Below are 55,346 nucleotides of genomic sequence, written 5' to 3'. Positions count from 1 at the left end.
GTAGGTATCCGACTGCGTGTTGGTCGGCTTCTGGATGGCGAGCAGGAACTGGACAAAGCCCTGCCAGCCCACATCGGTATCCAGGCCGTCGTCGTCGGCGCCGGTCAGCACCAGGTAGCGCAGGTTGGTGCGGCCGCCGAAGATCTCGATGCCGTCGTCGGAGCTGTTGTGCACCTGGACGTGATCGATGGTCGTGCCCGAACCGGTGCCGCCCAGCGTCAGGCCCTGGAGTTCGTTGTTCGGGCTGATGACGGTGCCGGAATAGCGGATCTGCACATAACGCAGCGTGCCGCTGTTGTCGGTGGCGGTTGCGCCGCCGTACAGCGCAGTGCTGGTGCCCTCGACCACGTTCTCGCACTCGGCGGTGCCGGGCGTCACGGTGGCGTTGCAGTTGGAGATCGGCGCACGGCCGGCCAGGATGATGCCGCCCCACAGGCCCTGGGTCTCGTCGGTCACTTCGCCGGTCAGGTTGGCCTGGGCGGTGAAGATGATCGGCTGAGTCTCGGTGCCTTCAGCGATCAGGCGCGAGCCGCGGTTGACCACCAGGAAGTCGTTGTCGGAGTTGGTGCTGTTGGCATAGACGATCGCGCCCGGTGCAATGGTGAGCGTCGTGCTGATGCCGCCCGGCGCATTGCCCGCGCCGCCGATGTCGGCGCCGACATCGACGCGGCCATTCATCTCATAGGCGACGCCGGCGACCTTCGGCAGCGACAGCGCCGAGGTGATCTGCGACGGCAGACGGCAGCTGCGATAGTTGCCGATCACGCCCACGTCGGTGGTGCCGGTGGGGCAGCTGGCGGCCGGCGTACCGGGGGTCGGGGTCGGCGTGGCGGTCGGCGTGGGGCTCGGCGTCGGCGTTCCCGGGATCACCACGGTGCCTTCGCCAGGCGAGGCAACACTCGAGGAACCATCACAGCCGGCCAGCGCCATCGCGGCGCAGCTCGTCAGCAGGATCAGGCTCATGCGCTTCAGGTCGGCCATGGAAATCTCCGTTCCGGGGCGAACCCGGGCTTGCAGGACAGGCGTGACCGATGAGAGGACGTTCCCCCTTCGGCCTCCCCGCCCGCCTAGGGAGCGGACGTGACAGGCTGATGCGATTTCCGCGTCGTCGGGATGACGGAATCGTTACGGAACGATGACAATCAGCAGCGCCGCCCAGCCCGAACGGCAGCCCGTCTCGCCGACTTGCTCGCCTCGTGCGTCCGGACGCTCTATGGCCCAGCCCATGACGCGCTCCGCCGGCACTCAAGAACCGCAAGAACGCCCACAGGATTTCGGGACCGCAATCCCGGATGCTGGTGGCGTGGTGGTCCACAAATCCGCTCGCTGCTCCCTGAGCGTACGCATGGCCGCCGCCCTGGCGCTTACTGCCGCGCTTGCGGCCTGCGGCAGCGGCGGGAGCGACCCGCGGCGCACCGAAGCACGCTCCCGGGCACCGCTGGCCGAGCGCTTGGCGAGCGCGGATGCGTCGAAGGGCAAGCGGTTGTTTCGCGAATGTGCGGCCTGCCACACGGTGGCCCGAGGTGGCGGCGATCGCAACGGCCCCAATCTGCACGGGGTGGTTGGCCGCCCGATCGCCTCCGGAAGTCGTCGGTTCGGCTACACCGCTGGGCTGGAAGCAGTGGGCGGGCACTGGAGCCCGGACCGGCTCGACGCCTGGATCACCAACCCGCAGCGCTTCGCCCCGGGGACGTCCATGGCCTATCCCGGGATGGCCAATGGCGTCGATCGCGCTGACCTGATCGCCTACCTGGCACAGCAGAAATAGCCAGGCTCACTGCACAAGGGTTCAGCCTGGCGATGGTACGCCAGGCGCCGCGAAGGGGATCGGCGCAAAAAGAGGAAAGCTCCAGAAGAGTTTATAAACTTCTGGCCCTCCAAACCGTTGGCGGAACCTCGCGCTTCCATCTGAGCGCGCGCGCAGTGAGCCCCGACCCGAATGAACCGCCGTTTCCCCTTCAAACCAAGGCCCCTGAAGGTGGAGGACGCGGTCAAGCCGCTGCTGGTCGAACAATATATCTCGCTGCGCCGCCAGATTCCGCTGATGTACGTGCTGCTGGCGTGCAACGTCGGCTTCCTGAGCGCGGTGACCGTGGGGGAAGTCCCCCCGTTCCTGTCGATCGGCGCACCCGGCATCCTGATCCTGGCGGCAGCGGTGCGGACCTGGGTGTGGTTCCAGCGGCGCAACACGAGCCCGCTTCCCGCGGACGTCCAGCGCTATCTGCGGACCACCGTTCTGGTCGCAGCCGTGCTGAGCGTCGGCTTTGGCGGCTGGGGATTGCTCATGTTCCAGTGGGTCGACCCGGCCCGCCGCTTTGCCGTCATCCTCTACATCTTCGTGGGATCGATCGGCAGCTGCTACTGTCTCCAGACGCTGCCGCGCGCGGCCTATCTGGTGCTGGTGCTCGGCACCATACCGGTCACCGTCTGCCTGATCGTCTCGGAAGATCTCTACCAGGTCGGCATCGGCATGAACTTCGCGCTGATCGCGGTGCTGATCGCCGGCACCGTGTCGACCGGCTATGAGCGGTTCACCGAGATGCTGCGCTCCCGTTCGGAGATGTTCGCGGAGCAGGAGCGCGCACGCCACGCCGAACAGGCTGCACAGGAACTCGCCTATCACGACCATCTGACCGGGCTTCCCAACCGGCGCGCGCTCAACGAGCGCCTGGCGCCGCTGGAAACGCTGGGCGCGGCGGCGAGTCCCTTTGCGCTGATGATCCTCGACCTGGACCTGTTCAAGAGCGTCAACGACGTCCACGGCCACGCCGCAGGGGACCGGCTGCTGCAGGGGGTGGCGGAACGTCTCCAGCGCATGATGGGTTCGCGCGGCGCCGCGTATCGCCTGGGAGGAGATGAGTTCGCGATCACGCTGGATCTGGTCGGCGGCGAACAGGAAGGCGCGCTCCGGCTCGCGGCGCGTGTCGTCCAGGATATTTCCGCACCCTTCCTGATCGAAGGATTGTCGCATTACATTGGCGCGAGCGTCGGCATCTCGATGTTCCCAGGGGATGCTTCGGATCTCTCCACCTTGATGCGGCAGGCGGACATTGCGCTGTATCGGGCCAAGGCGCTCGGCCGCTCGCGTTTCCTGCGGTTCGAAGCGGCCATGGACGCGGAGATCACGCGGCGCTCGCTGCTCGAGCGGGAGCTTCGCCGCGACCTCGCCGCCGATGCGTTTCAGCCCTATTACCAACCGATCGTCGACCTGGACACCGGCCGCATCAGCGGGTTCGAGATGCTGGCGCGCTGGCATCGACCGGACGGCGCATTGGTCGGCCCGGACCAGTTCATCCCGATTGCGGAGGAAACCGGACTTGCCGACACGCTGCTGATGCACCTGCTCGAGCGCGCGTGCGCGGTTGCGGCACGGTGGCCGGCCGAACTGACGCTTTCGATCAACATCTCCCCGGTCCAGCTCAAGGACCCCGGCTTTGGCGACAAGATCCTAGTGCTGCTCGCGCGCACTGGCTTTCCGGTTCGCCGGCTCGCGATGGAGATCACCGAAAACGCCATCATTGCCGAGCCGGTCAATGCCCGCAGTGCCGTCATGAAGCTCAAGGACCAGGGCGCCATGCTGGTGCTGGACGATTTCGGCACCGGCTTTTCGTCGCTGCAGCACCTGCGGATGCTGCCGTTCGACAAGCTCAAGATCGACAAGTCCTATGTTCAGGGCATGGCGTCCGATCCGGAGGCGCGCAAGCTGGTGCACGCCATCATCGAGCTCTCCTCGATCCTCGGCCTGGGTGCGGTTGCCGAGGGGGTGGAGACCGCGGGCGAACTCGACGCCCTGCGCGCACTCGGCTGCGGCGAAGGTCAGGGATATCTGTTCGGACGCCCGCTGGAAGCCGCCGCCGTGCAGCAGTTGCTCGGCAGCACCGGCGTCGTGGTCGAGTCCGCAAAACCCGCCGCCTGAAGCTGTCTTCAAAAGCGGCGGAGAACTACGGCTCCAGTAAATAATATGACAAGTATGGTTGAAGGCCTCGTCGTAGAGGAGTATTCTTCCGACGTACCAGTGGAGCGTCACAAGAACAAACACGCTGGACTTCAGGAGAGTGTGCCATGCGTCAGATTTCCGCGTTCGCCGCGTCCGCGATTGCTTTAGCGATTGCTACTCAGGCCCAAGCTCAGGCCCAGCAGGACGGCACCACGCCCCCGAATGCCCAGGATGCGGCACAAGCCGGAGTGGCCGAGACGACCGCGGGCTCGCCTGCCGAGGCACCCGACGCGCCGACACAAGCCAATGCCACCGGCGACGCCGGGTCCGAGATCGTCGTCACCGGCATCCGCGCCAGCCTTGCACGCGCCGCCGAGATCAAGCGCACGGCGGCGCAGGTGGTCGACTCGATCGTCGCGCAGGACATCGGCAAGTTCCCCGATCCTACCACTGCTGCCGCGCTGCAGCGCGTGCCCGGCGTGCAGGTGACGGTCGGCGGCAACAACGAGATCCAGAATCCGCTGGTACGCGGCCTGGGCGACATCCTGACCACCCTCGACGGGCGCGAGATCTTCACCGCCGAGGGCCGCACCTTCGCCTTCCAGGATCTTCCGGCCGAGGCCATCGCCCGTCTGGACGTCTACAAGTCCAACACCGCCAACCTGATCGAGGGTGGCGTTGCCGGCACGATCGACCTGCGCCTCAACAAGCCGTTCAACTACACCGACCCGACGATCGCGATCAGCGGGAAACTCAACTACCCGTCGAACGCCGAAAAGCTGGGCCCGCAGGTGAGCTTCCTGGCCACCGACCGCTGGGACACCGGCGTCGGCGAGATCGGCGCGCTGCTCAACGTGTCCTGGTACGACATGCCCTTCAACCGCCCGTACAACTATGTCGCGGAGCGGCGCGCGGGAACCGGGACGGCCAACGGCATCCTGCTCCCCATCTCGACCGGCGGCCTCAACGAATTTGGCCGGTACCAGCGGCCGCAGGCGAACGGCTCCATCCAGTGGCAGGCGACGCCAAGCCTGGAGGTCTATGTCGACGGCCTCTATTCGGCCTATCGCAGCAAGTTCACGACCGGCTTCTACGAATATCGGCTCGGCACCGCCGAGAGCGTGTCGAACGTCGTCGCAAGCGGCGACTGCTTCACCGCGAATGTGGGGCCCGACGGCTTCAACCCGAACGCCACCACCGCCCCTGCGGACATCACCCAGCAGCAGCTCTGCGGCTTTTCCTCCGCGACGTTCAACAATCTGGAGTCGTTCACCTCGACCCAGGCGCACAACAACCGTACCGACACCTGGCTCGCCGCCGGCGGCTTCCGGTTCGACCGCGACCGGCTGAAGGCGAATGTCGACGTCAGCTATGAGCGGTCGATCGCCAACAACGAGAACTTCATCGTCGACATCGGCAAGCGCGTGCCGGAGGCGACGCTGGCGCTGACCAACAGCGATCAGACGGCGGCGATCACCGCACCCGGTAACCCGATGGCGGACGCGACCGGCTTCACCTTCATCAATGCGCTGTTCCAGGACTATGTCCGCTCCAGCGGCGGCTTGCTGGCGGTAAAAGGCGATGCGACCTACGAGCTCGACTCGATCCTCAAGACGATCGAGATCGGCGGCCGCTATGCCGATCGCAGCGCCCTGTTCCAGCAGGTGCAGCTTGGCGTCGAGCCTCCCGGGGGCTCGTTCGCAACCCCGATCAGCGCGATCAACCTGCCGCTCGAACTCGCGCCGGGAATCCCGCAGATCAACAGCGGCGCACCGTTCCTGCTGCCCGACCGTGACTATCTGCTGTCGAATGCGGGCCAGTCCGCCATCCGCAGCTTCTTCGGGGCACCCGAAGGCCAGCCCGAGTTCGACCCGACCCGGGAGTTCGAGGTGGGTGAGAAGAGCTACGCCGGCTATATCCAGGCCGGCTATGAAGTGCCGTTCGGCAGCGGCCCGGTAGTGCTCGATGGCAAGCTCGGCGTGCGCTATACCCGCACCGACCGCGACATCACCGGCACCGGCATCGTCAGCGGCGATCCGGTCACCACGACCAGCTCGAACAGCGACACCGACTGGCTGCCCAATGCGAGCGCCCGGCTCCAGCTGGGCGGCGGCCTGCAGCTGCGTGCCACCTATGCGCGCACGCTTGCCCGGCCCGGCTTCGGCTCGCTCAATCCGGGGCTCAACTATATCATCTCGACCAACCCCAACATCCGCAACAGCGGCTCGGGCGGCAATCCGGACCTGCGCCCGCAGAAGTCCGACAGCTTCGACGCTACGTTCGAATATTACTGGAACGACGGTTACTTCGCGGTCGCCGGCTACTACCGCGACATCAGCGATCGGGTGATCAACGGGGTCACCGCCGAGGAAATCGACGGCGTCGTCTACAACATCACGCGGCCGCGCAACGTCGGCAGCGCCAAGCTGAAGGGGATCGAGGTCAGCGCGCAGACCTTCTTCTCGTTCTTGCCCGGTGCCCTCGCCGGCTTCGGGACGTTCGGCAACTTCACCCTGGCCGACTCCAAGGTCGGCGGCGACGACCCGCTGGCCGGCTACAGCCTGCAGAATGTGTCGAAGTATAATTTCAACGCGGGGCTGCTCTACGACCGCAGCGGGATATCCGCGCGGGTGGTCTACACCTATCGCTCGAAGTATTTTGACGAGGATCGTTCAGGGGCCGGCGACGTGCGTCCGGTGGGTACGGAGACGTGGCTGAATTATGTGCGGCCGAACGGACGCCTGGACTTCAGCCTGGGATACGACCTCAACAAGAACGTCACCGTGACGGTGGAGGGCAGCAACATCCTGCGCTCGCGCTACCGCAGCTACATCAACGAGGATTATCTGTGGCGGGACACCCGCACCGATGACAGCGTCTACGCCGTCAGCGTGCGTACCCGCTTCTGATGCGGTCGGCCCGGCGCGCGATCCGATCGCGCGCCGGGTGAGCCTTGGTTACACTCGACGCTGTTGCGGTCGATCGCACGGCCGCCCAGCGCCGGCGCCAGCGCCCAAGTCGCGCAATCCCCGGCAGGCGGTGGGGACGCGCCTACCGAGCCTACCCCCGGCGCGGCGATTTGGTTCATCGCGGCGCGACACAGCGCCCAGAGGCGCCACGCGTTCGGTCGCCTAGTCCTGTGCTTCAGCCGCCGCCCGCTCCGCCATCGTGACGGACACCATCTTGGCCTGGCCGGTACGGGCGAAGCTGTTCGCGGGCGCCGCATAGAGCCCGCGCAGGACGCCGCGATCAATGGCAGTAAGTCCCGTGGGCGCGGTGCCCTCTCCCTCGAACAGCGAGAGGATCGTCTCGGCCGACGGATGGAGCGGAGGTGTGGTCCGCACATAGGTTCGCATCGCGGCATAATCGGCGATCTGCCGTGGCGATTTGCCGATCACCGCCTGGCGGTCGATCACCACCACTGCGCCGACGATGTCCTGTCGAATGGAAGCCGCCATCCTGCTCATGGAGCCAACTTTCAGCGTGGGCGGCACCCCCATGGAGGTGCCCGGCATTACTGGATCGCCATCGCGGGAGCGGACTTCCGTGAGGTTCCACGCCTGCGCCGGGCCGGGCTCCGCCATCAGCTTGCGCATCGCCTGGTGCGACAGGCCGGCAAACGCCCTGTGCCCCTTGGCCGCGAGCTTGCGCATTTCCTCCCGGCTGTGATCCACGAACAGGACAAGGACGTTGGGGTCGCAGGGATTCCCGGCGGTTCGGATGCCGCTCTCCTCGGCGACTTCGATCATGCGATCGAGAATGGCGCCGGTAACATCCCGTCCAAGCCCAAGGGAGCCAAGGCACACCGGATCCTGAAACCGCGCGATCGGGTCGTTGCTCACGCTTCGTCCCGTCACCGTCCGCACCTGGTTCCACAAGGCCGCGCGCTCGCCCGTCCGCGGCGCCTCGACGACGATGTCCCGCGCCTGCTCATTGCTTGCTTGCGCACCCTCGTCGCTCGCTTGCGCCCAGCCGGGCACCGCAACAAAGAGAAGCACGAACCGCCAGAGATCCCGAGTCCGCATGTGCGTTTCCGATCCGCTTGCCTGTTCCACCATAGAGCCACGGCGGCGGGGTCATGGCAAGACCTGCCGAGGACCCCATCATGCGGACGGGACGCGGCGCTTCTTCAAGGTTCGGGGCGGTTCCAGGAGGGACACCCCGCGACTCAAGCCGTGCAGCGGGGGCTGGTCCGCGTCGCCGGCAACCAGGCGAGCAAGGTCGCGCAATTCGGCCTGGGTTCGCAGACCCGCGACGTCGAGGAAGGGTCCGGCCGGCCGCTCTGGATCCTGCGCACCGATCGCCCGCTGGTGGAACGGGCTCGCGGTGCTTCCGGCCGGCTAGTCCAGCGCCGCGTTCATCTTCTCCAGGTTGGCGGAGCCCGAGCCGAGCAAGTCGCTGTTCGGCTCGACGGGGCGGCGGCGGATGGCCACCAGGCTGCTTCCGTCGCCCCGGCGGAAGCGGATCGTCGCTCGGCTGAACGCCGGATCGGCCAGGGCCGCACGCAGAATGGCGCTGTGCGGATAGGCAAGCCGGCCGTGGTTGGCGACCGACACCACGCCTGCCACGCCGAGCCGGTCGAGCACTGCACGTGCGGCCGCCGGACTGGTGGCCGTGACGCGATAATCGCGCCCCATGAAGTCGCTCGTCGACAGCCACTGCGATGCACGCGCGACCCAGACTCGCCTCCGGCCGTTGTCGGCATAGGCGGCCGCCGCAATCACCGCGCCCTCCCCGCCCGAGCGGCCGTCCACCAGCCAGATTCCGGGACGCGCGCCGATGCGGGCGCTCAGCGTCGCAGCATCGATGTCGGTCGCTTGCGGCAGACGGGCGAGGTTGGCGACGGCAGGCACCAGTGCGGCGATCCCCAGTGCGATTGCTGCCGCACGGGCGAGCAACGTGCCCCGCCGCCAAAGCGCTGCAAGGCCGATGCTGGCCAACACCAGCGTCCAGGGAAGCAGCGGCGTGACGTAGCGCGGCTCGATGGCGACCGGCACCGCCGACTGGAAGAGGAAGGTCGCGAGAATCATGGCGACCGCCAGTGCCGAGATGCGGGCGGTCTGCGGGTGGTCTCCCCGACCTGCCCAGGCGACGGCGGACCCGGTGGCGGCAAGTGCCAATCCGGCCCAACCGACATTGGCGAGGATCGCGTTCCCGTTCGCCACCAGCGCGAGCCCCGCATAGTCGAGCCCCGGCGCATAGTTGAAGCCGCCTGCCGAGATCTTGAAGGACAGCCAGTACCAGGGGCCGACGACCGCCATCGCCAGCATCGCCGCCCCCCAGAGCGCGGGCTCGCGCAGCAATCGCCAGCGTTTCCGCAGGACGATGTCGATCGCCGGAACCAGCGCGATCAGCGCGCCATTGCCCTTCACCAGCGGCGCGTAGGCGGCCAGCGCAGCGAAGATCAGGAACCGCGTCCAGCCCGGGCGCTCGGTCGCGCGGAGCCACGCGATGGCGGCGAGGCCCACGACCAGCGTCACCGGCTGGTCGAGCAGGAAGCGCCGCGCACCGTCGAGGACCAGCGGTAGGATCAGATATGCTGCCGTGACCAACCAGCCGAGCCGCCACAGCCCCGTGCGCCGCGCCGCCCACAGGATCAGTCCGCCGGGAAGCCCCGCGACAAAGGCGCTGAGCGCGAGTGCTCCAAACGGCGACGGGCGCGCCGTCGCGAACACCGGCGCCAGCAGCGCGTACCAGCCAGGCGGCCAGTGGCCGATCGAGAGCTTAGGGAAGTGTGCGTAATAGTCGCGCGCGAACGCCATCGGCGATGGCAGCCCTGCCCGGATCCAGTCGCCCAGGAACAGGCTGTTCACATAATGCGCGGGCTCGTCGGGATCGAAGAAGCTCGACGCAATTCCGCCCGTCGCAAGGACGAGAAGCAGGGCCGCCAGGCCGGTCCACAAAAAGCCTGCGGCCGAAGGCGCAAAGGAGAGACGGCGATGCATGCGTCGGCGCTAGCCTAGTCCGACGAAAAAATCGTTTAGGGACACGCCGCGGACCGCCACGTGTGGACTAGGCAACTCCCGCTTCGTCCGGCACAGGCGCTCGCGTGTCGTTCGAAAAGCTCTACCATGCCTTTGCTGTTCGCGTGGAACAGATACAGGTCGCCCCGGACAAGTTCATTCATGTCCAGGTCGGCCTCGCAATCTGGTGCCTGAGCGCGCTGGTTCTGCGGCGTTCGCTGCGATCCCCGGTGCCGCTGGCGATCTGCATCCTCGCCGAAGTGGCCAACGAGATCCTGGACCGGATGGCCGCGGGCAGCTGGAAGTGGAGCGACACGGCGGGCGACGCGCTGGCGACCTGGTTCTGGCCGGTGGTGCTGTTCGCGATCCTGCGCTTCAACAAGCGGGCACGCAGCTAAGGCCTGGCGCCGACCGAAAGCGGCTTTCAGGACCGGCATAGCTGGATTGCTTCCCAACTCGCCGATGACTGTCGTCCGAAATGGGGAGGGAGATCTTCACCCTCGCTACCCGCCTTTTCGATGAAAGACCGGGTAGCCGAGAGCTAAGATGGTGGGCGCGGCTGGGATTGAACCAGCGACCCCTGCGGTGTGAACGAAAGAGATAGCTCGGTTTTCTGCCACTTCTAAGCGGCGAACCGCCTTTCCTTTCGCTCCCAAAGCCGCGGAAAACCGTTCGTCTGCACGGCCTGCGCCGAAAACGCGCCGAACGCAATACGCCCCCCAGGACAGCATCGACCTGCGACCTGCGCCGCCCGAGCGACCATCGGGTGACCCTGTCGTGCGCCCTTCGCCTTCCCGTCCTGGGGGCCGCCGTTGTCCGATACCCACTCCACCGATGCACGCACGATCGCGCGCTCCGACCTCAATCCCGGCCTTTCTGCAGCCAACGAGGCTCGCCTGCAGCGGGCGCAGTCCCGGAACATCCTGCACGGCTTCGGCCGAGGCATGTCCGACCGCGGACGCGGTCTCAGCGCCGTCCGACGAGACAGCCATCACGCTGGTCCAGGCGATCTGAAGCGGTGGAAATCGAATGTATTTCCTCGCATCGAAAAAGAGACCCGCTTGGAGGAGATTTTCGCGTGGGCAGATGACCATAAGGAGAAGGGGCGGCCGTGGGGCCTGCTGACACCGAAGCAGAAAGTGATCCTGCGCGAGATGCATGATCGGCGGTGCTTCACCACAGGGCGACTTGACTGGGCTTGGAAGCAAATCGCCGAGTTCGCGCGCTGCTCATTGGACACGTTGTCGAAGGCGCTGACCCGCTTCGAGGACCTCGGCCTGGTTAAGCGGTGGCGACGCACGATCCCCGTGCCGAACCCTGCACCGGGTGAACCGACGACCCTCCAGATCAGCAACGGATACGAGCTCGGCTTGCCCGAGAAGGTGGCAGCGATCGTCGCCTCAAAGCTCAAGAAGGTGGCGCAGGTGTTCCTGCCACCGGTGCCTGCGCCACGTGAACCAAGCGAGCAGGAGCAGGCTGCACTCGGGGCACAGCTTGCCGCCAAGCCAACTGGCGACCCGGCGGTGGACGCTCGCCGCGCCCACTACCTCGAGGCCAGCATCCAGCGGATGAACGCGAGGCGAAACGCGGGCACCTTTTCGGCTGACCGCGATTCCGCATCCTAGAGAGTCTCCCTTCACAGGCGATTAAATTAGAAAGGAGTGCCTCCGGCACGCGCAGCTTGATGGTCCCTCGGAGCCGCTACGGCTCAACCTACGCACCCGACAGCCAAGCACCGGCTGTCGGAGCGCGGCGGCTTGCGCCGCCACGGGCTGCCGACGGGCAGCGAGCACGAAGCGTGCCGAGAAATCGCAAGCGGCGCATGCGCGGATAGGACCGCAACAGCGCGCATCAAATCGCAACGGGCGCTCCATCGCAGGATCCGCGACGATCGCGCGGTAATCGGTCTCTCCGGCCGTTCTCGGGCCGCATCGCGGCCCAACCAACTGCACTAAAATCGACACCAAAAGCGGGGGGGCGAGGCGCGGGGGCAAGCGCGTCGCGCCGGATCAAGGTTTGACCGGTCCGGCCGAGAAGCGCACCGGTCCCGACGGAAGAGCTCGAGGCTACGAAGCCTGCTGACGACGCTGACCGTCGGGGACTTGCCAGACTGCCCACCGATAGACGAGGAGGGCTCCGTCGGCATGGGGCGACGAGATGAAGGAACAGAAGTGAACGCCGGCAAGAACTCCGACAAGGCGGTGCAGGAGCTCTGGTCTCTCTGTGGGGTGTTGAGGGACGACGGCGTGTCCGCGCAGGACTACGTGAACGAGTTGACGCTCCTGCTCTTCATCAAGATGATGGAGGAGACCGGCAGAGACGCGGAAATGCCTCCGGGCACTAGGTGGAGCGAGCTCCTTGCGGCGGACCGTGCGCTCGAGGCCTATGTGGAGGCGGTGCGGCGGCTATCAGTCGCCGACGGACCGCCGCTGAACGGCGTTCTTCACGGTGCCAGAACCTCCCTTCGCAATCCCTCCAGCGTCACCGCCCTACTCGCCGCCGTCGACAGAATGGATTGGTTTGACGAAGACGCCGAGCGTTTGGGCGATGTCTACGAGGGGCTGCTGGAGCGGATCGCCACGGACCGGAAGAGCTCGACCGGCCAGTACTTCACACCGCGGCCGCTGGTCGAGTGCATTGTTGAAGTCATGCAGCCTGCCGCGGGGGAGACGATCCAGGACCCAGCGGCGGGAACAGGGGGCTTTCTGATCGCAGCCCACGCGCAACTGAAGCGCAAAGACGAAGATGCGCATGCCGCATTCTGCGGCGTCGAGTTGGTGCCTGACACCTACCGACTGCTCGTCATGAATCTAACACTGCACGGGATAGATCCTGTTGGGGTGCGACTCGGGGATGCACTCACCGCGATCGGCGAGACGCTCCCGCCCGCCGACCTCATCCTCACGAATCCGCCATTCGGCGTCGCACGCAAGGGAAGGCGCCCTGACCGTGGTGACTTCGCCGTAACCTCCCGAAGCAGCAATAAGCAGCTGGCGTTTGTGGAACACGTCGTCCGCGGCCTCGCGCCCGGCGGCCGGGCGGCGGTCATCGTCCCGGACAATGTCCTTTTTGCGAGCGGCGCCGCACGTGAGCTGCGCACCTGGATGCTCGATGCATGCGACGTTCACACCCTACTGCGGCTACCTTCGGGCATCTTCTACGCGCAGGGCGTCAAGACATGCGTGCTCTTTCTCCAGCGCCCGCAGGCCGGCGGAGACGCGACGCGTGCGGTGCGTATCTACGATATGAGGGCCGGCCTGCCAGCGTTCGGTCGCGCGAGACCGCTGAGGCGCTCCGACTTCGACGAGTTCGTGGAGGGCTTCCACTCAGCCGCCGGCGCAGCCGGGAACCACACGGCCGCGCAGAACGCGAACGATAGATGGAGGACCTTCACTCGCGAGGAGATCGCTCGGCGCGACGACAAGCTTGATCCCGTCTGGATCAGCTCCATCGACGCAAGCGAGTTAGCCCTTGAGGAGCCGTGGGACATGCTTGAGGCTGCGCGCGGGCATCTCGCAAGAGCGCTGGTCGGCATCGATGAGCTTGCGAGTCTGCTGGAGGCGTCCGCATGAGCCTTGACAAGGCGGTCGCAGAGCTAGTCGCGGAGTCCGCCGATCCACGCCTCGACTGTGCGCCACGTTGGACGAGGATCAGGCTCGGCGACGCCGCCGAGGTGATAAGCGGCTACGCGTTCCCTTCCCGCTTCTTCGGGGACGAGCACGGTCATCCGATCATCAGGATACGTGACATAGCCCGGGGACAAACCACGACCCGATACTCGGGCCCGGTACCTGACGGCTTCTGGGTCGAGGATGGCGATCTGCTTGTCGGGATGGACGGCGACTTCAAGGCGCGCCGCTGGAGCGGCGGCCGGGCCCTGCTGAACCAGAGAGTGGCGCGGGTGCGTGCCAAGGTGCAAATCTATAGCCAGCCGCTGATCGAAGAATTTCTCCCTGCTTATCTAGAGCTGCTGCGGGACCACACGTCGTCAGTGACCGTCCGCCATCTGTCGATCGGGAACTTGCGCGAGGTTCCCCTGCCGCTGCCGCCGGTGACGGAGCAGGCGAGGCTTGCGGCCGCCGCAGAGCAGCTCGCAAGCAAGGTCGGGATAGTGGAACGTGATTTGACCAGCGCCTTGACCCGTGCTGAGGCGTTCCACGCGCGTGTCGCTGAGGCCGCCTTCGAGCCGGGCGAAGACTGGACCCTGTCTGCCCTCGGCGAAGTCGGGCAGCTGCGCTCTGGGATAGCGCTAGGCCGCCGTTTCAAACCCGGCGAAGAGCTGGTGCAGCGACCGTTCCTGCGCGTCGCCAACGTTCAGCGTGGACGCCTCGTCCTAGATGATCTCTCGATTATGCCGGTGCGTCACGTCGACGCCGCGCGCGCCGAGCTCCGCGCAGGCGACGTCCTAATGATCGAGGGCGGTGACCGGGACAAGCTCGGGCGCGGCTGGGTTTGGGAAAACCAGGTGCCCGGCTGCATTCACCAGAACCATGTCTTCAGGCTGAGGTTGCACCCCTCTGACCGGCTCACTCCGGAATACGTGTCGCGCTATGTCAACACCGTCGGACAGTCTTGGTTCGACGAGCACGCCAAGCAGACGAGCAACCTCGCTTCGATCAGCGCCGCGGCGGTCGCGGCAATGCCGCTCAGGGTACCGCCGCCTGGCGTTGCCCAACGTATCGCCCACACCCTCGCGCACTCGGATCGATGCCTCGACGACGTGGCGCGGGAGATCGAGCAGTCGCGAGCGCTGATCGGCGGCGTGCGCACCGCCATCACCGCCATGGCCGCTCAAGGCCGGCTGTCCACTACGATGCCAGGTGACGCGGCGATCAACGAGAATCCCGCGCCATCGCGCACCGCCCCCAGTCCGCCCCCTAAGACTGCGACGCAAGCACGGAGAACCAGGTCAGCCATGAAGGACGGGGTGCCATCAATGGAGGAGGTCCTGGCAGACCAGGGGCCTCTTTCGCCCGAGCAGCTCTTCGCGCAAGCCGGCTTCTCGCCCGAGGAAGTCGAGCGCTTCTACCGGACGCTGCTCGCGGCGGTCGAGCGCGGGCGGATACGGGAGACCGCGGACAGGCGCCTTGCCTTCGTTGAGGACGCCCGCGCGTGAGGGTGCTCACCCTTGTGCTGCCCGAGTACAAGAACCTCAGGGGCTTCCGCATCGGCTTCGATCCCAGCACCCCCGACGTCCTCATCGTCGGCAATAACGGGACGGGGAAGTCAAACCTCATTGAGGCACTCGTCACCATCTTCCGCGACCTGATAGAAGCGGTATCCGCATCGAGGCTGGACACGCCGTTCGCCTTCGCCATCAGGTTTGAAATTGCCGGCCGGCAGGTCGACGTCGATCATCGGCCCGACCGCAAGCCCGGCAGAACCGCCGTTCGGATTGACGGGCGCGCCGCCCGGCTGAAGGACCTGCACGACCCCGACAAACCGCTCCTGCCGAGAACTGTCTTCGCTTATTACTCCGGGCCGAGCGACAGGCTAGCGAAGCTGTTCGACAACTCTCTTCTTCGCTTCCGCGACGCGATGATCGCCGGGGACAGCGCCGCGCACGAACGGCTGATCTACGGGCGCATGATCCACAGCCGCTTTGTCCTCCTCGCGTTCCTCATCGAGGAGGATCCAGGCGCCCTGGACGTGCTTCGAGACGAGCTTGGCATCAGCGATCTCGCCAGCGCTTTATTCGTTCTCCAGCGTCCGGAATGGCAGCGTGCCAAGCGGCAGACCGTCAAGGAGAAGGCTCAGTTCTGGGGGGCTAAGGGCGTGGTGAGGGACTTCCTCGAGCGCCTTTATGACGTTTCGCTCGCTCCTCTCCAGCTCGACGTGCAGGAGGGTGGGATTCTAGGCGCCAGGGCCAAGCGTCAGCGGCTCCATCTCTTCCTGTCACAGGCGCACACCCTACGCGACATCGTAGACGAGATGCGTGTCGAGGGGGAGCCGAGGTCCCGCACCCTCTTTCGGTTGCTCGAGAGCGCCTTTGTGTCTGACCTAATCCATGACGTCGCCGTTGTCGTGCGCAAGGCCGGCGCGCCCGACGGGGTCGGCTTTCGAGAGCTAAGCGAGGGCGAGCAGCAGCTGCTCATGGTTCTCGGCCTGCTCCGCTTCACCAGGAACGAAGAGAGCCTTTTCCTTCTTGATGAGCCTGACACCCACCTCAACCCGATCTGGGGGATGAGGCTGCTCGATCTCGTCTCACGCGTCGTCGGACAGGATTCCAGCAGACATCTCCTTCTTGTCACTCATGATCCGGTGGCCGTGGCGTCCGCCAGCCGCGATCAGGTCCGGCTCTTGGTCAGGCGCGAAGATGGTCACGTAGTGGCTATGCCGCCCCTCGAAGAGCCTGAGAGGCTCGGCGTTCCAGGAGTGCTGACTAGCGAGCTGTTCGGTCTCAGCTCGCTAGTCGCTCCGGACATCGAGCGTGATCTAGAGGCTCGACGGTCGCTGGTTTCCCTAGGCCAGACGCGCAGCCCAGAGGAGACCGACGAGCTCGAGCGGCTTTCGGCAGAGCTCGCCGACGTCGACCTCGCCGCGACAATGCCCGACCCTCTGTACGCGGAATTTCTTAGCCGGATCCGCGAGCGAGACGAGCGGCTACTCAGGAATCGCTCGGAGCTTACTCGGGCCGAAATCGACAAGCGCGACCAGATCCTCGCCGCGTTTCTCGACGAAATCTTCGGGAGCCAGGAAGAAGAATGAGGCACGTAGACCTAGCCAAGCTGGTCATGCCGGCAGGATGGCAGGCGTCCGCCGCTCGCGCTAGCGCGCGAGCGGCGACGGCCGCTCCCGGCAGCAGGTCGGCCACGATTGCCGCAGACTCGGGCGTATGGGGCTCACTGAAAGGACCGCTCGGCGAACTCACCGACCGCAAGTGCTTCTACTGCGAGTCCAAGCAGTCACGCGAGGATTTCGAGGTCGACCACTACCGCCCTAAGGGCGCAACGGACGCCGACGATCACGACGGCTATTGGTGGCTGGCCTTCGAGCCGACGAACCTTCGCTTCTGCTGCACCTTCTGCAACCAGCGTCGACGCGGCATGGACGGCGAACCCGGCGGCGGAAAGGGCTCGAGCTTTCCTCTTGGCCCTGGCGGTGTGCGCGCGGAACTAACCGGGGACTCACTCGACGACGAGTGGCCGCTGCTTTTGGATCCATGCGCCGAGCTCGACCCGCCGCTTATTGCCTTCGACGACCTCGGACGAGCTGTGCCGAGCGCGTCCAAGCTCAGTGAGCCGATCGATTTCGAGCGCGCGTGCGCGTCGATCAGGCTCTACCACCTGAACCACGGTCTCGCGAAACGACGACGCGAACAGAAGGCGGTCCTTGTCCGTGACAGGATCGCGAGGGCTAGCCTCGAACTGAACCGCGCCCTTCGGTGGCGCGACAAGGGCAACTCCGCAGCTGCCCAGATCGCCACCGACTCGGCGCGACGCACACTTCTAGAGATCAAGGCCCTGCAGCAAAAACACGAGGAGTTCTCCTCGCTCGCGATCAGCATCGTCCGGCAGAATATCCCGGGCAGGCCAGGTCTCGAGAGGATTTTGGAGGCCGTCTAACTATTGAAGGCGACCGAAGCTCCTAGGCCTCCACCGGATAGGTCCCGTTCTTCGAGATTGGCACAAAGTCGCGGTACTTTACTGCCTCCACGCCCAGCCAATCGTTGATCTCAAGCGTCCGCATCATCAGCGGCTCGATCACGGTATAATGAAACGTGTTCGACGCCTCGACGATGTTGCCGAAGCCGCCCGCGTTCTTCGGCACGACACCAAGCAGGATTGGCGGAATGCGGTGCGACGCCAGGATGTCGTCGCGCGTCGTCTCCTTCACACTCAGGAACTCGTCTTTGGCGGCCGCCTCGCCGATCGGCAGGATCTGCACCCCGTCCTTCTTGCCGCCGGGCGCATGGATAAACAGGTTCTTGAAATTGCCGACGCCCTTGGAGTCCTCCAGCGCATCTTCGATCGCGTCGGCGTCCTCGTCGCTCATGGTCGGTTCGGAGAGGTAGAACACGAAGCCGGCGTGGCTGCCGTTCTGGTAATAGCGCCGGCGGAATAGCGTCGCCTGCTCGTTGAGAAACGCCGCCTGCAGCGCCGACAGATATTCGGGGATCCCGTAGATCTCCTGCGCCAGGTCCGGTTCGAACAGCTGGAACACGCTGCCTGGTGCGAACTCCGTCGCCTCCTGCCAGCGCGGCACCCAGAAATAGCTGCCCTCTTCCCGACCCCGGCGCGTGTGGATCGCCGGCGAATGCACCAGCCTCAGCGGGCGGCCCGCCATGTTGTCGCGCCGCTCCAAGTAGCCGTTGCCCATGGTGAGGTAGTTGAGGACGAGCTCGCCGAAGTTGCGGCGATCAAGCCACTTGGTTGGTTCGAACAGCCGCACCAGCTGGTCGCGCTTGTACTGGATAGCGCTCGAGTGATGCGCGGTGGCGCGATAGGTCCGCGCCAGGCCAGACATGGGCAATGGCGGCTCGTACCAGCGGCCGTTCGCCCGGCACTCGGCGTACGCGATAAGGTCCCGGCGATCGAGCACCGCCTCGGCGTCGCCGAAGCGAAACGCGCGCATGCTGCGGCCGGTCGGCACCGTCGGCGCTCCCGCCGCCACGATCGCGCCGCCGGGTGCGCTCTCCGGATTGTCCGGGCTCGTTTCGGCCGTTGCCATTAGGATAGGTCCTTACTCTGGTCTTGCGGGTGGTGGTTTCGGTTGGATCGAGCGGCTCGTTGGCCAACGCGTGCATGATCGCCCAGGCGAGATCCGCGTGCCCGGTGTCGCCGGCGCGGCTCGCGACGTAGGTGACCTGGCGCTGGCTCTTCGTGAGCTCGGCGCGGATCGCCATGAAGCTGGACATGATGTCGCGGGCGCCCTGGTCGAACTCCAGGCGCTTCGCCTGCATCACGCTTTTCGCCTTCAGCACCATCTGCGTCTTGACCGGCACCGAATAGTCGATGCGCTTGGCAGTCGGGAAACGGCGCTGGACCAGCTGGAACACCGACGCGCCGACGCCGGTGCTGTCGATGCCGATGTAGGTGACGTGGTAGCGGTCCAGCTGCTCCAGGATCTTGTCGGCTTGTTCCTGGAAGCCAAGCCCCTTCAGGCGGTGCTTCTCGAGCACGCGAAACTTGCCGCCCGGCGTCTTCGGCGCCGCGACGATCACCAGCGCTGCGTCGTCGCCGGCGGCGCTCTCGGCCGGATCGTAGCCGATCCACACCTCACCGTCGCGATACGGCCGCAGCGCATAGGGGTCGAAGTCCTTCGACCAGGCGTCCCAGCTGTCGACGGCGCAGCTGCGCATCAGCGCGAACGGGAACATCGACGAACTGTCGTCGACGAAGTTGCACATGAAGAGGTTGTCGAAGACGTCCGGCGCATAACGCAGCTTCAACCTGTCGAGGTTGAACAGCGTGCAACCGCCGGCCTGGGCATCAAGGATGCTGACCTTCTGCCGCCATACGCCGTCCGGCCCGACGACGCCGCGGCGCAGCGCCTCGTCCGACATATCGAACTTGGCGCGGTCGGCCTTGGCGCGATCGCGGTTGAACTTCTCGCCGCTCCATAGCGCGTGCGCCTGGTGCGCGACGGTCGACGGCGTAGAGAAATAGGTGATCCGGTAGCGCGCCTGGCTCGCCATGGCCGAGGCGACGTCGTCGATCTGCTCGAACCCGTGGACCCAGAAAACCTCGTCCACGTAGACGTCGCCGTGATAGCTCTGCGCCGTACGATAGTTGGTGCCGAGGAAGTATAGCTTCGGCGACTCGCCGAGCGGCCCCTCGACATCGTCCAGGTCCAGGGTGATCGGGTCGCCCTGCAGGCTGACGCCCGTTACCTTCAGCACGAAGTCGATGATGTACGCGCGGAAGTTGTTGGCCTGGGCGCGGCTCGCCGAAATGAAGATCTGGTTGTTGCCGGTTTGCAGCAGCCGGATGAACGCCTCGCGGGCGAAGTAGTAGGTGGCACCGATCTGCCGGCTCTTGAGGATGAACCGGGTGGTGAGGGCGCTGGATCCGAGCAGGTCGTCCTTCGGGCCGCGCCACTTCAGCTGATAGTCGAACAGGTCGTTTTCGAAGGCGTCGATGCACGCCTGGATCTGTTCGGCGGTGAGGTGGTTCTTGCGCGCCTTCTTTTTCTCGCCGGCGTTCCGGTTCGCGACATTCGGATTGAGGTCGCCCTCGTGCCCGTCAGGCGCACCGTGCCGGCGCACGCGGGCCTGGCGCTCAAGCAGCCGGCCGAGCGCGTCCATCGTCTTGAAGTCGTGGCCGGTGTGGTGCTCCTTCCAGATGAGCAGCTGCAGCCGCGCCTCCAGCGCCTGGTCGACGCGATCAAGCGGCGCCGTCTCGTCCCAACGATCGCGCGCCTTCCAGCTGCGCAGCGTATTGGCGTTGAGCTCGAGCATTTCCGCGATCTGCTCGCAGTCATAGCCCTGCCAGTAGAAGTGCTTCGCCTTGCGGCGTGCATCAAAGGGGGGCGTGGCCAGGATCATCGCGGCGGACGCTAGCCGCGGCCACCCACCTCTTTCCCGCGCCTGCTGTTGTAGGTGCCGGACCTACAACACCCCTGCGTTGCGCCAGCACGCGCTTCCGGCCCTTTTGCAGGCTCAGGACGCGGGCGGTTCCCTTCCCCGCCGCGCCGCGTCCACCTCAATCTCGCGGAGCGCGCGCACGACCATGGCCAAGCTGTCCAAACCCTTCCGCATCGCCACCGAGGGCGCGACCTGCGACGGTCGCACGATCTCCCGCCAGGACATCGTCGACATGGCGGCAACCTACCGCACGCAGACCTATGCGGCGCGCGTGAACATGGAGCACCTGCGCGGCTACACGCCGGGTGGCGACTTCGGCGCCTATGGCGACGTCGTCGCGCTCTCCACCCAGGAGATCGAGCTCGAGGTTGGCGGCAAGAAGGAAAAGCGCCTTGCGCTGCTCGGCCAGGTCGACGCGCTCGACAACCTGATGCAGCTGAATGGCAAGGGCCAGAAGCTCTACCCGTCGATCGAGATCAACCCGAACTTCGCCGACAGCGGCAAGGCATACCTGCAGGGCCTCGCCATGACGGACAGCCCCGCGTCGCTGGGCACCGAAATCATGCAGTTCGCCGCCGGCGCCGGCGAGGCAAACCCCTTCACGAAGCGCAAGCAGGCACCCGGCAATTTCTTCAGCGCGGTCGACGAAGGCGTGATCCTGGAATTTGCCGACGAAGCTGCAGGCGATCCGCCCAGCGACATCACCAGCGCCGTCGGCACGATCCTCGCGTTCTTCAGCGGCCGCAGCAAGCAGGCGCCGGAGACGCCGGCGACGCCTCCGGCCCCGCCCGCCCCGCCGGAACCTGCCAACGACAACGAGTTCAACCGGCAAATGGGTGCGCTCGTCACCACGGTGCAGAACCTGAGCACCAAGCTGGACGGGTTCGCCACTCGCTTCACCAAGCTCGAGCAGGACCACGCGGCGCTGCAGACGTCGGTCGAGAATACCGACAGCGGCACGCCGCGGCGTCCGGCTGCTGACGGCCGCGGCAACTACGCCCGCGCCGACTTCTAAGGCCGCCCCTTCCCCGTCCGACCCTCGCGGCCGCCCCGGCCGCCCCCGGAGACCACGATGCGCAACGATACCCGCGAGCTCTTCAACGCCTATGAAGAGAACATCGCTTCCATCAACGGCGTGACGCGCGTCGACAAGACCTTCACCGTCGACCCGTCGGTCGAGCAGAAGCTCGAAACCCGCACACAGGAATCGAGCGCGTTCCTGTCGCAGATCAACGTGTTCCCCGTCGACGAGCTCAAGGGCGAGAAGGTCGGCATTACGATGGGCGGGCCGATCGCGAACCGCACCGACACCAGCGGCAACAACCGCCGCAACCCCGTCGACCCGACGGGTATGGACAGCCTCGGTTACGAGCTCGCCCAGACCAACTTCGACACCTTCCTGCCCTACGGCAAGCTGGACGCCTGGGCGAAGTTCCCCGACTTCGAGACGCGCATCCAGGGCGCGATCGTCGAGCGGATCCAGCTGGACCGCATCATGATCGGCTTCAACGGCGTGGAGGCCGCGAAGGCACACGATCCGGCAAAGACGCTGCTCCAGGACATGAACATTGGTTGGCTCGCGCAGATGCGGAAGCACAACCAGATCCGCGTCATGGACGAGGGCAAGACCGCGGGCAAAGTGACCGTCGGCGCCGGCGGCGACTATGCCACCGTCGACGCCCTGGTTTGGGACGCGGTGCAGTCGCTGCTCCCCAGCTGGGCCAAGGGCCGCACCGACCTGGTCGCGATCTGCGGCGCCGGCCTGCTGCACGACAAGTATTTCCCGCTGATCAACCAGGAAGAGAAGCCGACCGAGCAGATCGCACGCGACCTGATCCTGTCGTCGAAGCGCCTGGGCGGGCGGCAGGCGGCCGAGGTGCCGTTCATGGTCGACAACGCCGTGCTGATCACGCCCTTCAAGAACCTGTCGCTCTACTACCAGAACGGCAAGCGCCGCCGCCACATCGTGGAGGAACCGCAGTTCAACCGCGTCGCCGACTACCAGTCCTCGAACGAGGGCTATGTCGTCGAGGATTTCGATCTCGCCTGCATGGTCGAGAACATCGAGATCCTACCGGCCCCGGAGGCTTGATCCGATGGCGATGAGCCCCGCCAAGCGTCACCTCGCGCGCGCCGCTGCGCGCGCAGGGTCCGCCTCCACCCTGGCGATCGCGGCCGCGCGGCCGACCCCCGCCCAGGGCGAGTATCTGCTCCAGCGGGCAGCGCTTGGCGTGGATCTTCGCCAGTTGAAGGAAATTCAGTCGACCGAGGCGAAGGTCGAACTGAAGCGCAAGCTCCTGCCCGCCTACGATGCCTGGATCGAGGGCGTGCTCGCCGCCGATGCCGCCGGCAAGGGCGGCGCCCAGGACGACATCGTCACCCACATGCTGATCTGGCGCATCGACGTCGGCGATTACGAAGCGGCGCTGCCGCTCGCCGACTATGTCCTGCGCCACAACCTGACCCTGCCCGAGCGCTTTAACCGCACTGCCGGCACACTGATCGCTGAAGAGACGGCCGAGGCTGCGCTCAAGGCGTTCGGGCAGGACCTCGACTTCGATCTCGACGTGCTCCGCCGCGTCGACGATCTGACCGAGATCCACGACATGCCGGACCAGGTCCGCGCGAAGCTGGAAAAGGCGCTGGGCTTCAAGATGGCGCGTATCGCCGACGCCATGGATCCCGACGCCGACGGCGTCGCCGGCGGCAAGCGCGCCGCGCTCGAGCGGGCGGTCAAGCACATGCGTCGTGCGCTCGAGCTCGACACCAGCTGCGGCGTCAAAAAGGAAACCCAGCGCCTCGAGCGCGAGATCCGCAAGCTGGCGGCCATCGACGGGGACGACGCATGATCGCCTTCCTGCTGCTACTGGTCCTGCGGATCCTCGCGACCGGATGGTTGATCACCGCCGCGGCGTGGTTGGTAGTCGAAGCTAACCATCCGATGCCGGCTTGGAAACGCATCTGGCGCGCAGTCACCTGGTGGCCCTACTACCTGCGGTATCCGGACGTCCGATCGCCGATGCTGCTGCTCGCCTACGCCTGGTTCAAGCTCCGACATTACGCCGCCTTTCGGCGGCGTTGACCCTCTCGTCCCGCGAGCGCTCGGGGGGCGGTGTCGATCGACGGCGGACCATAGGTCCTAACCCAAGACCGCTCCTCACCCCCCGCTAGCGGCACCCTTCCAGGATCGCGCCATGTCCGCCTTCGTCTCCACTCCGCCCGCCACGGCCGCGCCGGCGCCGATCGACGACGCGGTCCCGAATGACGGTTGGTATCCGCCGCTCTCGCTGTCCGAGACGCGCGCCATTCTCGCGATCACCACCGCCATTCCCGACGCCCGACTGCGCGACGCGCTGCAGGGCGCCATGCTGTCGATCAACCGCCAGCTTCGCACCTGGCGCGATGCCCGCCAGGTGGCCGGCGCCACGGATCTCGCATCGGCCGGCACCGATCGCGTCTCGGCGGCCGAGCTCGCGCTGCTCTATCCGCGCGCGGTGCGCGCCGCGACTGCGGCCGAGCTCGTCGACCAGCAGCACCAACTGTCCGCCACCGATGGCGGACGCGAGCGCGATGGCGTGATGGCCAGCCCGGCCGACGGGCACCGCCGTCTCGCCACGCATTGCGTCCGCGACATTCAGGGCAGGCGGCGCACCAAGGTGCGCCTCGTCTGATGGCCACCGCCACCGCCTTTGCTGGTGAACCGCTCGACGCGTTGGTGTGGCGCGCGACCGGCGGCGGCTCGGCCGCCGTCGACCAGGTCCTCGCGCTCAATCCGGGCGTGGCGGCGATCGGCACGGCCTTGCCCGAGGGAACCGTCGTCACCCTCCCCGAAACCTCCACGAGCTCGCCGCAGATCGAGCTCGTCCAGCTGTGGGACTGAGCCCATGAAGATCCCCGCCGAATGGCTCGACGCCGCGCAGACGTTCGTGATCGGCCTCACGCCTGGCGCGATCGGCTCGGCGGTCGGCCTCGCCCATGAGAAGGGGCTCAGCTGGGCCGAGCGCTTCACCCAGCTGGCGGCCGGCACGGTCGTGTCGTGGTTCGTCGCTCGCGCGCTCGGCGCCACCGTCGATCTCAACCCCTTCGTGCTGCAGGGCGTGAACTTCACCGCCGGCATGATCGCCTACAAATCGACGCCCCGCTTCATCGCCGCCGCCGCCGACGTCGCCGGCGGCCTGCCCGCGGCGCTCCGCGACCGCTTCCTGCCCCGAAAGGATCCGAAGTGAGCAACACCGCCACGCGCGCGTCCGCGCCCAAGTCCCGCCTGCTCATGATCGTCGGCGCCGCCACCGCCGCGATCGCCGCGCAGTTCATCGTCGGATGGGAAGGCGATGAGCGCGTCGGCTACCGCGACATCGTCGGTGTGGCGACCAAATGCTCGGGCGACACAAGCAACGTCGTCGTCGGCCGCCGCTACACCGCCGCCGAATGTGCCGACAGCACCGATCGCCAGCTGGCTGCGCATGCAAAGCCGGTGCTCGCGTGCACGCCGGGGCTCAAGGGCCACCCCAACCAGCTCGCCGCCGCCATTTCGCTCGCCTACAACATCGGCACCAACGGCTATTGCGGATCCACCGTCGCCCGTCGCTTCAACGCCGGCGATTGGTCGGGTGCGTGCGACGCGTTCCTGATGTGGAACAAGGCCGGCGGCCGCGTGGTGCAGGGCCTGGTCAACCGCCGCCGCGCCGAGCGCGACCTCTGCCGAAAGGATCTGCCGTGACAAAGCTCTTCGCCGCGATCGGCGCGGCGCGCGAGTGGCTGACGCTGCTCGTCGTCGCCGGCGTCGGCGCCTGGCTCTACGTCCAGTATTCCGAAGCCCGCGCCGAGCGCGACGCTCTGGTGACGTGGGCGGAGGTCACCTGCGCCGGCGCCGGTGCCCCGTTTGAAGGCTCGGCCGAGGATCGCGTCGACAGCAACGGCAAGGCGGTGAAGGTCACCTTCGAGCGCGGCCAGCGCTGCCGCACCGCCGTGACCACGGCCGTCGCCTTCAAAGCGCGATCCGACCAGGAGACCGCCCAGCTGCTCGCCGACGCCATGCGCGTCCGCGAGACCAAGGCCGCCGCCGACTCTGCCCTTGCCCGCACCGCCGCGGAGGCCGCGCGCGACGCCGCCCTGCGCATGGAGACCGCCGATGCCCAAGCTTCCGCCACGAACCGCGTCGATCGCGATTGGTTTGCTGCTCTCAACGACCTTGCTGGCCTGCACGCCGCGCGGCGTTGAGGTGCCGGTCCCCACGCCGGTGCCGGTGGCCTTGGAGGTGAAGGATACGCCGCCCGCCGAGCTGCTGGCCTGCACCACCGCACCCGATGGCTTTCCGGCCGACGCGGAGGCGCAGATGCCGACCAGCGTTCGTGCGGCGGCAATCCGGCTCGCACAGGCGTTCCGCGCGCGCGGCGAGCAGCTGGTGCGGCTGATCCGCTGGCATGATCCGGAGGCGTGCCGGTGATCGATTTCCTTCTCCTGGTCGCGGCCAAGCTCCTGCTCGGTTGGTTGATCGCCGACTTCCTCGGCGGCGTTCTTCACTGGCTCGAGGACCGGATCCTCCGCGAAGACATGCTGCTGATCGGCCCGGCAATCGTCGCGCCAAATCGGCTCCATCACCGGAAGCCCATGGCGTTCGCTGCGGCCAGCCTGGTTCATCGCAACGGAACGACCTGGATCGCCGCCGCCTCCGCCTCGGCACTGTGGCTGTTGGCGTTCGGTCCGTCCGCAGTTTGGGCTGGAGCGACGCTGGGCGGCATGCTGACGTCGATGGTCCACTACCTGACCCATGTGCCACCGCGCCCAGGCCACCCGTTGCGGATCCTGCAGGAGATCGGGATCATCCAGTCTGTCGCACAGCATGCCCAGCATCATCGCCCGACGGCCAACCGCCGCTATTGCGTGCTGACCAGTTGGTTGAACCCCGTGCTCGACGCGGTTGGGATCTGGGCCGGACTGGAGGTCGCCGCTCGGTGGCTCCGAGTTCCGGTAGACGCGTCGTGAGGAAGCCCGATAGCCTGCGCGCCGCCGTCACAGCCGCCCTGCCCGAGCTCGCGCGAGATCCGCAGGCGCTCAAGATCTGGCTCTCCAAGGGGCATGTGCGCTCCAACGGCATCGGCGCCGATGCACGCATGGAATATGCCTACGAGCTCTCGCTCTTCCTGCTCGACTTCACCGGGGATCCGGACGTGCTGTTTTCGACCGTTGTTGAATGGCTCGCGATCGAGCAGCCCAACCTCCTGCTGCGCCCCAACGATCCCTCGTCGGTGATACCATTCGAGATCGACGTCCTGGACGACAGCAAGGTCGACATCCTGGTGTCGCTGCAGCTGGAAGAGGCGGTCGATCGCGCCGGCGGAAAGTTCGTGCACCTTCCCACCCCTGTAGTTGATGAAAACGCGCCGATCGCTGGCTTGCGCGACCGGATCGGGTGATGGCTGACGAAACCTTCCGCGACTTCACGCCGCTCGATCACGCCATCGAGGATCTGACGCGCCGCATGACGCCGGCGGCGCGGAAGGCCCTCGCCACCCGCGTTGCCGTGGATCTGCAGAAGGCAAACGCCGGCCGCATCCACCACAATGTTGAGCCGGACGGCAGCGCGATGGAGCCGCGCAAGCTGAAGAAAAGCGGTAAGGCCCGAACGCGCCGGCTGCGCGATCACGTGACGGGCCTGCGTCGCACCGTGCGCCAGCAGAAGATGTTCCTGCGCGCAGCCGCGCCCCGGTACCTGCGCAAGGAAACCAGCGCTGGAGAGGCGCAGGTCGGTTTCGTCGGAGCCATGGCTCGCATCATGCGCGTCCACCAGTACGGCTTGCGCGACACCGTCACCCGCGATCCATCATCCCCGGCCGCCGACTATCCCGCTCGCCAGGTGATCGGCTTCGCCGACGCCGATCGTGCCCAGGTGTTGGAGCGCGTAGCGGAGCATCTGGAGCCCTGAAAGCACCTTCCACTACGCACGACCTCGCCTGCGGCGCGACCGCGCCGGACCCTAGACAACTTCAAAAGGAGGACACTTAGACGGTCTCTGGCGACGTGCCGAATAATGACGGACGAGGTGCCAGCCTTGCAAGGTCAATGCTCGCGGGCGCGGCATTCCATTCCTTCGTGCCTAGCCGCCACAGGTTATCGATGTTCTTAAGGTAGGTAAAAGCGACCTCGTCTTTGTCTTGGATGATGCTCGGCAACTCCGTCTGATGGCCCCGCGCGCTCGTATCGTGCCGATCAAAACACCCAAGCTCTAAATTCCAAGAATCGCCATCAACGTCTGACACGATCGGGCTGACTAGCTTCGCGAACTCTGCGCCGCGGTAATCGTCGCCCGATCCGCAGTAATACCTTGCAGCCAGCACGATTGAGAGCCCGCCCTTGCGTTCACCGATGAACTGCACCGGCGAAAGAAGCCCGGCCATGTAGATGCGCTCGACGACATTGATAATTCGCTCATCATGGTCTTCATCCCAGATCACCGCAAAATCATGGATCTGGGGCTTGACCAGCTGCCTTCGTTCGACATCAAGCCATTCGATGCTGCGAAACACTGAATAGTGCGTGCCTCGACCGAGATAGCCGATCGGCTCCTTTTCGTCATGCAGGCATGAGAAGAGCGTCGAGTAAGTTTGGTTCTGTTTCATATTCGTTCCAATTTCGTTGGAGGTTGCAGCTTCCGCCGCTGCGCACCGACTTTCGGTCGAAACGCACGCCGATAATCGCATAAAGATGCCATGCTGTGAAGCAGCAACGCACCCCTATCTTCCTTCAGCACAAACTTGGCTCAAGCTAACAACATCGGACAGCGATACGTGCTGAGGGCACTCGACTACCAATGTTGTAGGTCTGGGACCTACAACAGCCCCTGCTAGCCGCAGCGCCCGCGCACCCACGACATGGCGGCATGCCCGCTAGCACCGCCTCCACCCTCGACTTGTCCAGCCTTCCCGCGCCGGATCTGATCGAGCGCCTGCCGTTCGACACCATCGTCGGCCAGATGGTTGCCGACGTACAGCTGCGCTTGCCCAGCTTCGATGCCACCGTCGATTCCGATCCGGCCGTCATCGTTCTGCAGGTCGCCGCCTATCATGTGCAGCTGCTGCGCGCGGCTGTGAACGACGCCGCCCGCCAGGTGATGGTAGCTTCGGCCACGGGCGCCAACCTCGACCAGCTTGCGGCGCTGGTTGGCGTTGCCCGGCTGACGATCGACGCCGGCGATCCCGCGCAGGGCATCGTGCCCACGCTGGAAAGCGACGCGGCGCTGCGGCAGCGTATCGTCCTAGCTCCCGAGAGCTTCTCGGTTGCCGGTCCTGAACTCGCCTACGTCTACCACGCCACTTCCGCCGATGGCGCCGTGCGCGATGCAAGTGCCACGTCCCCGGCACCCGGCCAAGTGTTGGTGTCGGTGCTCGCCCGAGACGGGGACGGCACCGCGCCGGCGGTCCTGCTCGCCAAGGTCGCCGCCGTGGTCGGCAGTGACCACGTGCGCCCGCTCGGCGACCTGGTGACGGTGGCCTCGGCCGAGATCCGGCGGTTCGAGGTTGTCGCGCGTCTCGTCACCTTCAGCGGTCCCGACGTCGGCGTCGTGCTCACTGCCGCGCGAGTGGCCCTCGACGAATACCTGGCAGCGAGCCGGCGCCTCGGCCGCGACATCACCCGTTCGGGCCTCTACGCGGCGCTGCACGTCTCCGGGGTGATGCGCGTAGAGATCCTGGCGCCTGCCGCAGACGTCGTCTGCGATGCCACCCAGGCTGCCTACTGCACCGACGTAACCCTGACCCATGGCGGCTATGACGACTGATCGCGTCTCGCTGCTACCACCCAACGCTACACCCCTCGAGCGAGCGCTCGAGCAGGGGATCGCGCATCTGGGTGAGGTGCCGTATCCGCTCGACCTGGTCGTGGATCCACAGCGGTGCGCGGCCGAGGCTCTGCCGTGGCTGGCCTGGGGGCTGTCGGTCGACAACTGGGACGCCGACTGGAGCGAGCAGGAACGGCGTGACGCCGTCGCCAATTCGATCGCTCTTCACCGAATCAAAGGCACGCCGGCATCGGTGAAATCGGTGCTCGCCCGCTTCGACCAGCTGCTCAAGCTGGTGGAATGGCACCAGGCCACGCCGCGTGCGGATCCGCACACCTTCGAGGTTCGCCTGCCCATCGCCGGCGACGGCGTAGAGCCGGGCGGCCGCCGCGCCACCGCCGCCTTCGCCGAGGCAATCATCCGCGACGTGTCGCGCGTGAAGCCCGCGCGCGAGCACTTCATCCTCGCCCAGACGCTCGCGCTCACCAGCGCGGTCGGCCTGCAGGGCGCCGGCCGCCTGGTCGACGTGCGCCGCGCCGATACCACCCCCGACTTCGACACCTCGCCTGCCTGGGGCTTCTATCTTCAGACCGAGGATGGCGAACCGCTCCAGGCCGAAACCGGCGACTTTCTGGACACCACCCCATGAGCAAGCTCGTTCTCGTCATCACCCAGGCGGGTCAGGCGCGCTTCACGGCTGCGCAGCTGGGCGATGCGATCGACCTGAAGGTCGCGCGCGTCGGGTTGACCGCGCAGCCGTTCGTCGCCGCACCGACACTGACCCGGCTCCCCGGCCAGTTCCGCAGCGTGGACACCGTCTCGGGCGAGGCGGTCGGCGACAACGTCGTGCACATGATCGTGCGCGACGCCGAGCCGGAAGCGTACACGGTGCGCGGCTTCGGCCTGTTCCTCGCGGACGGCACGCTGCTCGCCGCCTATTGCCACGATACCCCGCTGTTCGAGAAGTCGACGGTCAGCGAGATGCACCTCGCGCTCGACATTGCGTTTCCGACCGACCAGGTCGCCGCGCTCAGCTTCGGCGACACGAACTTCCTCAACCCGCCGGCCACCACCGAAACCAAGGGTGTCGCCGAGCTGGCAACGCAGGCCGAGGTAGACGCGGGCACCGACGCCGTGCGCATCGTCACTCCGCGCACGCTGGCGCAGCGCCTCTCGGCACTCACCACCTCGATCTTCGGCCGCCGGGTCGCAACCGCTGGCCTCGCAACCGGTGGCGGTGACCTGTCCGCCGACCGCACCATCACCGTGCCGGCCGCGACCGCTGCGGAGGCCGACGCTGGCGCGCTCACCACCAAGGCGCTGACGCCGGCGAGCATCGCCAACGTCCTCGCCTCGATCGCCCTCCGCGTGACGCTCGCTCGGCGCATCGACACGGGCGGTCTGGTGCAGGGCGGCGGCTCGCTCGCGGCCGACCGGACGATCTCGGTGCCTGCCGCCACCCCCGAGCAGCTGCTCGCGGCTGCCGCGGCTGATGCGGCGCTGACCCCGGCGAGCTTCGGCGGCCTGGCGAAGTTGTTCGGGACGGACGGCTACTACACGCTGCCGGGCGGGCTGATCGTTCAATGGGTCAGCTATCGCGCGCTGCTGGCAGACGAGCCCAGCGTCTCGATCGCCTATCCGGTGCCGTTTCCGAACGCCTGCCTGTTCGCGATGACCTGCCCGACCATCTCGGCCGCCAGCCAGGCGCGCGACGGATGGACCCAGATCGTCGGCATTCCCGGCCCCGCCTCCTGTCTCGTCCAGGTGCAGGCGGATGACCAGAACGACCGCCGCATCGACGGCATCAATCTCCTCCTCATCGGACGCTGACCTTTATGGCCAAGATCACCGCGCTCGACGCTGTCGACCAGCTTACCGGCGACGAGTTCCTGCCCATCGTCCAGGGAAACTCCACCCGCCGTGCGACCATGACGTCGCTGCGCGCGCTCATCGTCCCGTTCCTGCAGTATTGGTACAAGGGCGAGCGGGGCATTCCCGGCGGCAACGTGATGTCGGTCGGACTGCGCACGGAAGTCGACGCGGATATGTCGATCCCGGATGGTGTCGGTTGCATCCAATTCTCCGGCTTTCGCCGGCACGGACAAGGGCCGCACCAGATGTTCCTCTGGGACGCCTCCATGGAGGCCCTGGAGCCGGTCGGTGAGGGCATGGAGTGGATCACCACGAACGGTGGCGCAAAGACGTGGTTCATCCCGCGTGATGAGGGCACGCCGGAGATGATCGGCGCGTTCGCCGACGACGGACGGTTTTCTGTCAACAGCGAGAACAAGGGGAACGACGACTGGCCGTACCTCCAGCGGGCGGTCAATTACTTCAACCTGATCCGGCTCCCAGGCAAGTATCGGTCGAGCAAGTGCATCAACGTGGTGCGCACGGTGATGATCTTGGGCCGAGCCGGCGCCGAGGCGGGGATCTACACGACCCGTGTCCGGTTCGACCGCGGCTGCGTGGGCTGGTTCTTCCATCGCTTCAACACCAATGCCGACGAAACCGGCAAGACGCCCTTCATCCAGACGCGCGCAACCACCGCGTCCGCCGACGGCTTCATGATCGCGAATATCGAGATCGTCATGGGGCAGGCCGACCGCATTCCCTACGATGGCTCGAATCTCACTGAGCACTCGATCTGGCACAAGTGCCGCGGCGTCATGCAGTACCTGCGCATCCGCGGGACGATGGGCCACGCGATCTATGGTCGCGCGACCGCCGTCAGCAACGACCCGCTTGTGGTCGGCAACGCGAACGGATCGACCGTCAGCGTCATCCGCGCCGAGCAGCTTACCGGCTCCCCGCTTCATTGGGAGGGCGCCGACATGAACGCATCGCGCTCGACCGGCGTGAACGGTGCGATGCATGGCGGTCCCTGCATCGCCGAGCTCAGCTTCCTCGGCAACGTGCACGAAACGCCGCAGACCGCGAATGCGGGCCGTGACGGCCTCGCCTACTATGGCGGCTTCCGCTGGTGGTGTCTCGACCCGACGCTCGCCTCGACCCAGGCGCCGGGGACCGGAACTGCGTGGCTCAAGGGCGACGCGACCACGCAGGCCGACAGCTGGGTCAGCGGCAAGCCGTACCTCCACGGTGGCAGCTATGTGTCGGGATCGAACACCGGGCGCGTCGTGTGGGTCAATCCCTACACCGAGGGTGGCAGTGGCCCGCTGGTGGTCACCAGCGCGGTCGATACCCAGACTTGGGTGATCGGCGGCCTGCTGAGTGGTGACGCCGGCGGGATCTACGGCAACTGCGGGTATCTCGGGCCGACCGGTGTCCGCATCTATGGCCGCAATGGCATCGCCGGGGCTTCGCTCACGGCCTCGGGCGGCGTCAGCGGGCTTGGCGCGCAGGCCACCCTGCACAATACGGGCAACATCGGCACGAGCCGCGGCTCTGCGCTGCAGATCAACGTCGGGTATGAAGCGGACGGAGTGACGCCCCATCCGGTGGCTCGCTACGCTGCGCGCAGCGGCGCCAATGCATCTGTGTTCGGCGAGATGCAGCTCGACCTTTACGACCCCTCGGCCGCTGCATGGTTGACGAAGCTGCTGCTGCAGAGCGCCGCCATCCTACCCGGTGCGGACAGCACAATCGCGCTCGGGTCGGCTCCGCGGCGTTTCTCGCAGGTGTTCGCTGCCAATGCGACCATCAACACGTCCGACGCTCGGCAGAAGAGCAACGTCGCGCCGATCGACGACGCGCTGCTCGATGCCTGGGCCGATGTCGAGTGGCGCCAGTTTCGCATGGCGGACGCAGTCGACGCAAAGGGTGACGAGGCTCGCATCCACACGGGCGTCGTGGCGCAGCAGGTGCGCGACGCGCTGCTGGCGCACGGCATCGATGGCACCCGTTATGGCCTCCTGTGCTTCGACCGCTGGGACGAAGAATGGGAGGAATGGGAGGACGAGTACGAGGACCGGGCGGCAGTCTATGCGTTCGATGAGGAAGGCCGCCACGTTTTTGACGACGACGGGCCTGTCGTCGAGACCCCGGCGGGCCGGGTGCTTGTACGCGAGGCCGGGCGCAAGCTGATCCGGGAGGCCGGTGAGTTGTGGGGTGTGCGGTACACCGAAGCCTTCGCGGTTGAGGCGGCCTACCAGCGCCGTCGAATGGACCGGCTCGAGGCGAAACTCGAACTCGTCGCGCTGGCTGCGGCCTGACGCCAGACCCACCGGCCCCTGTCGTCGCGATTGTTGTAGGTCGCGCACCTACAACAGCCCACCCGCGCGACCCGCTCCGGCCTGCGGCACGGTCGCCGCGATGGACGACGACGACGCACTCGAGGGGCTGATCCGCTACGGCCAGGTCGTATCCGTCGACCTGGCTGCCGGCCGCTGCGTCGTCGCGTCCGGCGAGATCGCCACCCAACCCATTCGCTGGATCGAGGTCCGTGCCGGCAAGACGCGCACCTGGTCGCCGCCGAGCGCGGGCGAGCAGGTCCTGCTCCTGTGCCCAGGCGGGGATCCCGCCGGCGCGATCGCGCTGCGCGGCGTATCCAGCGCGGCGCACCCGCCGATCGGCGACGCCACCCGCGAACTGATCGAATTTCCCGACGGCGCCGTGCTTGCGTACGACGCGACCGCGCACGCGCTGACTGCCATCCTGCCCTCCACCGGTACTGTCCGCATCGAGGCTGGCGGTGGCCTGCACCTGACTGGCCCTTTATTCGTCGACGGCGAGATTTCCGCGACCGAGGACGTGGTCGGCAAAGGCGTCTCGCTCGCCACGCACCGTCACGGCCTGGTCAAGCTCGGCACCGATAAGTCGGGGGCTCCGGAATGACCGGCATGGACGCGGAAACGGGCAAGCCGCTCGACGGCGACGCGCACCTCGCGCAGTCGATCGGCAAGCTGCTGTCGACGCCGATCGGCACGCGCGTGATGCGTCGCGACTATGGCTCGGCTTTGTTCGAACTCGTCGACAAGCCGCTCAACCCGCTCACCCGCATGCGCGCCTTCGCCGCGACCGCCGTCGCGCTCGCGCGCTGGGAACCGCGCCTGAAGCTCAGTCGCGTGTCGATCGACGGCCAGGAAAGCGCCGCGCTCGGCCGCGGCGTGCTGACGCTGGAAGGCGAGCGCACCGACACCGCCGGGCGCAACGGCCTCACCACCCTCACCATCCCCCTTCGTCCCGTTACCGCTTGAGGATCCCGCCCATGGCCTTTTTCCACGGCATCATCGTCACCGAACCCACTGACGGCGTCACCACGACGCTGGAGAAATCGACCGCTGTGATCGGCCTGGTCGCCACCGCAGGCGCCGCCGACGCAGAGGCGATCGCCAAGCTCGAGGAAGCCCTTCCGCTCAATCGCCCGGTCCTGGTGACCGACGCCCGCGCGGCCGCGGGCCTCGCGGGCACCACGGGCACCCTGGCGCCGGCGCTGGCGACGATCGGCAAGCAGGGTTCGCCGCTGGTGGTCGTCGTCCGCGTGGCCGAAGGCGCCGATGCGGAGGCGACCTCCGCCAATGTGATCGGCGGCACCACCGACGGCGTCTACACCGGCCTGCAGGCGCTGCTCGCGGCCGAGGGCGTGCTCGGCGTCAAACCGCGGATCCTTGGCGCTCCCGGCCTCGATAACCTCGACGTCGTCCAGGAGCTCGTCGGGATCGCAAAGAAGCTGCGCGGCTTCGTCTATGCGTCGTGCGCCGGCGCCGAGACTCGCGACGCGGCCGTGACCTATCGCAAGACCTTCGCCGATCGCGAGCTCATGCTGATGTGGCCGGACGGCACTGCCTGGGACGGCCAGGCGATCGCCACCGCGCTGGGCCTGCGCGCGATGCTCGACGAACAGGTCGGGTGGCACCAGTCGCTGTCCAACAACGTGGTCGCCGGCATCACCGGCATCACCAAGGACGTGCATTTCGACATCCGCGACATGTCGACCGACGCCGGCGTCCTCAACGCCGCGCAGGTGACGACCATCGTCCGGCCGAACGGCTTCCGCTTCTGGGGCAACCGCACCTGCAGCGACGAAGCGGCCTTCGCTTTCGAGGTATCCGTGCGCACGTCGCAGGCGATCCAGGACGTGATCGCAGACGCCTGCGCCCCGTACATTGACAAGCCGCTGACGCGTGGCCTCGTCACCTTCCTGGTCGACAAGATCAACGGCAAGCTGTCCGACTGGACGACCAATGGCCGCCTGATCGGGGCGCGCTGCTGGTACGACCCGGCGTCCAATCCGACCGCAAACCTGACGGGCGGCAACCTGGTCCTGGACTATGACTACACGCCCTGCGCGCCGCTCGAGGGTCTGCAGCTGAACCAGCGCATCACCGACAAATATTACGCCGGCTTCGGTGACAGCCTGACGGTCTGATCGGCCGCGCCGCCCCTCCCCTTTTCCATCCGCAAGGACGCTGACCCATGGGCCTGCCCGCAAAACTCAAGAACTGGGATGTCTACTCCAACGGCGAGGATTACGCCGGTGTCGCCGCTGAGATCACGCTGCCGAAGCTGGCCGAAAAGACCGAGTCGTGGCGCGGCGCCGGCATGCTCGCAGAGGTCGACGTAAGCATGGGGCTCGAAAAGCTCGAGCTCGAGCACAAATACGGCGGCCTGGTGCTCGGCATCCTCCGCCAGTTCGGCGCCGTCGGTGTCAGCGCATCGATGATCCGCTTCGTCGGCGCCTACCAGGAAGACGTCGCCGGCGGCGTCGTGTCGGCCGAGCTCGTCGTGCGTGGCAAGCATATTGAGATCGATCCCGGCACCGCGAAGACCGGCGACGACACCGAATGGACGGTGAAGTCGACGCTCAGCTATCTGCGCTGGCGCGTGAACGGCCGCACCGAGGTCGAGATCGACGTCATCAACAACATCTTCATCGTGGATGGCATCGACCGCATGGCCGAGATCCGCGCCGCGCTCGGCCGCTAACGCGATGCGCCACGTCGCCGTCACTTTCGCCGTGGTCGCATCCGCGCTTCTCGCCGGCTGCGACATGCGGCCCGAGCATGCCGAATGGCGGTCGCAGTGCATCCGCTCGCATGAAGAGCTCATGCCGATGCCGACGATGGTGGCGGACGGCCGTGGCGGCTCGACCACTACGATTACGATGATGACCGAAACCGTATGCGACGAGACTGCGCCGATCTGCGTCGCCGGCAAGGATGGCTCGACCACCTGCCCGAATCTTCCGGAGACCACCCGATGACGAACGCCCGCAAGATGACCTGCACGGTCGAGCTCGAAGGATCGCTGAAGCGCGGCGACGCCGAGCTCACCAGCCTCACCTTCCGCCGGCCCGAGACGCCCGCCCTTATCGATCTCTCCCTGGTGCAGCTGGGTCAGATGAACGTCGACGAGCTTCGCAAGCTGCTGCCGCGCATCAGCGCCGATGGCCTTATCGCCGAGGAAGTGGACAAGCTCGGCGCCGACGACATGCTGCTGATCGCGCGCGAGATCTCCACCTTCATGGACAAGGGCGAGACCGTCGAGCGCGATGATGACGCGGACGCGGACGCTCCGCGCAAGATGAACACGACCGCCATGCTGTCGGTGCCGATCGCGCGCGAGGGCAGCACGGCCCTGGACAAGCTCGAGCTCCGCCGCCCCGACGCCGGCGCCCTGCGCAACCTGTCGCTGTCAGACGTCGGCCAGCTGCAGGTTCGCGCGCTGCTCACGCTGCTACCGCGGATCTGTACCGAGAAGCTCACCCGTAAGGATCTGCTGAAGATCGACTTTGCGGACTGGATGGAAATCGCCGGCGAGGTCGGGGATTTTTTGCTGCCGAGGCGGCTGCGCACCGCCTGATCGATGACCTCGAGGACGCGATGGCCAACATCCTCGCCGTCCTCGGGGGACCTTCCTACGAAGCTCTTTGCGCCATGTACCCGGCCGATCTGATGCGCTGGCACGATCGCGCGCTGGACCGCGCATCCAAGGAATAGCCGCATGGACCGGACGCTCAGCCTCGCAGTCAAGTTCACCGGGCTCGACAAGCTGAGCGGCCCGCTCAAGAAAATGGCGCTCGGTAGCCGCAACGCTGCTAGGGACGTGGCTAGGACCACGCGCGAGCTCGCGGAGCTCGGCAAGGCGCAGGATCGCCTCGGCCGGCATAAGACGCTGCAAACCGGCCTGCAGGCGAACAACACCAAGCTGGACGAAAGCCGCCGGCGGATCCGCGCGCTCAGCCAGGAAATCGCCCAGGCGGACGCGCCCACCAAACGGCTGAAGAACAGCCTGCTTGCCGCACAGCGCGAAGAGGCCCGGCTAACGGCGTCCGGCGCCAAGCAGGCGGTCCAGCTGCGCGCTCTGCAGGCGGAGATGACCGCCGCCGGCGTCGACACCCGCCGCCTGATCGACCACGAGCGCGAGCTCGCACGGGCGACACATGACACGACCGAGCGCTTGGCCCAGCAGCAGCGCCGGCTCGGTCAGGTCGACGCCCGCCGCGCCCGCGTCGCGCAGGCGGGCGAGATCGGTGGAAAGCTGCAGTCGGCCGGGATCGGCGCCACTGCCGCAGGTGCGGCAATCGGCGCCCCGCTCTTTGCTGCGGCCGAAACTTGGCGGCAGTTTGAAAGCGGCATGACCGACGTCGCTCAGAAGGGCGACACGACGCGTGAGGCGCTGAGCGGCATCGGTGACACGGTGTTGGACATGGGGCCGCAGCTGGGGCAGCTGCCGACGACGCTTCAGCACGGTTTGGACACCCTCGCCGGCTTGGGTATGGCGGTACCGCAGGCCGTTGCGGCGCTTCGTCCGATTGGGGAGACCGCTACGGCGTACAAGGCCGACGTCGACGACCTATCCAACGCGGTCTACGCCGCCACCTCCAACCTGAAGCTGTTCGCCGGCGCTGAAGGCGACGCGGCCGAGCAGCAGCGCCGGACTGCGCAGGCGCTGGACATCATGGCCGTCGCTGGAAAGCGAGGCGGCTTCGAACTTGCCAACATGGCAAAGCACTTTCCGTCCCTGACGGCGCGCGCACAGGCTCTGGGTCAATCCGGCGCCGGCGCGGTCGCGGATCTATCGGCCGCCCTGCAGATCGCGCGTCGCGGTGCCGGCGACGCCGATGAGGCGGCGACCAACGTCCAGAACGTGCTCGCCAAAATCAACATGAAGGACACGATCGACAACTTCAAAAAATTCGGGATCGATCTGCCCAAGGCCCTGAAGCGTGCCTATGGGCAGGGTAAGACCCCGCTTGAAGCGATCGCAGAGTTGACCAACCAGGCGCTGAAAGGTGACCTGAACAGGCTGCCGTTCCTGTTCGGCGACATGCAGGCCCAGGCCGGCATCATCGCCCTCATTCAGAACCTGGAAGACTATAAGCGCATCCGTGCGGAAGCCGCTGGCGCCGGCGACGTAGTCCATCAGGACTTCATCGACCGAATGAACGAAAGCGCCGCGGCGACGAAGGTTTTCGACGCCAGCATGGAAAAGGTCGGCGCAAAGGTTGGTCGCATTGTTGCTCCCCAAATTGACCAATTGAAGCTCAACGTAGCAGGAACGCTTAATAGGTTCATCGAGTGGGGAGACCGCAATCCTGCGCTGTTCAACAGCCTGGTGACCCTCGCCGCGGCCGCCGCCGCCGTGCTCGCGATCGTCGGCCCGCTCGCGATCGCAATCGGGTTCATGGCCCCTGGTTTGGCGATGATGTGGAACGGCATCACCCGCCTGGTGCCGGTGCTCCGGCTTGCCTTCACCGCACTGCGGTTCCTCGGAGGCGGCTTCCTTTGGCTCGCCCGTCTCGCGATGGCCAATCCGTTCCTCGCCCTCATTGGCGGGTTCATCCTCGCCGCCTACCTGATCTACACGCATTGGGACCAGGTGAAGGCGTTCTTTGTCGGCGTATGGCAGGAGATCCGCGCGGCGTTCGCGGGAGGCATCGGCGGCATCGCCGCGCTGATCGTCAACTGGTCGCCGCTCGGCCTGTTCTACCGCGCCTTCGCAGGGGTGATGGGTTGGTTCGGCGTCAGCATGCCCGCCAAGTTCAGCGAATTCGGCAGCAACATCATCTCCGGCCTGATTAACGGTCTGATGAACAAGGCAGGCCAGCTGAAGAGCAAGGTGCTCGGCGTCGCCCGATCGGTCGCCACCTGGTTCAAGACCGCGCTCGGCATCCACTCCCCGAGCCGGGTCTTCATGGGGCTTGGCGGCTTCCTCACCCAGGGGCTGGCGATCGGCGTCGACCGCGGCGCCGCTCAGCCACTCGCCCGGATCCGCAGCGTCGCGGGGCAGATGGCGTCCGCCGGCGCTGAGGCCGGCACGCCGGGCCGCCTGGCGCGATCCGCGCGCACGGTCGCCGGCGCGCTCGCGTTGAGTGGCACTGCCCCCGCACTGGCGGCGTCGCCGGCCGCCGGCGGCTCGGCCGCTGCTACGGGTGGCGCTCCGACCATCAACTACAACACCTACCACATTCGCATCGATGGCGCCGCCGGCGACGTGCGGGCGATGGCGCGCGAGTTGAAGGCGGAGCTCGCGCGGCTCGACGCGCAGGAGCGCACCGCCTCCTACGAGGACGATTGATCCATGTTGCTCGCCTACGGCCTGTTCGTGTTCGAACTCCCCTCCCTGCTTTTCGACGAACTGCAGCGTCGCACCGACTGGCGCCACGCCAGCAACGAGCGCGTGGGCGCGCGTGCTGCCAGCCAGTTCCTAGGCCCAGGCAAGGACCACGTCTCGATCTCGGGCACCTTGCTGCCCGAGGTCGCCGGCAGCTTCGCCTCGATCCGCACCCTGCGCACCATGGCTGACGAGGGCGAGGCATGGCCGCTCACCGCCGGCACCGGCCAGGTTCTCGGCAACTTCGTCCTGGTCGCCCTGGATGAACGGCAGAAATTCTTCACGCTCGACGGCGTCCCGCGGCGCACCGACTTCGTGATCGAGCTCGAGCGCGTGTCGTGAGTCCCGCCCTGCTCACCGCCTCTGGCCCGCTGGCGCGATCGATGTCGAGCGAGCGCCGCCAGAACGTCGCGGATTTTCGCCTGACGATGGACGGCCAGGATTTCACCGATCGCGTGCGCCCGCGCCTGGTCTCGCTGCGCCTGAGCGAAAAGCGTGGCGGCGAGGCGGATGATCTCGACCTGGTGCTGGACGACAGCGACGGCAAGCTGGTGATCCCGCGCAAGGGCGTGCGGATCCACCTGGTGCTCGGGTGGCGGTGCGGCGCGGACGTCAACATCGGCATGGTCGACAAGGGCAGCTTCACCGTCGACGAGGCCAGCTGGGACAGCGCGCCGGACACCATCACCATCCGCGCGCGCTCGGCTGACCTGACCGGCGGCTATCGCGTACGGCGGGAGCGCAGCCACCGCGCTACCACCTTGGGCGCGATCGTCGCCCAGGTCGCGGCGGCGCACGGCTACACGCCCCACGTCGACGCGGCCCTCGCGTCGGTGCCGGTCGACGTCCTGGTGCAGGACCAGCGTTCCGACATGGCGATGATCCGGACGCTCGGCCGCCAGCACGATGCTGTCGCCACGGTGAAGAACGGCCGGCTCATCCTGCAGCGTATCGGCGCCGGCAGCACGAGCTCGGGCCGCGAGCTGCCTACGGCCACCATCCTGCGCAGCGACGTCGATCGCGCGACCTGGCGCACCGTCGATCGCGACGCCTACACCAAGGTGGAGGCGCGCTGGCACGATCAGGACGGCGCAACCCGCAAGACGGTCGCGGCCGACGTCGCCGGCCGGACCGGCGGCAGCGACGACAAGAAGGTGCGCCGGCTGAAGAAGACCTATCACACCGAGGCCGATGCCCGCGCCGCCGCCCAGGCCGAGGCCGGCCGCGTCGCCCGCCGCGGCGCCGAGCTCACACTGGACCTCGGCTTTGGCCGACCCGATCTGTACCCCGAGCAGCGCGTGAAGGTCGCCGGCTTCAAAGCCGCAATCGACGCGGCGGCGTGGATCATCGCCAAGGCAGATCACGCGCTGGACGGCCGCGGCGGGCTCACGACGTCGCTAGGGCTAGAGACTGCCTGACGAGGTCGAACATCGTGACCAGCTTGCTCCATCACCCGATTGCTTCCATTCTCGCACGCTCAGCAAGGGGCATGCAGTGCGAACACCTGAAGAAATCTGGGCTGGAGACCTTTTCGGCCGACGCCAAGAAGCCGAAGACCTTCTCAGTTATTTGGAGGTAGTGACCAAGCGCCCTTCCCTGCGCGAAGACAACGAAGGCTTCGTGATAGCCGTTGATGGTAATTACGGGGAGGGGAAAACATACTTCCTCAAGAGGTTCGCGGAAAACGCGCACAGGTCACACCCTGTCGCCTATATCGATGCATGGCATGACGACCTAAGCGACGATCCGCTAATCGCGCTGATTTCTACCCTTGAACGGGCGCTTGAGCCTTACCTCGACCAGACGCCGCAGCTTAAGGACCGCCTTGCCGAATTCCGTCGAAAAGCTGGCGCCGTCGTCAGGCTGAGCAGCATCGGACTACTGCGGAAAGGCGCCGGCTTGTTATTGGGCGCGATCGCCGTCGATGCCATAGAAGAGGCAGTTGGTGAAACATCCAAGACTGCACACGAACTTGGAATGGAGTCCGCCAAGAACTTAGGCGACACCATCGTGGCGGACGCAGAAAGAGGTATCGCGGACCTGTCAACAGGATCCCTGGCCCAACGCATCCAGAACTTCCGCGAAAGCGAGGCAGCAATCCACGGAATGAAGGCCGGGCTCCGCGCGATCGTCGACACACTGGCGGAGAGCCCACTGCCACCCCCAATCATTATCGTGGTCGACGAGCTCGACCGCTGCCGCCCCACCTACGCCATCAAGTTTCTTGAAGAAGTTAAGCATCTCTTCGACGTTCAAGGGATCGTCTTCGTTCTGGGCATGAACGGCGACCAACTCGCTCACTCGGTGTCGGCGACCTATGGGGCCGGCTTTGCTTCCAAGGCGTATTTGCAGCGGTTCCTCAATCGTCGCTACACCTTAGACCCGGCGCCGATCCAGGCACTCGTGAGACATCTATTTGATGCTCTCAGCTTGCATCGCGGACGGCTTCACTTTCCAGTTTCTACCTCAGAAGAGTCCCGCGGCTACGGCCGCGCGGATGTTCGGGACATGCTGACGCGCTACCTAGAGGCGTACGAAGTAACGGCTCGGGAAACCTTTACCATCATGGAGACGCTCGAAACTTGCTTCGCGTTGACAGGGACCCGTCGGCTCTATCTTGGTTACCTGGTCCCTCTCATCATCAGCCATGTACGTGGTCATACCGGACTTCTAGAAACGTCGCGCAAACCAAACTGGCATTTCCGCCTGCACTACTCGGCGGGAAGCGACGCGGTGGACCGGGACATCGACGGGCTGGCTCAAGACTACGAGAACGCAGTGTTGATGCCACGGGACCAGCTCATCGAGTTGATGAACAATCCGAGCGGAAACACCTATGTTCACAACGAAATTGGGGAGGACCGCTTCAACTACGATGCGGAAAGCCTTGGCAACGCGAGCATGTACAAGAACCTGATCACCAAGGTTTCTCGCTTCAAATCTGCCTGATCTGGTGGCGCAGGGTTTCGGCTCCCGCTGTCCATATTAGAACACGATCCTTTCGAAAGGTTCGTACCGCGTGGCGGTTCAGGCAGAGGCCCTTCACGTAGTAGCGGGTGTCGATCCAGTTGATGATCGTGCGTTCGGTGACGATACCGTCGGCGTCGGCATATTCGAACGACAGCGGCACGGTTCGCTCGACGTCGCCGTTTAGATCCTCGTCGTCCTCATCGTCCCACGGCGACGCCGCTGCCGCTGCCGCTAGTGTCGGTGCTGGCGTTGAAGGCGGCGCCCATGCGGTCTGCGACGGCCTCGGCGCCGGGCCACCAGCAGACGATGCTCCGAAGGCCGGAACGTACGTCGCCTGGGGTTTTGGAGCACGCTTCCACCTGCTGCTGTCGCGATCGGCTCCTCCGCCACGATCTGATCCGGCAGGCGTCGCCCGCGGCTTGGCGCTTTGATTGTAGCCGCGGATCCACCTCGGGATGAGGAAGGCGTCGGCCAGGAGCCATAGCATCACCGCGGCCAGGAGCGCGGCCCCAATGTTGACGTCCGGCACGGCGATACAGGCGATCGTCAACAGCAATTGGCCGACAGCGCTTCTACGCTTCTCCGCATAGAACCGGTGCGCGCCGAATGCGCCCAGGCACAGCCAGAACGCATAGGTGATAGCCACCGACTTGCTTGCGCTGCCGTCCGCCCCGGTACGCCAGGCGCCGCTCGAACCCTCTTCCAACACTCCCGTCATGCCCCTCGCCCGCAAGTACCGCCGCCTCCCGAGAATCCTCGGCAATCATCTACGCCCGTTGGTTCGCCATATGGTTCACAAGCTCGAGGACGATCTGCTGTCCCCGCGCGTCAAGCCGCATGAACTGATCGATCAAAGGTCGTGCCGACTCGGGCAACGCGGCGCCTGCCGCAGCACCTGTAAGAACGAAGGCAACGTCCACACCGCCCTCTTGAAGGCGCAGCATGTAGTCCGAATTGAACGGCGTTCGCTCGGCTTCATATTCCGTCTGACTGTGGCGACTGACGCCGCCCAAACGGCCGAAATCGGCCTGATTCAGTCCCAAGCGCTTCCGCTCGTGGCGCAGACGCAACCCGACGCCTCCGCTCACAGCAGAGCATCCTCGGCAAAGTAATTGACTAGCGCGACAATCCTCGGCATTTTGCACCAACAGTATCCAAGAAGGTGCATTGCACATGATGGCCGATTCGGTCGCGCGAGATTCGATGCAAGGCCCCGCCCCCGCGGGCGGCATCGTCGCGCGCCCGGAACGCTCCATGTCAGAGCGCCGTGACGCGGCGAAGGCGCGCTTCAAGGCACAGGGCGTAACGGTGGCAGACTGGGCGGATGCCCAGGGTTACAACCGCCGCACTGTCTACAAGGTGCTCGGCGGGCGGCTGAACTGCGACTTCGGCATCAGCCACAACATAGCGGTAAAACTCGACATCAAGGATGGCGAGATCAACCCGGCCCACGAACCGCAGCCCACCCTGGCGCTCTCCGATGCTTGATCCTGCTGACCTCATTTCGGTGCATGCAGGTAGCGCGGCGCCCACGGCGCGTCCTTCGCGATCGGCGCGCGCTTTTGCGGTGACGGCACGATGACCAAGCAGCGTCCACCGCTCAGTTTCGAGCAAGCGATCGCGCGGATTGCCGGTCTGCTGGGCTGGGAAGAAGCCGCCGGTTTAATCGGTAAGAAGGGCAAGACCCTGCGCGACTACGGGGATCCCGACGTCGCGACGGGCATCTGCCTGGCGGACGCCTTCACCCTGGACTGCGCCTATCGCGCGGCAGGTGGCGAAGGCTTGCCGATCCTGCAGACCTACATGTTCCGTTCGGAGGTCGAGGCAGCGACCCCCGGACATGACCCCGAGGCGCTCGCGCGCCTCGCCTCGATCGCAGCGAAGGAGGCCGGCGACGCGATCGCCCACCTCATCGCAGCAACGCGACCGGGCGCCTCCCCTGCCGATCTGGCGCTGGCAAAGCGTGAGACTGAGCAGGCGATGACCGCCCTCAGCCACACCCTGCCGATGCTGGATGCCCCGGGGGGGGCGTCGGTCGCCAGGGTGCAGCCCCAAGGGGGGGCATCCAAGTGAAGAGCCACGTCCCACACCAGCAGAAGATCGGTTTCGCCTGCCCGCACTGCCAAGGTCCCACGCGCTCGCGTACGAGCCGCGCGGTAAGTGAGTATTTCCGCCAGGCGGTGATCGCCTGCCTCGACGCCGAGAACTGCGGCGCCAGCTTCGCCGTCGACCACGTCATCACCCACCAGCTTTCGCCGTCGCTGACCCCGAACCCCAAGGTTCTGACCGGGCTGAAGCAGACGCCGATCCGTGCTCGCGTACCCGCCAACGATACCCACCCGCTCGCCCCCGGCGAGATCCTTTCAGGCGGCCCGGAGGTGCCGCCGCCGGCCGCCAACGACGACACCACGGCCGACGCGCAGATCCTCTAGCCGCTCACCGTTCCCTTTCCCAACCGACCGACCCGCCGAACCCCTCACCGGCGGGAACAGTCCCCCTTTGTCCGGAGAGAAGCCATGTCGAACGATCCTCCCTCACCCGCTCCCGTCCCCGTCAAAGTTGCCCGCCCCGCGCCCTTCACGGCCGGCGACTATCTGTGCCTGCGCCGCCAGGCGGCAGGTCTGACGATCGCGCAGGTCGTCGGCCGGCTGTCGTTCGGCCCCTCCCCGCTGGCCGAGAAGCTGATCGCGGCCGCCGAGCGCAATGATCGTCCGCTCACCGATAACGGGCTCGAGCAGCTATTCGCCATCTTCCAGTTCGACCCCTTCGTGTACCGCTGCCTTCGCGACGGCATCCCGTCCGGCCGGATCTGTCGCGGCTGCGGCTGCAGCTGGAACGACGCCTGCATCGTCGGAGGTATCCCCTGCTCCTGGACTGGGCGGAGGGGTGATGGTGAGGACTGCTGCACCCGCTGCACCGGCGAGATTGCCGAAGACGGTACCCGCACCACGTTGCTGGCCTTCATCGAGCTCGCGGCCGGCAACGCGGCTGAACCGATCCCCGTTCTGATTGATCGTCTTGGCGATCGGCTGCGCGAGGTGACCGGGCGCTTCCAAGGCGTCCACGCCATTCAGATCGCGGACGAGGTGGGCGAGACCGAGGACATGAGGGGGCTCGCTATCGCCGTGCTCGAGCACGCCCGTCCTGGCTTGCCCCACACCCGCACCTTGCGCTTTGTGCCGGCGGCCGCGCTCGACCTCGGCGGTGCGCTGTGAACCCCCTTCCCGTCGTCCAGGAGCGCGCCGCCGCTGCTCCGGCCGCCGACACCCCCTTCCCCGCCCGCGCGTGCCCTGTCGCGCGGCCGCCGCGTCCTCGGCGGGTGCCCGACTGGCGAAAGGCAGATCGCCAGCTGGTGCATGCGGGGGCAGTTCACGGCGCATGGCTGATCCCGACCGGGCGCACGCGCCGGGCGCTCGAAACCGCCGTGCCGATCGCGATCGCCGCGCTCGGCGCGGCCCAGCTGGTGTCGATGGTATGGAGGATCGCCGCATGATCGCTGGCGTGCGCCGCAGCGCTGCTGATCACCGACCCGCCGCAGGCAGGCGGCGGGCCGGGATCGTCCAAATCCCCTCACAGGACCGGAGAGGCGCGCAGGCTACCACCAACTCGCGCCAGAGCAAGAACGAAAAGGGGACACCCCCCCGGCGGCGCGTTCCCCCTGAAGCGCTGGCGCGTGTCGGTAGAATGGGCGTCGGGATCCGCCGCCTGCGTGAGCAGGAGCTCGCCAATGGCTGATCAACGTCTGATTGTCGCGGCCGCCGGACGTGCGAAGCGCCAGTACATCGCTGTCGAGAATGCCGGCATGGTGGGCGAGCACGACGTGGGCACGTTCGGCACCGCATGGGCGGCTCAGGCGTGGATCGAGCGCACCTACTCGGCAGCCGAACGGGACCGGAACGCGCCCAGGTGCCTCTACCCAGAGGTTTGTGTCGAGGAAGACGGCGTCCGGAGCTATCAGCTATGACTGCGGCTCACGAAGCCCCCGACGCGGCAGGGATCCCGCAGGCCGACGCCAACGAGGCGCGCTTCCGCAAGCTGCTCGAGCGCATCGCCCGCTGGACCGAAGCCGAGGTGGCATGCGCTTCGCCGGCCCAAGTCCGCCACGTCGCGCAGCTGGTGCTCGATGGCGCGGACCCGACCTATCCTCCCTCCGCCGATCCTACTCGAAAGCACGAAGATGCGGAGGTCACCCGGCTACGCGAGCACATCATCCATGTTCAGACCCGCATCGAAGACGGGCGCGAGCTCGGCGAAACCGTCTGGCGTCTCACCCTGGAGGACATTGTGCGTGAAAATCGCGCCGCCCTGGCCGGTGCTCCGCAGATCATGGCGGACGCGGATGCGACGACGAAGCGCAACCCACTGACGGGTCAGCCGTACCTCAGCATGCGCGACGCCTTCGATGCGGAAAGCGGGTGACGCGCCATGCCTGATCCACGCGAGGCTGAAGCCTCCGAAATCGCCCAGCGCATCTTCGTCGCTCTGTGCCTTCTCGTCGCCGCTGGCGTCGCCCTTCTGATCTGGAGCTAATCCATGTCCGACAACATTTCGGCCGAGCAGCTGCGCCTGCTGATCGAGCGCATCGAGCGGCTCGAGGAAGAGAAGAAGGGCATCAGCGACGACATCAAGGATGTCTACGCCGAGGCGAAGTCCACCGGCTTCGACGTCAAGACCATGCGCAACATCGTCCGCCTGCGCCGCATGGAGAAACACCACCGCGACGAGGCGGACATGCTGCTTGAGACCTACAAGCAAGCCCTGGGCATATGACCGAGCGAGCCGGATTGGTGGCGGGCGATCGCGTGCTGTTCCTCGGCCTCGGCCCGCGCAACCGGCACGGCGACGTCGTGGCCGTGATGCGGCGCGGCTTCGCCTCCGTCCGGTTCGACCGCGGCCGCCCGATCCTGACGCTCGTCAAGGATCTGCACCCGATCCCTCGCCGTCCTGCGGACATGTGGTGAGTGGTGAAGTTCGCTCCCACTCCGCAGCGCTGCCGCTGCCCAGAGTGCCAGTCGCTGGACGGCCGGCATCCGGGCGAAGGACAGCAGCTGTGCCTCATCCCGCCCCCCAAGAACCGCAAGCGCCGGCGGCGCCCCCCAGCAGAAGGAAAGACCGGATGAACGCCCCATCCATCACCCGGCTCGACCACCGCCTCAGTCGAGCCGCCGAGACCGGCAGGGGGATCCGGCTTGAGCCGGCCGACCTCGACCTGCTCGCCAGCCTCGGGCTTTTTCGCCTGACCCACGAAGCCAAGACCAAGTACATTGAGGAACAGACACGATGCCGGGACGCCCGCCGCCGCTCTATCGCCGCGGGAAATATTGGGTCGACAAGCTCCGCCGCGCGGACGGTTCCGAACGTTCGCCTCGTTGGTATGTCTTCTGGTACGACCCCGAAGCGCGACGCGAGGCAAGCGCATCAACGGGCACTGACGACGCCGATCAAGCGATCGTAGCATGCGACCGGCGTTACCTTGCTGATCGCGATGAAGCGCCCGCCTTCTGCTACGTCTGTGGCCAACCCTTGGCATCGGCCGCCGCCTATCTGCTGAGCGACGCGATCGCCGACTACCGTCTCGAGTGGGGCGACCTGCAGGCGTCGGCCGATACCATTCGTGCGCGCCTCAAGCACGTCCTCGACTTCCTCCAGGCAGAGGAAGCCCGCGCCGGCATGTTCGGCCTGGAGACCAGCTGCGCAGTTGCCTGCGGCACACCGTTCATTGCCGCCTTCCGCGCCTGGTCGAAGGACCAGCCCGTGGTGTGGCGCAACAAGAAGGGCGAGATCACAACCTCGCGCCCGCGATCGGCGGCAAGCACCGAGGAGTCGGTGCTGCAGCTGTCGGCCGTGCTCAACCATGCGGCCGACGCGGATCCGCCGCGATCGGAGCGCCGGCCTGTGTACAAGCCACTGCCGCGCAAGCAGGTATCTCGCCCCCGTCGCCACCGCGTCGACGTGCCGGTTCTGGCGCGCATGGTCCGCTATGCGGCCGAACCCGGTAAAAGGCGGGCATCGCTGCACGCCTTTCTGGTGGGCTCGATCTGCACCCTCGCCCGGCCGGACGCAGTCGTCGACATCTGCGTCGCGCCCGAACGCGAACAATGGTTTCCCGAGTCGCCGACGATCGACCTGAACCCGTTCGGTCGCGCGCAAACCAAGAAGTTTCGCCCGACCCTCCCCGTCCTGCCGGTGCTAGCGGAATGGCTCGCGGCAGAGCTCGCCGTCTATGAGAAGCTGGACCGCACCGATCGCGCGGGGGCCGGCTACCTGGTCAACTACTTCGGCCGGCCTGTGCAGGACGTCGACACGTCCTGGCGGACGATGCTCGAGGAGCTCCGCCTCCCCGTCGGGCGTGAATGGAAGCCGTACATCCTGCGGCACAGCCTCGCGACGATCCTGCGCAACCGCGGCGTGGCGAAGTGGGACCTGCAGGGCTTCATGGGTCACGGCGCCGGCAGCACGACCGAGATCTACGCGATCGGCCGGTTCGACACCGTGCGAGCGGCGCTTGAGGAAGTCATCGGCGAAATTGATGCGGCCGCGCCTGGCGCGATGCGCAGAACCTGCGCCGAAGTCTCGCTATCCGGCCCTTCGAAGGAGGTCCTAAAAATGACCGGATAGCAATGACTTAACCTGGTGGGCGCGGCTGGGATTGAACCAGCGACCCCTGCGGTGTGAACACAGTGCTCTACCACTGAGCTACGCGCCCGTGCGCCTTGCGGCGAAACCGGGAAGCGGGCCTTTAGGCGGTGGAAACCGGGCTGTCCAGCCCCTTCGCCTCAAAAACCCGCAAGGTCGATCAGTTGACCGAATCCTTCAGGCCCTTGCCCGCCTTGAACTTGGGCTGCGAGGATGCCTTGATCGTCATCGGCTCGCCGGTGCGCGGGTTGCGGCCGGTGGACGCCTTGCGCTTGCTGACGGAGAAGGTGCCGAAACCGACCAGACGCACTTCGTCACCCTTCTTGAGCGCGGCCGAGATGGACTCGAACACCGCTTCGACCGCCTTTATCGCATCGCCGCGGCCCAGCCCCGACAGATCGGCGACCTGACCGATCAGCTCCTGCTTGTTCATTCGTTCAAACCCCTTTTTGTCGTTGGGGAGCAGGGCACGGCAAAGCCGACCGCCCCCCCGGCAGCGGGGTCAGTTAATGCGTCTCCCCCCACCCCTGTCAAAGCAATTCGCCGCGCTTTGGCCCGCGGAGCTGCCACCCAACCGCATGGAGTGCCTGGGCGGACGGGTGCGATGTCTCGCATCCCGCCCGCCCCCAGCAGAGGCCGGATCAGTGGTGGCGCACCTCGCCGATGCCGGGAACTGCGGCCGGCGGCTGCACGGCAAGCTCGTCCGCGTCGGTCCAGTCGATCGCCTCCAGCGGGCCGGTGAGCGCCAGGCGAAGCACCTCGTCGACATGGCTGACGGGCACGATCTCCAGCGTCTCGCGGATGTTCGCCGGGATCTCCGCCAGATCCTTCTCGTTCTCCTGCGGGATCAGCACCGTCTTGATGCCGCCGCGCAGGGCCGCGAGCAGCTTTTCCTTCAGTCCGCCGATCGGCAGCACGCGGCCGCGCAGCGTCACTTCGCCGGTCATCGCCACCTCACGCCGCACCGGCACGCCGGTCAGCGTCGAAACGATCGAGGTCACCAGGCCGATGCCTGCCGACGGACCATCCTTGGGCACCGCACCTTCGGGAAGGTGGACGTGGACGTCCTTGCGATGGAACAGGCTGGGCTTGATGCCATAGGTCGGCGCCCGCGCCTTGACGAAGCTCATCGCTGCCTCGACCGACTCCTTCATCACGTCGCCCAGCTTGCCGGTCGTCTTGATCGCACCCTTGCCGGGCACGGTCACGGACTCGATCGTGAGCAGTTCGCCGCCCACTTCGGTCCAGGCGAGGCCGGTGACGGCACCGATCTGGTGCTCCTCCTCGCCAACGCCGAAGCGGTACTTCTGAACGCCTGCAAACTCATGCAGGTTCTCCGGCGTCACGGTGACGCTCTCCGCCTTGCCCTCCAGGATGCGACGCAGCGCCTTCCGCGCGAGCTTGGCAATCTCACGCTCCAGCGTGCGGACGCCGGCCTCGCGGGTATAGTAGCGGATCAGGTCGCGCAGGCCTTCGTTGGTGAGTGCGAACTCGCCTTCCTTCAGCCCATGTGCGTCGATCTGCTTGGCGATCAGATGGCGCTCGGCGATCTCGACCTTCTCGTCCTCGGTATAGCCCTCCAGCCGGATGATCTCCATGCGGTCGAGCAGCGGCTGCGGCAGGTTGAGCGAGTTCGCCGTGCACACGAACATCACGTCCGAAAGATCGATGTCGATCTCCAGATAATGGTCGTTGAACTTGGCGTTCTGCTCCGGATCGAGCACTTCCAGGAGCGCCGAGGCGGGATCGCCGCGGAAATCCTGGCCGAGCTTGTCGATCTCGTCGAGCAGGAACAGCGGATTGCTTGCCCCTGCCTTGCGCAGGTTGGTGACGATCTTGCCCGGCAGCGAGCCGATGTACGTACGCCGATGGCCGCGAATCTCGGCCTCGTCACGCACGCCGCCCAGCGACTGGCGGATGAACTCGCGGCCGGTCGCCTTCGCGATCGACTTGCCGAGCGAGGTCTTGCCGACGCCCGGCGGGCCGACGAGGCACAGGATCGGCCCCTTCAGCTTGTTGGTGCGCGCCTGGACCGCGAGATATTCGACGATCCGGTCCTTCACCTTCTCCAGCGCATAATGGTCCTGGTCGAGCACGGCCTGTGCGGTCGGCAGGTCCTTCTTGAGCTTGGAACGCTTGCCCCAGGGCAGCCCCAGCAGCACGTCCAGGTAGTTGCGCACGACGGTTGCCTCAGCCGACATCGGCGCCATGGTCTTGAGCTTCTTGAGCTCCGCGGTCGCCTTGGTACGCGCTTCCTTCGACAGCTTGAGGGTCGCGATCTTCTGGGTCAGCTCGGCGACCTCGTCGCCCTCGCCTTCCTCGCCCTCGTTGCCGAGCTCGCGCTGGATCGCCTTCAACTGCTCGTTGAGGTAATATTCGCGCTGCGTCTTCTCCATCTGCCGCTTCACGCGACTGCGGATCTTCTTCTCGACCTGGAGCACGCCCAGCTCGCCTTCCATGAAGGCGAACACCATCTCCAGCCGCTTGACCGGATCTGCCTCGACCAGCAGCGTCTGCTTGTCGGCGACCTTGACCGCGATGTTGCCCGCGACCGCATCCGCCAGCCGCGACGGATCCTCCAGCTCGCCGAGCTGGCCTGCCGTCTCGGACGGCAGCTTGCGGTTGAGCTTGGCATAGTTCTCGAACTGGTCGACCACCGAGCGCATCAGCGCCTGGACCTCGGCGCCTTCGGCAGCGACGTCCTCGGCCGGGGCGACGCTTGCGGTCAGGAAGCCGTCGGTCTCTTCAAGCGTTTCAAGGGACGCGCGCTCCTTGCCCGACACCAGCACGCGCACGGTGCCGTCCGGCAGCTTCAACAGCTGCAGCACTTCGGCGGTCACGCCCATGTCGTACAGGTCGTCGCGGCTGGGATCGTCCTGGGCGGGATCGAGCTGGGCGACCAGGAAGATCTCCTTGTCGGCCGCCATCGCCGCTTCCAACGCCGCGACCGACTTGTCGCGGCCCACGAACAGCGGAACGATCATGTGCGGGAAGACGACGATGTCGCGCAGCGGCAGGACAGGATAGGACTTGTTCATGCAAACTCCGGCAGCGCCGGACGCCGGCGCCTTTCCGCATATATGGGGATGTGGCGCGGCGGCATCAATCGCGGTTCTCCCGTAAGGATCCCGTTGCGGTCGCTTGTCGGCCACTGCCCCGTCGCGCATGAGGGGACCATGCTGAAGATCGCCGCGTTGCTGCTTCCCCTGCTCCTCCCCCTCGCCGCCGACGCCCAGCAGATCGAAAAGGGCATGCCCCCGATCAGCGCGCAGACCAAACGATCGGGCGGGCAGCTGAGCGCGGAGCGAGCGGCGCTGCGGCTGCAGACGGCCGATCTTGCGATCGAAGTGCTGCCCAGCCGCCAGCAGTTGTCGGGGCTCGCAACGCTGGAGCTGCGAACGCTCGCCCCAGTGCAGCAGCTACGCCTCGATCTCGACACCAACCTGCCGGTTTCCGAAGTGGCGCTCGACGGCAGGACCCTGCCGCGCCGCGCGTGGAACCACGCCGATGGCGTCCTGACGGTCGTCCCCGGTGAGCCGCTTGCAGCCGGCGCCAGCGTGTCGCTGCGTATCCGCTATGCCGGAACGCCGCATGTGGCGGTGCGCGCGCCCTGGGACGATGGCCTGGTCTGGTCGCAGGCACCCGGCGGCGCGCCCTGGGTGGCGACCACGGCGCAGGGCTATGGCTGCGACCTGTTCTGGCCGTGCCTCGACTTCCCACAGGGCGAGCCGGCGGTGGTCACCCTCCACATCACCGTGCCCAAGGGGCTGAAGGCTCCGTCGAACGGCGTGCTGCTGGGCGTAGATCGTCGCAGCGATGGGCGCACCACCTGGAACTGGCGCGCAACAACCATCAACCCCTATGACGTGGCGCTCAACGTCGGCCCCTATGCCGAGCTGTCGGGCAGCTATGCCAGCCGCTTCGGCAACCGCGTGCCGCTCCATTACTGGTATCTGCCAGGCAAGGAGGCGCAGGCGAAGCGCCTGTTCGCCGAATTCGCGCCGACGCTCGACTTTTTCGAAACGCTGATCGGCCCCTTCCCCTTCGGCGCCGAGAAGCTGGGCGTGGTCGAGACTCCGCACATGGGCATGGAGCACCAGACCATCAACGCCTACGGCAACAACTATGCCCAGGCGCCCGAGGGCTTCGACTGGCTGTTCCAGCACGAGCTGAGCCACGAATGGTTCGGCAACCAGATGACGGCGGCCGACTGGGACGACTTCTGGCTGCACGAGGGGTTCGGCCAGTACATGCAACCGCTCTACGGCCGCTGGCGCGAGGGCGAGGCGCGCTATGCGGCGATGATGGCGCAGCAGCGCCTGCGCATCTTCAACAAGGCGCCGCTGGTGTCCGGCACCTCCCGCACAAGCGAGGAGGTTTATGAGGATGGCAACGGCGGCCCCGGGATCGACATCTACTTCAAGGGCGCGTGGGTGCTCCACAGCTTGCGCAACCTGATCGGCGACGTCGCCTTCTTCGACGCCACCCGCCGGCTGGTCTATGGCCGCCCCGATCCGCGGCCGGGCAACTTCGCCCCACGCTTCGCCACCACGCCCGAGTTCGAGCAGCTGGCGGCGCAGGCCGCCGGCCGCGACCTGGACTGGTTCTTCGGCGTCTACCTGCATGAGGCAGCACTGCCGGAGCTGATCGACACCCGCGAAGGCAACCAGCTTCACCTGCGCTGGAAGACGCCGAACGACCGGCCCTTCCCCATGCCGGTGGAGGTGCAGGTCGACGGCCGCGTGGAGACGGTCGCGATGCCGGGCAACCAAGGCAGCCTGGCGGTCCCGGCCGGAGCGCACATCGTGCTGGACCCGATGGCCCGCATCCTCCGCCGCTCGGAAGCGATCGAACGCTATCAGGCGGAGCAGGCGGCGAAATAGGCTACGGCAACTCCGGCCTCAGCGACCTTCCCGCAGCCATTCGATCACGCGCCTGCTGATCCGCTCGGGCTGCTCCAGGTGGAGCCAGTGGCTCGCGTCCGCGACGAACTCGAGCGTTCCCTGGTCTGAGAGCGCCAGCGCTGCCTCGGCAACATGCGCTTCCAGCGCGACGTCGTGCTCGGCCCACAGGATCAGCGTCGGCGGGGCGATCCGCGCCGGCTCCTTGCCCGCCGCCCGGTCGCGCAGCGCGCGATAGTAGTTGAGCATCGCGGTCAAGGAACCGTCGTGGCTCCAGGCCTCGACATAGCGGTCGAGCGCACCCGGCTCGAACGCGCCCGGCTTCGCACTGCCCTGCATCATCGTCTTCAAGCCAGCGAAATCAAAGGCGCCGAGTGTCGCTTCCGGAAGCCACGGCAGCTGGAAGAAAGCAGCGTAGGTGCTTCTCAGTGCCTGCGTCGGATGCTTGAGCATCTGCCTGCCCCAGGTGTCGGGATGGGGGCCGTCCATCACCACGACCCGCTTCAGCCGGCCGGGATAGTTCGCGGCCACCCACCAGGTGATCACAGCGCCCCAGTCGTGGCCCACCAGATCGAAGCGGTCGGCGCCAAACGCATCGGCGAGCGCCACCACATCCGCGGCGAGCGTGTCGATGTGATAGGCGGCAATCTCCTGCGGCCGATCGCTGCGGTTGTAGCCACGCTGATCGGGAACGACGACGTGATAGCCTGCCTGGGCGAACGGCGTGATCTGGTGGCGCCACGCCCACCAGAATTCCGGAAAGCCGTGCAGCAGGACCAGCAACGGGTTGCCCGGGTCGCCCGCCTCGACCACGTGCAGGGCCACGCCGTTGACGGTGCGGGTCGACTCCCGCCAGCCGGGTTGGAGCAGCGTTTCGGCCATGTTGCTCTCCCTTATCTCAGAAATCGGTGGGAGAACGCCCGCGGAGCCGATCGGTGTCGGCCGAACACTTCAGAGTGTGACGACGTTGCGTGTACCCGTTTGTCCTGAGTAGCCATTGAGCGAAGTCGAAATGGCGTATCGAAGGACCGCCACCAATGCTTCGATACGGCGCTTCGACAAGCTCAGCCCCTACTCAGCACAAACGGTTCTACCTCCAGTGATCACGGTCGAGCGCCCT

At 66.5% G+C, this 55,346-nt stretch carries 59 protein-coding genes, 1 tRNA gene and 1 pseudogene (2 of these 61 running past the window's edge); 48 read left to right on the top strand and 13 right to left on the bottom strand.

The window, feature by feature from the left end:
- Nucleotides 1-981, bottom strand: partial view of a hypothetical protein gene (locus tag LK533_RS06220; protein WP_229361917.1) — the 5' portion only. 603 nt of this gene lie to the left of the window's left edge; the window shows 981 of its 1,584 coding nt (coding positions 1-981); it begins with the start codon at nt 979-981; its stop codon lies off the left edge, out of view.
- Between the two features lie 244 nt (nt 982-1,225).
- Here LK533_RS06220 and LK533_RS06215 point away from each other — a divergent pair, with 244 nt between their 5' ends.
- From LK533_RS06215 to LK533_RS06205, 3 genes are all read left to right on the top strand, one after another.
- Nucleotides 1,226-1,768, top strand: coding sequence for a c-type cytochrome (locus LK533_RS06215; protein ID WP_229361916.1), 543 nt, complete (start codon nt 1,226-1,228; stop codon nt 1,766-1,768).
- A gap of 171 nt (nt 1,769-1,939) precedes the next feature.
- On the top strand, nt 1,940-3,916 hold the full coding sequence (locus LK533_RS06210; RefSeq protein ID WP_229361915.1) for a putative bifunctional diguanylate cyclase/phosphodiesterase: 1,977 nt from the start codon (nt 1,940-1,942) through the stop codon (nt 3,914-3,916).
- A 146-nt stretch (nt 3,917-4,062) separates the two neighbouring features.
- Nucleotides 4,063-6,846, top strand: a complete 2,784-nt coding sequence (locus LK533_RS06205) for a TonB-dependent receptor (RefSeq protein ID WP_229361914.1) — start codon at nt 4,063-4,065, stop codon at nt 6,844-6,846.
- A 222-nt stretch (nt 6,847-7,068) separates the two neighbouring features.
- Here the strand turns inward: LK533_RS06205 and LK533_RS06200 are convergent, their stop codons facing one another.
- Nucleotides 7,069-7,962, bottom strand: coding sequence for a hypothetical protein (locus LK533_RS06200; protein ID WP_229361913.1), 894 nt, complete (start codon nt 7,960-7,962; stop codon nt 7,069-7,071).
- A 315-nt stretch (nt 7,963-8,277) separates the two neighbouring features.
- A complete protein-coding gene (locus LK533_RS06195; RefSeq protein WP_229361912.1) occupies nt 8,278-9,882 on the bottom strand; it encodes an ArnT family glycosyltransferase in 1,605 nt (534 codons plus the stop codon).
- 104 nt (nt 9,883-9,986) lie between these two features.
- Here LK533_RS06195 and LK533_RS06190 point away from each other — a divergent pair, with 104 nt between their 5' ends.
- The 6 genes from LK533_RS06190 (at nt 9,987) to LK533_RS06165 (ending at nt 17,465) form a co-directional block, all read left to right on the top strand.
- Nucleotides 9,987-10,298 carry a hypothetical protein gene (locus LK533_RS06190; protein WP_229361911.1) on the top strand — a complete coding sequence of 104 codons (312 nt, stop codon included), beginning with the start codon at nt 9,987-9,989 and terminating at the stop codon, nt 10,296-10,298.
- A gap of 414 nt (nt 10,299-10,712) precedes the next feature.
- Complete coding sequence (locus LK533_RS06185; RefSeq protein WP_229361910.1) at nt 10,713-11,525, top strand: hypothetical protein; 813 nt, start codon at nt 10,713-10,715, stop codon at nt 11,523-11,525.
- 546 nt (nt 11,526-12,071) lie between these two features.
- On the top strand, nt 12,072-13,472 hold the full coding sequence (locus tag LK533_RS06180; RefSeq protein WP_229361909.1) for an N-6 DNA methylase: 1,401 nt from the start codon (nt 12,072-12,074) through the stop codon (nt 13,470-13,472).
- On the top strand, nt 13,469-15,016 hold the full coding sequence (locus tag LK533_RS06175) for a restriction endonuclease subunit S (RefSeq protein ID WP_229361908.1): 1,548 nt from the start codon (nt 13,469-13,471) through the stop codon (nt 15,014-15,016). Before LK533_RS06180 ends, LK533_RS06175 begins: the two co-directional genes overlap by 4 nt.
- Nucleotides 15,013-16,608 (top strand): AAA family ATPase, encoded by a 1,596-nt coding sequence (locus LK533_RS17930; RefSeq protein WP_229361907.1) that lies wholly within the window; start codon nt 15,013-15,015, stop codon nt 16,606-16,608. The genes LK533_RS06175 and LK533_RS17930 overlap by 4 nt, the downstream gene beginning before the upstream one ends.
- Entirely contained in the window at nt 16,605-17,465 is an 861-nt protein-coding gene (locus LK533_RS06165; RefSeq protein WP_229361906.1) for a hypothetical protein, read from the top strand. Before LK533_RS17930 ends, LK533_RS06165 begins: the two co-directional genes overlap by 4 nt.
- A gap of 22 nt (nt 17,466-17,487) precedes the next feature.
- On the opposite strand, the gene LK533_RS06160 is transcribed toward LK533_RS06165, so the two are convergent.
- Nucleotides 17,488-18,366 carry a phage portal protein gene (locus LK533_RS06160; RefSeq protein ID WP_229361905.1) on the bottom strand — a complete coding sequence of 293 codons (879 nt, stop codon included), beginning with the start codon at nt 18,364-18,366 and terminating at the stop codon, nt 17,488-17,490.
- A 232-nt stretch (nt 18,367-18,598) separates the two neighbouring features.
- Nucleotides 18,599-20,386, bottom strand: a pseudogene (locus LK533_RS06155) (terminase large subunit domain-containing protein); the annotation flags it as partial.
- 184 nt (nt 20,387-20,570) lie between these two features.
- Here LK533_RS06155 and LK533_RS06150 point away from each other — a divergent pair.
- The 13 genes from LK533_RS06150 to LK533_RS06090 all read left to right on the top strand — a co-directional run bounded on the left by LK533_RS06150 (nt 20,571) and on the right by LK533_RS06090 (nt 27,350).
- Nucleotides 20,571-21,440, top strand: a complete 870-nt coding sequence (locus tag LK533_RS06150) for a GPO family capsid scaffolding protein (protein ID WP_229361903.1) — start codon at nt 20,571-20,573, stop codon at nt 21,438-21,440.
- A 57-nt stretch (nt 21,441-21,497) separates the two neighbouring features.
- A complete protein-coding gene (locus LK533_RS06145) occupies nt 21,498-22,517 on the top strand; it encodes a phage major capsid protein, P2 family (protein ID WP_229361902.1) in 1,020 nt (339 codons plus the stop codon).
- Nucleotides 22,518-22,521: 4 nt separating this feature from the next.
- Nucleotides 22,522-23,274: a phage terminase small subunit gene (gene gpM / locus LK533_RS06140; protein WP_229361901.1), complete on the top strand. Its 753-nt coding sequence runs from the start codon at nt 22,522-22,524 to the stop codon at nt 23,272-23,274.
- The gene (locus LK533_RS06135; protein WP_229361900.1) at nt 23,271-23,507 is read left to right on the top strand and encodes a hypothetical protein; all 237 of its coding nucleotides are present in this window, start codon (nt 23,271-23,273) and stop codon (nt 23,505-23,507) included. The genes gpM and LK533_RS06135 overlap by 4 nt, the downstream gene beginning before the upstream one ends.
- A 112-nt stretch (nt 23,508-23,619) precedes the next feature.
- Nucleotides 23,620-24,096 (top strand): head completion/stabilization protein, encoded by a 477-nt coding sequence (locus LK533_RS06130; protein ID WP_229361899.1) that lies wholly within the window; start codon nt 23,620-23,622, stop codon nt 24,094-24,096.
- Nucleotides 24,096-24,305: a tail protein X gene (locus tag LK533_RS06125; protein ID WP_229361898.1), complete on the top strand. Its 210-nt coding sequence runs from the start codon at nt 24,096-24,098 to the stop codon at nt 24,303-24,305. Before LK533_RS06130 ends, LK533_RS06125 begins: the two co-directional genes overlap by 1 nt.
- A gap of 4 nt (nt 24,306-24,309) precedes the next feature.
- Nucleotides 24,310-24,651, top strand: coding sequence for a hypothetical protein (locus LK533_RS06120; protein ID WP_229361897.1), 342 nt, complete (start codon nt 24,310-24,312; stop codon nt 24,649-24,651).
- Nucleotides 24,648-25,145, top strand: coding sequence for a lysozyme (locus LK533_RS06115; protein WP_229361896.1), 498 nt, complete (start codon nt 24,648-24,650; stop codon nt 25,143-25,145). The genes LK533_RS06120 and LK533_RS06115 overlap by 4 nt, the downstream gene beginning before the upstream one ends.
- Nucleotides 25,142-25,645 (top strand): hypothetical protein, encoded by a 504-nt coding sequence (locus LK533_RS06110; RefSeq protein WP_229361895.1) that lies wholly within the window; start codon nt 25,142-25,144, stop codon nt 25,643-25,645. The genes LK533_RS06115 and LK533_RS06110 overlap by 4 nt, the downstream gene beginning before the upstream one ends.
- Before the next feature lies 1 nt (nt 25,646).
- On the top strand, nt 25,647-25,871 hold the full coding sequence (locus tag LK533_RS06105) for a hypothetical protein (RefSeq protein WP_229361894.1): 225 nt from the start codon (nt 25,647-25,649) through the stop codon (nt 25,869-25,871).
- Nucleotides 25,862-26,410, top strand: a complete 549-nt coding sequence (locus LK533_RS06100) for a fatty acid desaturase family protein (RefSeq protein WP_229361893.1) — start codon at nt 25,862-25,864, stop codon at nt 26,408-26,410. The genes LK533_RS06105 and LK533_RS06100 overlap by 10 nt, the downstream gene beginning before the upstream one ends.
- Nucleotides 26,407-26,841, top strand: coding sequence for a phage tail protein (locus LK533_RS06095; RefSeq protein ID WP_229361892.1), 435 nt, complete (start codon nt 26,407-26,409; stop codon nt 26,839-26,841). The genes LK533_RS06100 and LK533_RS06095 overlap by 4 nt, the downstream gene beginning before the upstream one ends.
- Nucleotides 26,841-27,350 (top strand): phage virion morphogenesis protein, encoded by a 510-nt coding sequence (locus LK533_RS06090; RefSeq protein WP_229361891.1) that lies wholly within the window; start codon nt 26,841-26,843, stop codon nt 27,348-27,350. The genes LK533_RS06095 and LK533_RS06090 overlap by 1 nt, the downstream gene beginning before the upstream one ends.
- A gap of 76 nt (nt 27,351-27,426) precedes the next feature.
- Here the strand turns inward: LK533_RS06090 and LK533_RS06085 are convergent, their stop codons facing one another.
- On the bottom strand, nt 27,427-28,044 hold the full coding sequence (locus LK533_RS06085) for a hypothetical protein (RefSeq protein WP_229361890.1): 618 nt from the start codon (nt 28,042-28,044) through the stop codon (nt 27,427-27,429).
- A 260-nt stretch (nt 28,045-28,304) separates the two neighbouring features.
- Here LK533_RS06085 and LK533_RS06080 point away from each other — a divergent pair, with 260 nt between their 5' ends.
- From LK533_RS06080 to LK533_RS06015, 14 genes are all read left to right on the top strand, one after another.
- A complete protein-coding gene (locus tag LK533_RS06080; protein ID WP_229361889.1) occupies nt 28,305-29,201 on the top strand; it encodes a baseplate assembly protein in 897 nt (298 codons plus the stop codon).
- Entirely contained in the window at nt 29,191-29,850 is a 660-nt protein-coding gene (locus LK533_RS06075; protein ID WP_229361888.1) for a phage tail protein I, read from the top strand. The genes LK533_RS06080 and LK533_RS06075 overlap by 11 nt, the downstream gene beginning before the upstream one ends.
- A complete protein-coding gene (locus LK533_RS06070; RefSeq protein ID WP_229361887.1) occupies nt 29,847-31,031 on the top strand; it encodes a gp53-like domain-containing protein in 1,185 nt (394 codons plus the stop codon). The genes LK533_RS06075 and LK533_RS06070 overlap by 4 nt, the downstream gene beginning before the upstream one ends.
- A gap of 5 nt (nt 31,032-31,036) precedes the next feature.
- Nucleotides 31,037-33,376, top strand: coding sequence for a tail fiber domain-containing protein (locus tag LK533_RS06065; protein WP_229361886.1), 2,340 nt, complete (start codon nt 31,037-31,039; stop codon nt 33,374-33,376).
- Between the two features lie 100 nt (nt 33,377-33,476).
- Nucleotides 33,477-33,998, top strand: a complete 522-nt coding sequence (locus LK533_RS06060) for a phage baseplate assembly protein V (protein ID WP_229361885.1) — start codon at nt 33,477-33,479, stop codon at nt 33,996-33,998.
- A 5-nt stretch (nt 33,999-34,003) separates the two neighbouring features.
- Nucleotides 34,004-34,360, top strand: coding sequence for a GPW/gp25 family protein (locus LK533_RS06055; protein ID WP_324255265.1), 357 nt, complete (start codon nt 34,004-34,006; stop codon nt 34,358-34,360).
- Between the two features lie 11 nt (nt 34,361-34,371).
- Entirely contained in the window at nt 34,372-35,532 is a 1,161-nt protein-coding gene (locus LK533_RS06050) for a phage tail sheath subtilisin-like domain-containing protein (protein ID WP_229361883.1), read from the top strand.
- A 47-nt stretch (nt 35,533-35,579) separates the two neighbouring features.
- Nucleotides 35,580-36,089, top strand: coding sequence for a phage major tail tube protein (locus LK533_RS06045; RefSeq protein ID WP_229361882.1), 510 nt, complete (start codon nt 35,580-35,582; stop codon nt 36,087-36,089).
- 4 nt (nt 36,090-36,093) lie between these two features.
- Nucleotides 36,094-36,366 carry a hypothetical protein gene (locus LK533_RS06040; protein ID WP_229361881.1) on the top strand — a complete coding sequence of 91 codons (273 nt, stop codon included), beginning with the start codon at nt 36,094-36,096 and terminating at the stop codon, nt 36,364-36,366.
- Nucleotides 36,363-36,965, top strand: a complete 603-nt coding sequence (locus LK533_RS06035; RefSeq protein ID WP_229361880.1) for a phage tail assembly protein — start codon at nt 36,363-36,365, stop codon at nt 36,963-36,965. The genes LK533_RS06040 and LK533_RS06035 overlap by 4 nt, the downstream gene beginning before the upstream one ends.
- A 141-nt stretch (nt 36,966-37,106) precedes the next feature.
- Nucleotides 37,107-39,683, top strand: a complete 2,577-nt coding sequence (locus LK533_RS06030; RefSeq protein ID WP_229361879.1) for a phage tail tape measure protein — start codon at nt 37,107-37,109, stop codon at nt 39,681-39,683.
- A gap of 3 nt (nt 39,684-39,686) precedes the next feature.
- On the top strand, nt 39,687-40,061 hold the full coding sequence (locus LK533_RS06025; protein WP_229361878.1) for a phage tail protein: 375 nt from the start codon (nt 39,687-39,689) through the stop codon (nt 40,059-40,061).
- On the top strand, nt 40,058-41,137 hold the full coding sequence (locus tag LK533_RS06020; RefSeq protein ID WP_229361877.1) for a contractile injection system protein, VgrG/Pvc8 family: 1,080 nt from the start codon (nt 40,058-40,060) through the stop codon (nt 41,135-41,137). The genes LK533_RS06025 and LK533_RS06020 overlap by 4 nt, the downstream gene beginning before the upstream one ends.
- A gap of 76 nt (nt 41,138-41,213) precedes the next feature.
- A complete protein-coding gene (locus tag LK533_RS06015) occupies nt 41,214-42,668 on the top strand; it encodes a KAP family P-loop NTPase fold protein (protein WP_229361876.1) in 1,455 nt (484 codons plus the stop codon).
- Here the strand turns inward: LK533_RS06015 and LK533_RS06010 are convergent.
- Both LK533_RS06010 and LK533_RS06005 read right to left on the bottom strand, forming a co-directional pair.
- On the bottom strand, nt 42,655-43,407 hold the full coding sequence (locus LK533_RS06010; protein WP_229361875.1) for a TM2 domain-containing protein: 753 nt from the start codon (nt 43,405-43,407) through the stop codon (nt 42,655-42,657). The two genes, LK533_RS06015 and LK533_RS06010, sit on opposite strands and share 14 nt — an antisense overlap.
- Before the next feature lie 49 nt (nt 43,408-43,456).
- A complete protein-coding gene (locus LK533_RS06005; protein WP_229361874.1) occupies nt 43,457-43,759 on the bottom strand; it encodes a helix-turn-helix domain-containing protein in 303 nt (100 codons plus the stop codon).
- 103 nt (nt 43,760-43,862) lie between these two features.
- Here LK533_RS06005 and LK533_RS06000 point away from each other — a divergent pair, with 103 nt between their 5' ends.
- The 11 genes from LK533_RS06000 (at nt 43,863) to LK533_RS05950 (ending at nt 49,307) form a co-directional block, all read left to right on the top strand.
- Nucleotides 43,863-44,177: a DNA-binding protein gene (locus tag LK533_RS06000; protein ID WP_229361873.1), complete on the top strand. Its 315-nt coding sequence runs from the start codon at nt 43,863-43,865 to the stop codon at nt 44,175-44,177.
- A 90-nt stretch (nt 44,178-44,267) separates the two neighbouring features.
- Nucleotides 44,268-44,762, top strand: a complete 495-nt coding sequence (locus tag LK533_RS05995; protein ID WP_229361872.1) for a hypothetical protein — start codon at nt 44,268-44,270, stop codon at nt 44,760-44,762.
- On the top strand, nt 44,759-45,121 hold the full coding sequence (locus LK533_RS05990) for an ogr/Delta-like zinc finger family protein (protein ID WP_229361871.1): 363 nt from the start codon (nt 44,759-44,761) through the stop codon (nt 45,119-45,121). Before LK533_RS05995 ends, LK533_RS05990 begins: the two co-directional genes overlap by 4 nt.
- 84 nt (nt 45,122-45,205) lie before the next feature.
- Nucleotides 45,206-45,904 (top strand): hypothetical protein, encoded by a 699-nt coding sequence (locus tag LK533_RS05985; RefSeq protein WP_229361870.1) that lies wholly within the window; start codon nt 45,206-45,208, stop codon nt 45,902-45,904.
- Nucleotides 45,901-46,182 carry a hypothetical protein gene (locus LK533_RS05980; RefSeq protein ID WP_229361869.1) on the top strand — a complete coding sequence of 94 codons (282 nt, stop codon included), beginning with the start codon at nt 45,901-45,903 and terminating at the stop codon, nt 46,180-46,182. The genes LK533_RS05985 and LK533_RS05980 overlap by 4 nt, the downstream gene beginning before the upstream one ends.
- A 234-nt stretch (nt 46,183-46,416) precedes the next feature.
- The gene (locus tag LK533_RS05975) at nt 46,417-46,653 is read left to right on the top strand and encodes a hypothetical protein (protein WP_229361868.1); all 237 of its coding nucleotides are present in this window, start codon (nt 46,417-46,419) and stop codon (nt 46,651-46,653) included.
- Nucleotides 46,650-47,108, top strand: coding sequence for a hypothetical protein (locus tag LK533_RS05970; protein ID WP_229361867.1), 459 nt, complete (start codon nt 46,650-46,652; stop codon nt 47,106-47,108). Before LK533_RS05975 ends, LK533_RS05970 begins: the two co-directional genes overlap by 4 nt.
- Before the next feature lie 114 nt (nt 47,109-47,222).
- Nucleotides 47,223-47,459: a DUF2312 domain-containing protein gene (locus LK533_RS05965; protein WP_229361866.1), complete on the top strand. Its 237-nt coding sequence runs from the start codon at nt 47,223-47,225 to the stop codon at nt 47,457-47,459.
- The gene (locus LK533_RS05960) at nt 47,456-47,650 is read left to right on the top strand and encodes a hypothetical protein (RefSeq protein ID WP_229361865.1); all 195 of its coding nucleotides are present in this window, start codon (nt 47,456-47,458) and stop codon (nt 47,648-47,650) included. Before LK533_RS05965 ends, LK533_RS05960 begins: the two co-directional genes overlap by 4 nt.
- A 155-nt stretch (nt 47,651-47,805) precedes the next feature.
- Nucleotides 47,806-48,144, top strand: a complete 339-nt coding sequence (locus LK533_RS05955) for a hypothetical protein (RefSeq protein ID WP_229361864.1) — start codon at nt 47,806-47,808, stop codon at nt 48,142-48,144.
- Nucleotides 48,145-48,212: 68 nt separating this feature from the next.
- Nucleotides 48,213-49,307 (top strand): tyrosine-type recombinase/integrase, encoded by a 1,095-nt coding sequence (locus LK533_RS05950; protein WP_229361863.1) that lies wholly within the window; start codon nt 48,213-48,215, stop codon nt 49,305-49,307.
- Nucleotides 49,308-49,320: 13 nt separating this feature from the next.
- Here LK533_RS05950 and LK533_RS05945 read toward each other — a convergent pair.
- The 3 genes from LK533_RS05945 to lon all read right to left on the bottom strand — a co-directional run bounded on the left by LK533_RS05945 (nt 49,321) and on the right by lon (nt 52,363).
- Nucleotides 49,321-49,395 (bottom strand) — tRNA-Val (locus LK533_RS05945).
- A 90-nt stretch (nt 49,396-49,485) separates the two neighbouring features.
- Complete coding sequence (locus LK533_RS05940; RefSeq protein ID WP_229361862.1) at nt 49,486-49,758, bottom strand: HU family DNA-binding protein; 273 nt, start codon at nt 49,756-49,758, stop codon at nt 49,486-49,488.
- Between the two features lie 208 nt (nt 49,759-49,966).
- Complete coding sequence (gene lon, locus LK533_RS05935) at nt 49,967-52,363, bottom strand: endopeptidase La (protein WP_229361861.1); 2,397 nt, start codon at nt 52,361-52,363, stop codon at nt 49,967-49,969.
- Nucleotides 52,364-52,501: 138 nt separating this feature from the next.
- Between lon and LK533_RS05930 the strand changes: the two genes are divergently transcribed.
- The gene (locus LK533_RS05930; RefSeq protein ID WP_420705827.1) at nt 52,502-54,208 is read left to right on the top strand and encodes a M1 family metallopeptidase; all 1,707 of its coding nucleotides are present in this window, start codon (nt 52,502-52,504) and stop codon (nt 54,206-54,208) included.
- An 18-nt stretch (nt 54,209-54,226) separates the two neighbouring features.
- Here LK533_RS05930 and LK533_RS05925 read toward each other — a convergent pair whose 3' ends face one another.
- Both LK533_RS05925 and LK533_RS05920 read right to left on the bottom strand, forming a co-directional pair.
- The gene (locus tag LK533_RS05925) at nt 54,227-55,108 is read right to left on the bottom strand and encodes an alpha/beta fold hydrolase (RefSeq protein WP_229361860.1); all 882 of its coding nucleotides are present in this window, start codon (nt 55,106-55,108) and stop codon (nt 54,227-54,229) included.
- A gap of 189 nt (nt 55,109-55,297) precedes the next feature.
- A protein-coding gene (locus LK533_RS05920; protein ID WP_229361859.1) for a putative bifunctional diguanylate cyclase/phosphodiesterase crosses the window boundary here: on the bottom strand, nt 55,298-55,346 show its end. 1,964 nt of this gene lie beyond the right edge of the window; only the last 49 of its 2,013 coding nucleotides appear in the window; its start codon lies beyond the right edge, outside the window; it ends in the stop codon at nt 55,298-55,300.

Source organism: Sphingomonas sp. PL-96, assembly GCF_020707215.1.
In the GTDB taxonomy this organism is placed as follows: domain Bacteria; phylum Pseudomonadota; class Alphaproteobacteria; order Sphingomonadales; family Sphingomonadaceae; genus Sphingomonas.
The sequence above is the reverse complement of the archived record's forward strand: the minus strand, read 5'-3'. Positions and strand labels throughout refer to the sequence as shown.

Excerpts from the sequence above, each read along its gene's own strand:
- LK533_RS06215 (WP_229361916.1), top strand. The coding sequence starts at position 1,226 with ATGACGCGCTCCGCCGGCACTCAAGAACCGCAAGAACGCCCACAGGAT.
- LK533_RS06210 (WP_229361915.1), top strand. The coding sequence starts at position 1,940 with ATGAACCGCCGTTTCCCCTTCAAACCAAGGCCCCTGAAGGTGGAGGAC.
- LK533_RS06205 (WP_229361914.1), top strand. The coding sequence starts at position 4,063 with ATGCGTCAGATTTCCGCGTTCGCCGCGTCCGCGATTGCTTTAGCGATT.
- LK533_RS06200 (WP_229361913.1), bottom strand. The coding sequence starts at position 7,962 with ATGCGGACTCGGGATCTCTGGCGGTTCGTGCTTCTCTTTGTTGCGGTG.
- LK533_RS06195 (WP_229361912.1), bottom strand. The coding sequence starts at position 9,882 with ATGCATCGCCGTCTCTCCTTTGCGCCTTCGGCCGCAGGCTTTTTGTGG.
- LK533_RS06175 (WP_229361908.1), top strand. The coding sequence starts at position 13,469 with ATGAGCCTTGACAAGGCGGTCGCAGAGCTAGTCGCGGAGTCCGCCGAT.
- LK533_RS06165 (WP_229361906.1), top strand. The coding sequence starts at position 16,605 with ATGAGGCACGTAGACCTAGCCAAGCTGGTCATGCCGGCAGGATGGCAG.
- LK533_RS06160 (WP_229361905.1), bottom strand. The coding sequence starts at position 18,366 with ATGTCTGGCCTGGCGCGGACCTATCGCGCCACCGCGCATCACTCGAGC.
- LK533_RS06150 (WP_229361903.1), top strand. The coding sequence starts at position 20,571 with ATGGCCAAGCTGTCCAAACCCTTCCGCATCGCCACCGAGGGCGCGACC.
- LK533_RS06145 (WP_229361902.1), top strand. The coding sequence starts at position 21,498 with ATGCGCAACGATACCCGCGAGCTCTTCAACGCCTATGAAGAGAACATC.
- gpM (WP_229361901.1), top strand. The coding sequence starts at position 22,522 with ATGGCGATGAGCCCCGCCAAGCGTCACCTCGCGCGCGCCGCTGCGCGC.
- LK533_RS06135 (WP_229361900.1), top strand. The coding sequence starts at position 23,271 with ATGATCGCCTTCCTGCTGCTACTGGTCCTGCGGATCCTCGCGACCGGA.
- LK533_RS06130 (WP_229361899.1), top strand. The coding sequence starts at position 23,620 with ATGTCCGCCTTCGTCTCCACTCCGCCCGCCACGGCCGCGCCGGCGCCG.
- LK533_RS06125 (WP_229361898.1), top strand. The coding sequence starts at position 24,096 with ATGGCCACCGCCACCGCCTTTGCTGGTGAACCGCTCGACGCGTTGGTG.
- LK533_RS06120 (WP_229361897.1), top strand. The coding sequence starts at position 24,310 with ATGAAGATCCCCGCCGAATGGCTCGACGCCGCGCAGACGTTCGTGATC.
- LK533_RS06090 (WP_229361891.1), top strand. The coding sequence starts at position 26,841 with ATGGCTGACGAAACCTTCCGCGACTTCACGCCGCTCGATCACGCCATC.
- LK533_RS06085 (WP_229361890.1), bottom strand. The coding sequence starts at position 28,044 with ATGAAACAGAACCAAACTTACTCGACGCTCTTCTCATGCCTGCATGAC.
- LK533_RS06080 (WP_229361889.1), top strand. The coding sequence starts at position 28,305 with ATGCCCGCTAGCACCGCCTCCACCCTCGACTTGTCCAGCCTTCCCGCG.
- LK533_RS06075 (WP_229361888.1), top strand. The coding sequence starts at position 29,191 with ATGACGACTGATCGCGTCTCGCTGCTACCACCCAACGCTACACCCCTC.
- LK533_RS06070 (WP_229361887.1), top strand. The coding sequence starts at position 29,847 with ATGAGCAAGCTCGTTCTCGTCATCACCCAGGCGGGTCAGGCGCGCTTC.
- LK533_RS06065 (WP_229361886.1), top strand. The coding sequence starts at position 31,037 with ATGGCCAAGATCACCGCGCTCGACGCTGTCGACCAGCTTACCGGCGAC.
- LK533_RS06060 (WP_229361885.1), top strand. The coding sequence starts at position 33,477 with ATGGACGACGACGACGCACTCGAGGGGCTGATCCGCTACGGCCAGGTC.
- LK533_RS06055 (WP_324255265.1), top strand. The coding sequence starts at position 34,004 with ATGGACGCGGAAACGGGCAAGCCGCTCGACGGCGACGCGCACCTCGCG.
- LK533_RS06050 (WP_229361883.1), top strand. The coding sequence starts at position 34,372 with ATGGCCTTTTTCCACGGCATCATCGTCACCGAACCCACTGACGGCGTC.
- LK533_RS06045 (WP_229361882.1), top strand. The coding sequence starts at position 35,580 with ATGGGCCTGCCCGCAAAACTCAAGAACTGGGATGTCTACTCCAACGGC.
- LK533_RS06040 (WP_229361881.1), top strand. The coding sequence starts at position 36,094 with ATGCGCCACGTCGCCGTCACTTTCGCCGTGGTCGCATCCGCGCTTCTC.
- LK533_RS06035 (WP_229361880.1), top strand. The coding sequence starts at position 36,363 with ATGACGAACGCCCGCAAGATGACCTGCACGGTCGAGCTCGAAGGATCG.
- LK533_RS06030 (WP_229361879.1), top strand. The coding sequence starts at position 37,107 with ATGGACCGGACGCTCAGCCTCGCAGTCAAGTTCACCGGGCTCGACAAG.
- LK533_RS06025 (WP_229361878.1), top strand. The coding sequence starts at position 39,687 with ATGTTGCTCGCCTACGGCCTGTTCGTGTTCGAACTCCCCTCCCTGCTT.
- LK533_RS06010 (WP_229361875.1), bottom strand. The coding sequence starts at position 43,407 with ATGACGGGAGTGTTGGAAGAGGGTTCGAGCGGCGCCTGGCGTACCGGG.
- LK533_RS06000 (WP_229361873.1), top strand. The coding sequence starts at position 43,863 with ATGATGGCCGATTCGGTCGCGCGAGATTCGATGCAAGGCCCCGCCCCC.
- LK533_RS05995 (WP_229361872.1), top strand. The coding sequence starts at position 44,268 with ATGACCAAGCAGCGTCCACCGCTCAGTTTCGAGCAAGCGATCGCGCGG.
- LK533_RS05985 (WP_229361870.1), top strand. The coding sequence starts at position 45,206 with ATGTCGAACGATCCTCCCTCACCCGCTCCCGTCCCCGTCAAAGTTGCC.
- LK533_RS05975 (WP_229361868.1), top strand. The coding sequence starts at position 46,417 with ATGGCTGATCAACGTCTGATTGTCGCGGCCGCCGGACGTGCGAAGCGC.
- LK533_RS05970 (WP_229361867.1), top strand. The coding sequence starts at position 46,650 with ATGACTGCGGCTCACGAAGCCCCCGACGCGGCAGGGATCCCGCAGGCC.
- LK533_RS05965 (WP_229361866.1), top strand. The coding sequence starts at position 47,223 with ATGTCCGACAACATTTCGGCCGAGCAGCTGCGCCTGCTGATCGAGCGC.
- LK533_RS05960 (WP_229361865.1), top strand. The coding sequence starts at position 47,456 with ATGACCGAGCGAGCCGGATTGGTGGCGGGCGATCGCGTGCTGTTCCTC.
- LK533_RS05955 (WP_229361864.1), top strand. The coding sequence starts at position 47,806 with ATGAACGCCCCATCCATCACCCGGCTCGACCACCGCCTCAGTCGAGCC.
- LK533_RS05940 (WP_229361862.1), bottom strand. The coding sequence starts at position 49,758 with ATGAACAAGCAGGAGCTGATCGGTCAGGTCGCCGATCTGTCGGGGCTG.
- lon (WP_229361861.1), bottom strand. The coding sequence starts at position 52,363 with ATGAACAAGTCCTATCCTGTCCTGCCGCTGCGCGACATCGTCGTCTTC.
- LK533_RS05930 (WP_420705827.1), top strand. The coding sequence starts at position 52,502 with ATGCTGAAGATCGCCGCGTTGCTGCTTCCCCTGCTCCTCCCCCTCGCC.
- LK533_RS05925 (WP_229361860.1), bottom strand. The coding sequence starts at position 55,108 with ATGGCCGAAACGCTGCTCCAACCCGGCTGGCGGGAGTCGACCCGCACC.